Source organism: Tsukamurella pseudospumae, assembly GCF_001575195.1.
GTDB lineage: Bacteria > Actinomycetota > Actinomycetes > Mycobacteriales > Mycobacteriaceae > Tsukamurella > Tsukamurella pseudospumae.
Genome location: NZ_LSRF01000001.1, coordinates 572,235 through 627,973 on the forward strand (window position 1 = coordinate 572,235; position 55,739 = coordinate 627,973).

The following is a 55,739-nucleotide window of genomic DNA, read 5'->3' on the forward strand; positions in this document are numbered from 1 at the left end:
CCTCGACGACGACGAAGGAGCCGTCGGGGGAGAGCGACGGGTGGGGCTCGATGAAACCGCCGAAGGGCAAGGGCGCGAGCGGATTCGCGCCGTCGTCGTCGATCCGGTACAGCCATGGGATCGCGGGTCCGAGGTCGGTGTCCCAGTAGCGGACGACGGCGGCGGAGTGCAGGATCGCCGAGACCTTGCCGGTCTTGCGGGCCTCGCGGATCCGGCCGTCGGTGGCATCGTCCTCGGCGAACCGCGGGCCGACGGCGAGCACGACCCCACCGCGGGCGATGGGGTTCGAGAGTCCGCCGGGGGCCTGTGCCCGCAGCACCGGCTCGCCGGCGGCCGGGAGTTCCCAGATCGCGGGGACGGCATCGTCGCCGTCGCCGTGCTTGCGGACGAACAGAAGTCTCGTCCCGTCGAAGGTCGGCGACGATGCGGGGCGCGCCGGGTCGGTGAGCCGGCGGGCGGGTTCCGCCCCGGTGGGGTCGATCTCCCACAGGGTGCCGGCGTACTCGGCGCCGTCCTTGGTCAGTTCGCTGACCGCGGCGACGAGGCGCTTCCCGTCCGGCGACACCGTGAGGGCGTTCGTGCGGGGGAGGGCGAGGTACTCGGCAAGATCGGTGAAGGTTCCCACCCCGCCGAGTCTGCCCGATGTCGCGGCGGAGCGGGTGGCGCCTGCGTAGGCACAATGGGATCGAGGAGGTGCGTCATGGCGAAGTTGGAGCACGCGTTCGTCGGGGACTTCGATCGGGCCCTGGAGGTCCTCGACGCCGAGATCACCGGAGGGAGCGCTTCGGCGTCGTACGAGGACGGGAGCACCCTTGCGGTGGGCGATTGCCGGATCGCAGTGCGCGTCTACGAGAGATACAGCCTCGTCGGCTCGAACCGGGTGAGTCTGAGTCTCACACTGGTCGGACACGGCGAGCAGTTGTACCTGACCGGCATCACTTCCGGCGGCAGCCAAGCGGTCTTCTTCAAGGTCAACACCTTCGGCGAGGACGCCTTCCTCGACAAGCTGAGGAAGGCGATCGGAAGGCTCTGACCATGAGTGGCCTTCGTGTGCCAAAGATCTCGCGGCGGAGTCGTCCATCATGGATGATCCAGTCGTGGGAACGGATCGAGACCGCGCTCAGCGAGAGTCCCGAATCGCGACTCTCGCCGATCTGCTCTGCAGCTGCGATGGCGCCGAGATCGACTTCGGGCCGGAGAGACTCGGGCTGACCGCGCGCACGCCCGAACTATGAGACGGGCCAGACCGTGCGTGAGGCGCACCGTCGGGCGCGGATGACAGGATCTGTCAGCCGACCGGGACCACCGGCTGCTGGGCGCGGTGCGCGGCGACACGCTGCTGGAGGAATTGATTCTGGGCGAAGAGGGTGACGCCGATGAACAGCATCGTGGTCACGCCGGCGAAGCCGTGGCCGGTGTGGTCGCCCATCGTGGCGGGAACGACGAAGTCCACGGCCACGTGCAGGCCGATCGCGACGATCCACAGCCCGATCGTGGCGGCCGTGCCCTGCCGGAGGTAGGCGCCGTCGGGGCCGGGGAAGACCTTGGTGGTCAGGGCCCGTGGGTAGGCGAGCGCGACGGCGATGGCGAGGCCGATCACCGCCGCGATCACGTGCCCGGCGCCCACCGGACCGCCGTGCGAGACGTACTGCACCGTCTGGACGAGACCGACTGCGGCCAGGACGAGCGCGATGCGGGAGGTCTTCTCCTTGAGCGGACGGGCCTGCAACTGGCGGTAGAAGATCCAGCCGATGGCGATGACGGCGATGACGGCGGTGGTCGCTGAGTTCATACCGCAGACTCTTCCGCGATCAGCGCGGAGCCGGATCGACCGACGGGTGGAGATCCGGGTGGAGACGTAGCCTCGACCCATGCAGATCACGCAGTCCCTGACCCCGGCCGCCGTCGAGTTCCTCTCCGCCGGAACGCGGACGGGGCACCTCGCCTACCTCGCGACCGACGGGCGCCCGCTCACGACGCCGGTCTGGTTCGTCATCGACGACGGTGCCCTCGTCTTCGCCACGGGACGGGGCACGCCGAAGGGGCGGTTGCTGGCGAAGGACCCGCGGGTCGCGGTGTCGGTCGACCTGCAGGAACCGCCGTACGCCTTCGCGCAGGTGCAGGGCATCGCCGAGTTCGTCGACGATCCCGAGTACCTGCTCCAGATCTGCACGGCCTGCGGAGTCCGGTACATGGGCGCCGAGCGTGGCGAGGAATTCGGGCGGCGCAACGCCGTCCCCGAGGAGGTCGTGGTGCGAGTCCGCCCGACCCGGGTGCTGTTCAACGGGGACGTCACGGCGTAGGGCTCAGCCCAACTGGTCGACCGCGCCCTTGATCAGCTCGAGGCTGTGCACGCGCTCGTCGCGCCCGGGGATCATCCCGGCGATCATGAGCTCCTGCGGCTGCGTGCGCTCCAGCAGCGAGCGCAGTTCGTCGCGCACGGTGTCCTGCGAACCGACGATCCAGGCGGCAGTGGTGGGCGCGATCGCCTGCTCCTGATCGGCCGTCAGTGGCTGCGCGGCGGCCTGATCGAAGGTCAACATCCGGCCGGGGTTGCCGGTGCGCACCCGGTACATCGACGCCTTCGCGGGTCCGGCGATCCGCTGGGCCTGCTCGTCGGTGTCGGCGGCGATCACGGTCACCGTCAGCATGGCGTTGGGGGAGTCGATGTCGCCGGGGCGGAAGTTCTCGCGGTACTCGGTGAGGGCGGGCAGCGTGGCCTGCGGCGCGAAGTGCCGGGCGAAGGCGAAGCCCAGGCCGAGCAGGCCCGCGAGCTTTGCGCTGAAGGTCGATGAGCCGAGCAGCCACATCTCGGGATTCGAACCGGTGCCCGGAGTGGCGGTGATCGCGGCGTACGGGTGGTCGGCGGGGAAGTCGTCGCGGAGGAAGGCGCGGAGGTGCGCGAGCGCCTGCGGGAAGTCGTCGACCGACTCGCTGACCTTGCCGCCACGCAGCGCGTGCGCGGTGAGCTGGTCCGTTCCGGGCGCGCGCCCGATGCCGAGGTCGATGCGGTTCGGGAACAGTGCGTCGAGCGTGCCGAACTGCTCGGCGACGACGAGGGGCTGGTGGTTGGGCAGCATGACTCCGCCCGAGCCGACGCGGATCGAGTCGGTGGCGGCCGCGATCTGGCCGATGAGGACGGCCGGGGCGGAGCTCGCGATACCGGGCATCGAGTGGTGCTCGGCGACCCAGACCCGCTCGTACCCGAGTCGTTCCGCCTCCTGCGCGGTCGCGATCGTGTCGCGGAGTGCGTCGCCGAAGGAGGCACCGTCGACGACGGGAGCCAGCTCGAGGAGGGACAGGCGGGGGCGGGGGAAGGAAGCTTCGGTCACAGAAGAGACAACCGGGGGCGGTCCGGAAATCTTCCCGGACCGCCCCCTATCGGACTGTGTCGGACGCTACAGGAGCCCGCGCAGCAGCTCGACCTGCTGTACGCGGCCCGCCGCGTCCTCCGCGATCGGCACTACGTTGAGCACCGTGGCGCCCGCTTCCTCGAAGGCCGCGATCCGCTCCTTGACGAAGCCCTTCGGGCCGATCAGCGAGACATTGCGTGCCAGCTCGTCGGGCACGGCCTCGACGGCGGCGGCCTTGTCGCCCGCGAGGTAGAGCTCCTGGATCCGGTCCGCCTCGGCGCCGTAGCCGTAGTTGGTGGCCAGCGTGTGGTAGAAGTTCTTGCCCTTGGCACCCATGCCGCCGATGTACAGCGCGAGGTGCGGCTTGACGAAGCCGAGCAGGTGATCGACGTTCTCGCCGATCGCGAGCGCCGGCCCGGCGTAGACGTCGAGCTCGCCGAGCGCGGGATCGCGCTTGGCCTTGCCTTCCGCCACCGCATCGCCCCACACGTCCTTGGCCTTCTCGGGCAGGAAGAAGATGGGCTGCCAGCCCTCGGCGACCTCGGCGGCCAGCGCCACGTTCTTCTGTCCGAGTGCGGCAAGCAGGACCGGGATACGGTCGCGCACAGGGTGGTTGATCAGCTTGAGCGGCTTGCCCAGGCCGGTGCCGCCGTCCTCCTCGGTGAGCGGCATCGTGTAGTACTTGCCGCGGTGCTCGAGCCGCTCGCGGCTCCAGACCTTGCGGCAGATCTCGATGATCTCGCGGGTACGGCCGATCGGGGCGTCGTACTTCACGCCGTGGAAGCCCTCGATCACCTGCGGGCCCGATGCGCCGAGGCCGAGGATGAACCGGCCGTCGGAGACGTTGTCGAGTCCGGCGGCGGTCATCGCGGTCAGCGTGGGCGTGCGGGTGTAGATCTGCAGGATGCCGGACGCGAGCTTGATGCGCTCGGTCTTCGCGGCGAGGTAGCCGAGCGCGCTGACGGCGTCGAACGAGTACGCCTCGGGGACGAAGACGATGTCCAGCCCCGCCCGCTCCAGGTCGAGGACCTCGTCGGCCGTGGCCTTGAACCCGTCCGTGTAGTTGATGCCCAATCCGATTCGCATACGGGCAAGGTTCTCACAAAGCGATCGCTTAGCAACAGGGTGGCAGGAAAAGTGACTTCATAGTGCGCGGCGCAGGACGACGAAGGATTCGCCCGGCACGGTCGTCGCGCCGCCCTGGACCGACGGTGCCGCCCACTCCAGCACGGGGGTGCCCCCGAACGGCGCCGTGACCGGCGGGTCGGAGACGTTGACGATCAGCGTGAGGTCGCCGCGGTGCACCGCGAACCAGGTGGCCTCGCCGGGGTGGTCGACGGTGACCGCGCGCAGATCGTCGACGGCGAGCGCCGGGTCGTCGCGCAGCGCGATGAGCGCGCGATAGCTGCGCAGCAGCCGGGCGTGCTCGGGGTGTTCCCGCTCGGTCCAGTCCAGATGGGACGCCGCAAAGGTGGCCGGGTCCTGCGGGTCGGGCACCTCGCCCGGCGGCCAACCGTGCGCGGCGAACTCCGCCGTGCGACCCTCGACCGTCGCGCGGGCCAGCTCCGGCTCCGGGTGACTGGTGAAGAACCGGAAGGGCGTGCGCGCGCCCCACTCCTCGCCCATGAACAGCATCGGAGTGAAGGCGGAGAACAGGACCAGCGCGGCCTTGATCGCGAGCCGACCGGGGGACAGGTACTCGGACGGCCGGTCGCCCCGGGCGCGGTTGCCCACCTGGTCGTGCGTGCAGGTATAGGCCAGGAGCTGCGACGGTGCCACCACCGCCGGGTCGATCCGCTCGCCGTGCACCCGCCCGCGGAAGGAGCTGAAGGTGCCGGCGTGGAAGAAGCCCTCGGTGAGCACCGTCGCCAGGCACTCCGGGCTGCCGAAGTCGGCGTAGTAGCCCTGCCGCTCGCCGGAGACGTAGGTGTGGATCGCGTGGTGCACGTCGTCGTTCCACTGCGCCGCGAGCCCGTAACCGCCGCGGTCCGCGGCCGTGACCAGGCGCGGATCGTTGAGATCGGACTCCGCGATCAGCGCCAGTGGCCGACCGAGCTCCGCGGACAGCTCGGTGGCCAGCGCCGCGGCGTCGGCCAGCAGGTGTCGGTCGGGATCGTCCACGAGGGCGTGCACCGCGTCGAGCCGCAGCCCGTCGACCCCGTAGCGGCGCAGCCACCACGCCATGTCGTCGAGGATGAAGCGCCGCACCTCGGCACTGCCCGCGCCGTCCAGGTTGATCGTCCGGCCCCAGGTGTTCGCGCCGTCGGTCTCGTACGGGCCGAACCGCCCGAGGTAGTTGCCGGACGGGCCGAGGTGGTTGTGCACCACGTCGAGCAGCACGCCCAGCCCGACCTGGTGCGCGGCGGCGACGAACCGCTCCAGGCCCGCCGGCCCGCCGTAGGGCTCGTGCACGGCGAACCAACCGACACCGTCGTAGCCCCAACCGTGCGTGCCGTTGAAGGCGTTGACCGGCATGACCTGGACGAAACCGACGCCCAGTTCCACGAGGTACGGGAGCCGCTCGACGGCCGCGTCGAAAGTGCCCTCGGAGGTGAACGTGCCGATGTGCAACTCGTACACGACGGCGCCGCGCAGCTCCCGGCCCTCCCAGCGCGGCGGCGCGACCTCCGGGATCAGGGCCGACGGTGCGTGCACTCCGTCGGGTTGGCGCGGTGACCGCGGATCGGGGAGTACGGTGCCGTCATCGTCGAGCAGGTAGCCGTACCGCGCTCCCTCGCGGGCCGGTGCCGTGGTGCGCCACCAACCGCCGGGGTCGGCCCGCATCGGGTGCACCGCGCCGTCGAGCCAGAGACGCACCCGATCCGGGCGCGGCGCCCACACCTCGAACCGATGATCGGCGAGAGAAGGGGGCGGCATGGACATCGGTGAAGAACGATAGCGTCAGTGCAACGCCTCCCACTCCGGGGTGCGTGCGCGGTGCAGCGCCAGCGCTGCCACCGCCGACTCGACGGATTCGTGCCGACCACCGGAGATGCACCCGACGGACCGGAACTCGTGCTGGTCCAGCAGACGGAACCGCCACATCTCGTCGAGAGAATCGGCACAGATGTGGGTGGTGAGCGTGACCACCGCGGGCACACCGAGGCAGGCGTTCCCGTCCTCCGCGAAGAGCTCCCCGAAGGTGCGCTCCCCGAGCCGGACGTACAGCGTGTCGCCCATCGGGACCTCACTGAGCACCGACCGCGCCCCGTCCAGCACCAGCCTGTCGTAGATGTCCGCCGTGAGCTCCCAGGCAGTGGACATGCCGGCACAGCGGATGAGGAGGTGCGCCACCTCCTCCGGATCCTCCAGCAGCCCGAGGATCGAGTTGCGGCCCTCGCGCAACGCCCGCACCTCGATCGCGCCGCCGGGCAGGGATTGGGCCGTGAGCCGCGACGTGGCGACCGTCATCACCAGCCGACCCGTGGGCAGCAGATCGGCGGGGAGGCCGTGCTCCCGGAGCGATTCCGCCACCCGTGCCAGCGACGAGGCGCGGATCCGAGCGCCGCTGACGCCGGCGCGCGCGGTGGCGGACTGGGCGAGTGCCGTCCGAAGCGGCCGCGGGGTTTCGCTGTTCATGTTCACGAGTGTGCGCGGACCCACTGACAAGTTTTCTACTCGCGCACCAGCAGGGCGACAGGATGTTCGAGGAGAACCTCGGCGAGTGTCGCCCGACCTGCGAAGACGTTCCCCGTGAGACGATCCGTCCATGCGCCCCCGCCGAGGTCCACGCGTGTGCCGCGCCAGCCCCCGGCGCGGTCGAGGACCAGGGAGCGGCGCGTCGCGAGGGCGGCCACGTCGGACGATCCGCCTTGCGGGCCGCGGTGGAACCCGAGCAGGTGATCGGCACCGGGGCCGTCCGCGCGGAGCGGAGTGTAGGAGCCGCCGACGAAGCTGTCCGGGCGCTCGCGGCGCAGCCGCAGCGCTGCGCGCACCACTGCCCGCTTGGGGTGCGAGTCGTCCCGCAGCGCCGTCCAGTCGACGGGGCGGCGGTTGTCGGGATCCACGAGCGAGTCCTCCCATCGCTCCGTGCCCTGGTAGATGTCGGGCACGCCCGGCCCGGCGAGCTGCAGCAGCTTCTGCGCGAGGGAGTCGGAACGGCCGTGCGGAGCGAGTCCGGCGACCAGCTCCGCCATCTCCGTACCGACCGGACCGCCCAGCACCGCGTCGAGAAACGTGTGACCGGCGGCCTCGAAGGCACCGTCGGGCGAGGTCCAGGAGGTGCCGATCCGGGCCTCCCGCATGGCCTTCTCGGCGTACGCGTGCAGCCGGCCCCGCAGGTCGTCGGTGACCGCGCCGTCGTCGGGCAGGACGCCGAACACCGTCTGGAGCAGGAACAATCCTGTGACCGGATCGGGTGCGGAGGGCAGCTCGGGCAGCCACCGCTCCACCGCCGTCGCCCAGTCGCCGGAGCACTGGCCGAGCACCCCGATCCGGGCCCGGACGTCCTCACCGCGCTTGGTGTCGTGGGTCGAGAGGGTGGTCATCGCCGCGGGCCACTCGACGGCGCGGCGGGACAGGGCCGGGTGGGGATCCTCGGGCCCGAAGTCCGACGGTGCGCCGCCCACCTCCTGCAGGGAGATCAGCCGGGCGGCGCGGTAATAGGAGGTGTCCTCGAGGGACTTCGCCGTGAGCGCCCCGGTGAGCTGGGCGAACCGGTGCGCGCTGTCCCGGCCGAGGGAGCGCGCGGCCGCCACGGCCTCGGTCGCGGTCGCCTGCCCGGGCACGGCCTCGCCGAAGGTCGACCGATAGTGCGCATAGGTTCCCGTGTTCGCGGCGGGGACGTGCAGGACCGGGTAGTCGTCGCGGTAGTAGGGGATCTCGTTCATCCACGCCAGCGCGGCCTCCGCGAGCGCATCGATGGGGACGGACGTACCGGTCTCCTCACGGACCGACCGGGCCAGCCGGAGGAACTCGGGGCGCAGATCGCGGGCGGCGAGCTCGTCTCGGAGTCGGAGGACCGAGCTGGAGTTCCACCGCACGGCACCGTCGTCCCCGGTCCAGCGTGTGTGGAGATCCGTCAGGCCCGGCTCCCCGGCGGGGTCGAGCAGGGCGTGACCGAGCTCGCGGAGCGCGTCGTAGCCCGTCGTTCCGGCGACGGGGAGATCCGGATCGAGCGGCTCGTCCGGCTCGAGGATCTTCTCGACCACGATCCAGGCGTCGGGTCCGACGAGCTCGCGCAGCCGGCGCAGGTAGTCGATCGGATCCGCCAGGCCGTCGGGGTGGTCGACGCGCAAGCCGTCGGCGATCCCGTCCGCGAACCAGGAGCCGATCTCGGCGTGCGTCGCGGCGAACACCTCGGGGTCCTCGACGCGGACGCCGGCAAGGTCGTCGACCGTGAAGAACCGCCGGTAGGAGCGCACCGGGGACCGCCAGGGCACCAGCCGGTAGGGCTGCGCGTAATGCAGTCGCTCCGCGTCGAGGCCGCCCACGTCGCGACCGATCGGGAACGTGCGGTCGTGGTAGCGGAGCACGGGCTCGGGCCCCGTACGGTCGACGGCGAGCGCCGCCGCGTCCTCCTCGGAGGCCAGGACCGGGATCGCGAGCTTGCCCCCGGCCCCGTTGCGCGGGTCCCAGTCGATGTCGAAGACGTGCGCGAACGCGGACATCCGGCCGAGGCGCAGTACATCCCACCACCACGGGTTCTGCTCCGGGCGGCCCACGCCGAGATGATTCGGCACGATGTCGATCACCAGGCCGAGGCCGTCGACGTGCGCCGAGTCCGCGAGCCGCTCGAGGCCCTTGCGGCCGCCCAGCTCGCCGCGCACCGTCGTCGGGTCGACGACGTCGTATCCGTGCATGGAACCGCGCACCGCTTCCAGCACCGGCGACAGGTACAGGTGGGTCACGCCGAGATCCGCCAGGTAGGGCACCTGAGCTGCGGCGTCGTCGAACGTGAAGGCAGGGGAGAGCTGCAGGCGGTAGGTCGAACCCACCCGACGTTCCTTCGGGCCCAACCCGCTCGTGCCGTGCACCCGGCCAGAGTAACGCGGCTATGGTGGCCCGACATGACGCCCGATGAGATCCTCGCCCTGGACGCCCGCACCCTCTGGCACCCGTACAGCGCGGTGGGTGGTACCGGGGCCCGGGTGGTCACCTCGGCGGAGGGCGTGCGCCTGACTCTCGGCGACGGATCGCAGGTCATCGACGGGATGAGCTCTTGGTGGGCCGCGATCCACGGCTACCGCAACCCGGTGCTCGACGCCGCGGCGAAGGCGCAGCTCGACACGATGTCGCACGTCATGTTCGGCGGGCTGACTCATGAGAGCGCCGCGCGGCTGGGCGAGCTCCTGGTCCGGATCACGCCGGACGGTCTGGACCGGGTCTTCCTCGCCGACAGTGGCTCGGTGTCGATCGAGGTCGCCGTGAAGACCGCGCTGCAGTACTGGCGCGCCCGGGGGATCAGTGGCCGGAACCGGCTGCTGACCTGGCGCGGCGGCTACCACGGCGACACCTTCACGCCGATGAGCGTGTGCGACCCCGACGGTGGCATGCACTCCCTGTGGTCGGACGTCCTGGCGACGCAGGTCTTCGCGCCGGCGCCGCCCGCGGAGTACGACGAGGACTATGTCGCCGAGCTGGATCGCCTCGTCGGCGAACACGCCCACGAGCTCGCGGCCGTCATCATCGAGCCGGTCGTCCAGGGCGCGGGCGGCATGCGCTTCCACCCGCCCGCGTACGTCGCGGCCCTGCGCGACATCACGGCCCGGCACGGGGTGCTGCTGATCTGCGACGAGATCGCGACCGGATTCGGGCGCACCGGGACGCTGTTCGCGTGCGACGCCGCCGGAGTCACACCGGACATCCTCTGCGTCGGCAAGGCCCTGACCGGGGGATACCTCACGCTGGCCGCGATGCTCTGCACCGACGAGGTCGCGCTGACCATCTCGAACTCCGACCAGGGTGCGCTCATGCACGGACCGACGTTCATGGCGAACCCGCTCGCCTGCGCGATCGCCGTGGCCAGTACGGAACTGCTGCTGTCGCAGAACTGGGCGGCGCGGGTGGGTGCCATCGAGCGGGGACTGCGGGACGGGCTGGCGCCGCTGCGCGCAATGCCCGGCGTCGTCGACGTGCGCGTGTTGGGCGCCATCGGCGTGGTGCAGCTCGACCGGCCGGTCGACATGACCGTCGCCACTGAGGCGACCGTCGCCGCCGGGGTCTGGCTGCGACCCTTCCGCGACCTCGTCTACACGATGCCGCCGTTCATCAGCACGCCCGCGGATGTGGCCGCGATCTGCGGAGGGGTCTCGGCCGCGGTCCGCGCGGCGCTACAGTGATCGGGTGAACGGTGTTCAAGTAGATGCGCTGGGGTGGCTCGACGGCTACGCCGCGGACCGCGCCGAGGCCGGCCTGCGTCGCACGCTGACGGCGCGCCGCCCCGACGAACCCGGGCTCGACCTCGCGTCGAACGATTACCTGGGCCTGAGTCGGCACCCGCGCGTGCTCGCGGCCGCCGCCGACGCCCTGCGCGTCTGGGGAGCCGGCGCCACCGGATCGAGGCTGGTCACCGGCACCACCGAACTGCACGAGTCCTTCGAGCGCGGCGTCGCGGAATTCCTGGGCGCGGAGGCGGCGCTGTGCTTCTCGTCGGGATATCTCGCGAACCTCGGTGTCGTGACCGCGCTCGCGGGCCGCGGTGCCCTGGTCGTCTCTGACGGCGGCTCGCACGCCTCGCTCGTCGACGCCTGCCGCCTCTCCCGCGCGCGCATCGTCGTCACCCCGCGAGGAAACGTGAACGCCGTTCGGGAGGCCCTCGCCGCGCGCACCGAGGTCCGCGCGCTCGTCCTCACCGACTCGGTCTACAGCGCGGACGGCATGCTCGCCCCCGTCGCGGGCCTCTACGCCGCCGCCCGCGCGCACGGCGCGGTCCTCGTCGTCGACGAGGCGCACGGCCTGGGGGTCCGAGGCGACGGCGGGCGCGGTCTCGTCCACGAACTCGGCCTTGCCGGCGCGCCCGACCTCGTCGTCACGGCCACCATGTCCAAGGCCCTCGGCTCCCAGGGGGGCGTCGTCCTCGGACCTCAGAGGGTGCGCGCGCACCTCATCGACGCGGCGCGTCCGTTCATCTTCGACACGGGCCTCGCCCCCGTGGCCGTCGCGGCCGCGGCCGCCGCCCTCGCCGAACTGCGGGCCGACCCCGCGCTCGCGAACCGGGTCCTCGACCGCGCCCGCGCCGTGGCCTCCGGCATCGGCGCGCCCGAGCCGACATCGGCGGTGGTCTCGCTCGTCCTCGGCGAGCCGGAGCGGGCCGTCGCCGCCCGCGACGCCTGCGCGGCGCAGGGCGTGCACGTCGGTTGCTTCCGGCCCCCGTCGGTGCCAGAAGGGACCTCGCGGCTGCGGATCACCGTCCGCGCCGATCTCACGGACGCCGAGGTCGACGCCGCCGTCGCAGTGATCCGGCGGGCGGTCGCATGATCCTCGGCGTGACCGGCACGTCCACCGGCGTCGGTAAGACGGTGGCCACGGCCGCCCTCGCCGCGGCGCTGCGGACCGCGGGGCCGGTCACCGTCGTCAAGCCCGCCCAGACCGGACTGCCCGACGGTGCCGATCGCGACGCCGACGGTGCGCTGTCGGACGCGGCCGAGGTCGCGCGGCTGGTTCCCGGGGTGGAGACGGTCGAGCACCGGCGGTACCCGGAGCCCCTCGCGCCGCTCACCGCGGCCCGCCGCGCGGGTCTGGCGCCCCTGGGCCTCGACGAGGCGGTCGAGATCGTGCGGCGTGTGGAGGGGACGGTCCTCGTGGAGGGGGCCGGCGGCGTCCTGGTGCGCCTCGGCCTCGACGGAACTCGAACACCGTTCACACTCATCGACCTGGCCCGGGAACTCGGCGCGGCGGTCGTGGTGGTGGCCGATCCCGCCCTCGGCACGCTCAACCACACCGAGCTCACCGTCCGGGCGCTGGAGGCCGGCGGGGTCGCCTGCGCGGGGATCGTGCTCTCCCGCTGGCCCGAGGCCCCGGGCCTGGCGGAACGTTGCAACCTCGTCGACCTTCCCGAGCTCACCGGAGTGCCGATCGTGGGCAGGGTGCCCGACGGTGCCCCCGCGCTCGCGCCGGCGCGGTTCGGTGCGCAGGCCGCGTCGTGGTTCGACCGGGAGTGGCTGGCCGGACTCGCCCGACTGTGACCGACGGCCCTTGAACACCGTTCATGAATTGAACGCTGTACAGTGCTCGGTAACCGCGACGCCACGGTGTCGCACACCACAGCCGACAGCGCACAGCCGACGAGGGAGATCTACATGACCGGGGTCCTGGCCGACATCATCGAGGTCGCACGCGAGCAGGTGCTCGAGCGCGGCGAGGGACTGAGCCAGGAGCAGGTCCTGGCCGTGCTGCAGTTGCCCGACGAGAAGCTCGACGAGGTCCTCCAGCTCGCCCACGAGGTGCGCATGAAGTGGTGCGGCCCCGAGGTCGAGGTCGAGGGCATCATCAGCCTCAAGACCGGTGGCTGCCCCGAGGACTGCCATTTCTGCAGCCAGTCGGGCCTGTTCGAGTCGCCCGTGCGCTCGGCGTGGATCGATATCCCGTCGCTGGTCGAGGCCGCCAAGCAGACCGCCAAGACCGGCGCGACGGAGTTCTGCATCGTCGCCGCCGTCCGAGGCCCGGACAAGCGCCTGATGAGCCAGGTGGCCGCCGGCATCGAGGCCATCCGCAACGAGGTCGACATCCAGATCGCGTGCAGCCTCGGCATGCTCACCCAGGAGCAGGTCGACGAGCTCAAGGCGATGGGCGTGCACCGCTACAACCACAACCTGGAGACCTCGCGCTCGCACTTCCCGAAGGTCGTGACCACCCACTCGTGGGAGGAGCGCTGGGGCACCCTGCAGATGGTGCGCGAGGCCGGCATGGAGGTCTGCTGCGGCGGTATCCTGGGTATGGGCGAGACGCTGGAGCAGCGCGCCGAGTTCGCCGCGAACCTGGCCGAGCTCGAGCCCGACGAGGTGCCGCTCAACTTCCTCAACCCGCGCCCCGGCACCCCCTTCGGCGACCTGGACGTGCTCGAGCCGAACGAGGCGCTCCGGTCCATCGCCGCGTTCCGGCTGGCGCTGCCGCGCACGATCCTGCGCTTCGCCGGCGGCCGCGAGATCACCCTCGGTGACCTGGGCGCCGAGAAGGGCATCCTCGGCGGGATCAACGCCGTCATCGTCGGCAACTACCTCACCACTCTGGGTCGGCCCGCTGAGACCGATCTCGACCTGCTCGGCGAGCTGAAGATGCCGATCAAGGCCCTGAACGAGACGCTGTGACGGTCGTGGCCGACAAGGAGCCGGTGTACAACGAGTTCACCGGCAAGCCGCTCGCCGAGGGGGCGCCCGTCTTCGCGGCGGCGCTCCTCGGCCTCGAGCCGCCGCGCTACTGCGCCTACTGTGCGCGCCGGATGATCGTGCAGGTCAGCCCCGACGGCTGGACCGCCCGCTGCTCCCGGCACGGCGAGCTGGACTCGAAGAGCCGCGAGCGCTGACGCCGGCCGCACAGGAACGGTCGATACGCTTACCCTGATGGCTATTCGAACCGCGCCCAGCGCGACCTCCCACGTCGTGGTGCCGATCGTGGTCGGTGCGGTCCTCGGGGCCGCCGCCGCCCTCGTCTGGGGAACGACGGTGCCGGGCGTGCGCGGGGTGGTGCTCTCGTCCGGGCAGACCGTGCTGCGCACGGACTACCTGGACAATTTCTTCGTCGCGACGGCCGCGTTCGCGGCGGTGTCGACGGTCGGCGGGCTGCTGACCGGTGCGGCGCTGTTCCGCGGCGCGCGCCGAACGCCGCGCGGTGTCGGGATCACGCTCGGTGCGGCGGTGATCGGCGTGGTGGTCGCCGTCCTCCTCGGCCAGGCGGTGGTGAACGCCCGGTTCACTGGACCGGTCGCCGCCGGCTCGGACTTCACCGCGGCCCCGTCGATCCGCCTCGACGGTGCCAATCTTCTCGCCCCGGCCGATCACTCCGGCGGCACGATCGCGGACCTCGCGTCGTGGGTGCTGGTCATGGTGTGGCCGGGCGTCGCAGCCCTGTGGTGCACGGTGATCGCTCTGTTCGGCCGGTTGGCGGACGACCGTCTAGCCGGTGTGCCCGCGGAGCAGGTCGGCGAAGTCGGTGACGGGGCCGAGGTCGGTGCCCTTCCCGGAGCGCCGTGGGGCGCCCAGGTCCGACGGTCCGCCGAAGCCGGCCACGGCACCGTCGGACGTGACCAGGGCGCCGGCGAGCTCACCCCCGGCCCGTGAGATCCGGGCCGCGAGCTCGGACGAGCCGAAGTCCTCGGTGGCGGCGAACACGCCGGTCGGGAGGGTCCGGGCGCGCAAGTAGCCGAACAGCGGCCGGAGCGCGTGGTCCAGCACCAACGAGTGTCGCGGCGTGCCGGCGGTGGCGGCGATGAGCACGGGCACCCCGGTCAGTGAATTCGGGTCGAGCGCGTCGAAGAACATCTTGAACAGCCCGCTGTAGCTGGCGGTGAACACCGGCGAGACGGCGATGACGCCGTCGGCCGCAGCGAGCGCATCCTGCGCCGCGGTCAGTGCGGGGGTGGGAACGCCCGTGGTCATCACCGTCGCGAGGACGCGCGCGAGCTCCCGGACCTCGATGACGGCGACCTCCAGCGCCTCACCCCGGGCCGAGACCCCGGCCAGGACGGCATCCGCCAGCTGGTCCGCGAGCAGTCGGGTGGACGACGGCTCGGACACGCCGGCCGTGACGACGACGAGGGAACGCGACATCGTCAGGCCTCCTGTCCGGCGAGCAGGGCGGCGGACGGCACCACGTCGTGATGCGGCGAGTCGGGACCGGCCGCGACCAGCGACTCGTGCGTCGGCGGATTCGAGGGGACGTGGGCGGGGCGGCGCAGCTCGAACTCCTTGCGCAGCACGGGAACCACCTGGGTGCCGAGGATCTCGACCTGCTCGAGCGCCTGCTCGAGCGGCAGGCCGGCGTGGTCGACGAGGAACAGCTGGCGCTGGTAATCGCCCGCGTAGTCGGCGAAGCCGAGCGTCTTCTCGATCACCTGCTCGGGGGTGCCGACGGTGAGCGGGGTCATCTTCTCGAAGTCCTCCAACGACGGGCCGTGGCCGTAGACGGGCGCGTTGTCGAAGTAGGGGCGGAACCGGCGCTTGGCCTCGGCCTCGGTCTCGGCCATGAAGACCTGACCGCCGAGCCCGACGATCGCCTGGTCCGCGGAGCCGTGCCCGTAGTGCTCGAAGCGCTGCCGGTACAGGCGCACCATCTGCTCGGTGTGTTCCTTGTTCCAGAAGATGTTGTTGTGGAAGAAGCCGTCGCCGTAGAAGGCGGCCTGCTCGGCGATCTCGGGCGAGCGGATCGAGCCGTGCCACACGAACGGCGGCGTGCCGTCCAGCGGCGCCGGCGTCGAGGTGTAGCTCTGCAGGGGCGTGCGGAATTCGCCCTCCCAGTCGACGACGCTCTCGCGCCACAGGCGGCGCAGCAGGTGGTAGTTCTCGATGGCCAGCGGGATGCCCTGGCGGATGTCCTTGCCGAACCACGGGTAGACGGGGCCGGTGTTGCCGCGGCCGAGCGTGAGATCGACCCGCCCGTTCGCGAGGTGCTGCAGCATCGCGTAGTCCTCGGCGATCTTCACCGGGTCGTTGGTGGTGATCAGTGTGGTGGCGGTGGAGAGGCGCAGCTTCTCGGTGCGGGCGGCGATCCAGCCGAGCATCGTGGTGGGGGAACTGGGCACGAAGGGCGGGTTGTGGTGCTCGCCGGTCGCGAAGACGTCGAAGCCCACTTCCTCGGCCTTGATCGCGATCTTCGTCATCATCTCGATGCGGTCGTGCTCGCTGATGGTGGTGCCGGTGGTCGGGTCCGCGGTGACGTCGCCGACGCTGAAGATTCCGAACTGCATGTCGATCCTTCCCGTTCGGGCCTCCATCGGGCCCTTCGAGAACTGTAACGGACCGTGGTCCGATTATGTTCCCGAGGGTGATCAGCGCCGTTCGAGCACGTCGGCAGTGGTGAGGACGCGCACCTGCCGGTCCGGTTCGGTGAGCACCGTCAGGAATCCCGGCTCCGCCTTGAGGACGTAGCCGTGCACGGTCCCCGTCTTCGTCACGACGTCCTCGAGCGGCACCCACGGCGTCTCGACGAGGCCGGCGATCGCGAGCAGGCCGATCCCCGCGATCAGAGTGGCGCGCCGGAACACGAACTCCGTGAACCGGCGGAGCACGCCGTGCCGCCAGAACAGCCGCATCGCGACGACGAGGAGCCCGACGACCACGGCGCTGATCGGCACCCAGACGTACCGATAGGTCGCCGACAGGGCGACCGCGGCGGCGATCAGCAGCGCGAGCGTGAGGCTGGTGTCTACGACACCCGTGCGAGTGCCGCGGATCGGCCACACCAGTTTGAGCAGCGTGATCGGCAGCAGTAGGGCCACGAGAGCTCCCGTGAACGCCGCGTCCCCCATCAGAGTCCCGAAGAACATGGTCAGCGCGTCGTTGACGTCGGTCACCGCCATGATCGCCGTCGCGGTGTTCCAGTCCCAGTCCGCCACGGCCAGCAGTCGCAGCAGGAGGAACAGGACGGCCGCGCCGGCGCCAATGCTCAGGCCGCGTGCGACGTCGCCGGTCTCGTCGGCCGCGATCTCGGCGGACGACTCCTCCGACGGGCCCTCGGACGTGCTGGTCATGGCGCTCCCGGCTCGGGTGTCTGGGTCGTCAGGAATTCTCGCGCAGCGCGCCGTCCGGCGTCGAGCAGCCCCTCACGAGCCGCGGTGTCGAGATCGAAGTCGAGGCTCCCGACGGCGCCGGTGTCGATGTAGACGGTGCGGTTGGTGATCCCCTCGTCGGCGAGGCGGTACCGGTTCGAGTCCTGGTCCAGCGCGGTGCGCAGACACCCGACGGCGAGCTGCAGCGGACCGTCGAGTGGCGCGTCCGGTGCGTGCACGCTCGGACGCGCCGACAGCTTCATGCCCCACGTGGGCCAGCGCTCGACGCGTCCGTCGGACCTGTCGAACATCCGCACAGGGAAGGCGGAGAGGAGTGCGCCGTCGACCCAGGTCACCGCGCCCCGGTCGGTGTTCACCCGCACCGGCCGGAAGTAGAAGGGCACCGACATCGAGGCGCGCACGGCCGCGGCGACCGATTGTTCGTCGGCCCGTAGGCCGTACTGGTCGTAGTCCCAGGGCAGCCGGACCAGAACCCGCCGACTGACGTCCGAGACGTTCACGACCAGCGAGTAGCGCTGGTAATCCGCCAGGCCGCACCCCGGGTCGTCGATGATCCGCAGGTCCTCGAAGGTGCGCACGCCCGCATCGGCGAGGAGGGGCGTGAGCCAATCGAGGAGGTGGTCACCCGAATGCATCCCGTCGTGCAGGAGGACTGCCGCACCGTCGCCGACCGGGCCGAACGCGCGCTGCGCGCGGGACTCGTCCGCGAACCTCCGGTAGTCGACCTCGTGCATCGCGTCCACGAGATCCTCGATCGGGCGGCCGGCGCGCTGGTACGCGGCGACGAGCGCTCCGACCACCGCACCGCAGCTGGTGCCACCGATCCGCGGGAACCGGTAGCCGGCGGCGGACAGCTCCGTGATGGCGCCGAGCAGCGCGATGCCGCGGATCCCGCCGCCTTCCAGGACCAGATCGACATTGCGCGGGTGACCCATGTGGCCACGGTAGCCCGCGTGACGGAGCGGCGGTGGTCGTTGTTTTTGTACCGCAAGTTCGGCTGCACCGTCGCCCCGTGGCGTCCTACCATCGGATCGTCCGAAACGACGGAGGCGCTGACCATGTCGACGATGACCGACCTGCAACTGCTGACCGAACTCGAGCCCGTGGTGGAGGACAACATCAATCGTCACCTCCGCGTGGCGAAGCCGTGGAGCCCGCACGACTACGTGCCGTTCGGAGACGGCCGGAACTTCGCCGCGCTCGGAGGGGAGGACTGGGAGCCGGGGCAGTCGCCGCTCTCCGAGGTCGCACGCGTCGCGATGATCACCAACCTCCTCACCGAGGACAACCTCCCGTCGTACCACCGCACGATCGCCGACAACTTCTCCCTCGACGGTGCCTGGGGCACCTGGGTGGGCCGCTGGACCGCGGAGGAGAACCGGCACAGCATCGCGATGCGCGACTACCTCCTGGTGACCCGCTCCGTCGACCCGGTCAAGCTCGAGCGTGACCGGATGACGCACCTGGAGCTCGGGGTGGAGGCCCCGGAGCAGTACGGAGGCGTCCTCGACCAGGTCGTGTACGTGACCATCCAGGAACTCGCGACGCGGGTCAGTCACCGTCAGACCGCCCGCGTGTGCGACGAGCCGGTCGCGGACGCGCTGCTCAAGCGCATCGCCACCGACGAGAACCTGCACATGGTCTTCTACCGGAACCTCACGGCCGCGGCGCTCGACATCGCGCCCGATCAGGTGCTGAAGTCCATCGTCAAGGTGACCACCAACTTCGTCATGCCCGGCGAGGGCAAGCCGGACTTCCGCCGCAACGGCGTGCTCATGGTCAAACACGGCATCTACGATCTGCGGCAGCACCTCGACGATGTGCTCAAACCCATCTTCACGATCTGGGGGCTGTTCGACCGGACCGATGTCTCGGCCGCGGGCGAGCAGTACCGCGACGAGCTGGGCCGCTACCTGGAGAAACTCGAGGCCGACGTGGTGCGGTTCGAGGAGAGTCGCGCCCGTGCCGTGGAGCGGGAACGGGCCCGGGCCGCCCGGAAGTCCGCCTGATCTCCGCGGGTCCGACGGTGCGCCGCACCCGGCAGGGTGCCGTCAGCCCGGCGGGCGCAGCGTCGCGAACTCGTCGGTGATGCGCAGGTAGGAATCGGTGAACCGGTACAGCGCGGGCGGGCGCCCGCGCGTGGCCTGCCCCGTCTCGCCGGTCGCCGTGATCACCGAGCGTCGCGAGAGGATGCGCAGCAGGTTCGTCGCGTCCACGGGGTAGCCGAGCACGGCGACGTACACATCGCGGAGCTGCGAGACCGGGAACGCGCGCGGCGCCAGTGCGAAGCCGATGTTCGAGTACGACAGGCGCGCCGCGAGGCGCGCGCGGGCGCGGTGCACCATCGCGGCGTGGTCGAAGGCCATCGTGGGGAGGGCCTCGACGGGGTGCCAGGTGGTGTCGTCGGGCAGTCGTGGGTCGGTGCCGGACCGGACGAGGCCGAGGAAGGTGGACGCCAGGGTGCGATCGGCGTCCTCGTTCGCGGGCACGCGATGGGGGTCGGAGAACTCGGCGAACTGCTCGAGGTGGGCGACCTCGGTGAGGTCGACCTTCTCCGCGAGCAGCCGGCGCGCGCTCGTGGGGAGGTCCTCGCGCGGATCGAGCAGGCCGCCGGGGAGCGACCAGGCGCCCTGGTCCGGGGCCATCGCGCGCTGCCACAGCAGGACCTCGAGGACGCCCGATGGTCCCGCCGGCCCCGACGAGGGAGTGACCCGGAACACAGCGGAGAGGACCTCGTGCGCGACCCGGTGCGGGGGAGCGGTGCTAGCATCGGCCATATATCGATCATAGGTCGATAAATAGTCCGACAGAAAGGGAGGCGCCGCGATGACCACAGCCACGTCCGCCGCCACCGCATTCAGCTCGCCCCTCTACGACCGGATCGTCGAGGGCGGTGGCATGTACACCGGCGTCGACGGCGACCGGGAGTGGGCCGCCGAGGTCAAGCGACTCGCGAAGCTCCGCGATGCCACGATCCTCGCGCACAACTACGAGCTGCCCGCCATTCAGGACGTCGCCGACTTCGTCGGGGACTCGCTGGCGCTCTCGCGCATCGCCGCCGACGTCTCGACCTCGACGATCGTCTTCTGCGGCGTCCACTTCATGGCGGAGACGGCGAAGATCCTCAGCCCGGAGAAGACGGTCCTCATCCCGGACCAGCGCGCCGGCTGCTCGCTCGCCGACTCGATCAAGGCCGTCGAACTGCAGGAGTGGAAGGACGAGCACCCGGGTGCCGTCGTCGTCTCCTACGTCAACACCACCGCCGAGGTGAAGGCGCTCACCGACATCTGCTGCACGTCGTCGAACGCGGTCGAGGTGGTGCAGTCGATCCCCGAGGACACCGAGATCCTGTTCCTGCCGGATCAGTTCCTCGGCGCGCACGTCAAGCGCGTCACGGGCCGGCAGAACATGCACATCTGGGCGGGCGAGTGCCATGTGCACGCGGGCATCAACGGCGACGAGCTCGCCGCGCAGGCCAAGGCCCACCCGGATGCCGACCTCTACGTGCACCCGGAGTGCGGTTGCGCCACCTCCGCGCTGTACCTGGCCGGCGAGGGCGCCGTCCCCGACGACCGGGTCAAGATCCTCTCGACCGGCGGCATGCTCGACGAGGCGCGCGCCACCGGCAAGAAGGAGGTCCTCGTGGCCACCGAGGTCGGCATGCTGCACCAACTGCGCATGGCGGCGCCCGGGGTGGACTTCCGCGCCGTCAACGACCGCGCGTCGTGCAAGTACATGAAGATGATCACGCCGGCCGCGCTACTGCGGTGCCTGGTCGAGGGCAAGGACGAGGTGTTCGTGGACGCCGCGATGGCCGACGCCGGCCGCAAGGCCGTGACCCGCATGATCGGCATCGGGCAGCCCGGCGGCGGGGAATGACGACCGGGGCCGAGCGGCCCGACGCTGCCGACCTGCTCGTCGTCGGCGCGGGCGTTGCGGGGCTCACCGCCGCGATCGCGGCGGCCGATGCGGGCCTGACGGTGACGGTGCTGTTCAAGCCCTCGGTGGGCGGCGCACCGTCGACCTCGACGGCGTACGCGCAGGGAGGCATCGCGGTCGTCGACGTGAACGACCCGGAGGACTCCGTCGAGCGGCACGTCGCGGACACCGTCGCGGCGGGCGGCCCGCTCGTGGACGTCGAAGCGGCCCGGTCGATCCTGGCCGACGGTCCGACCGCGGTGGACCGGCTCATCTCCTGGGGTGCGCAGTTCGACCGCCGCCCCGACGGCACGCTCAAGCGAACCCGCGAGGGTGGGCACTGCCTGTCCCGCATCATCCATGCCGGGGGCGACGCCACCGGTGCGGAGGTCCAGCGCGCCCTGACCGCGGCCGCGAAGACCCGCACGACGCTGACCGCGCGGCCCGGCCAGGCGTACGCCCTGCTCGCGAACGGCGACCGGATCGTCGGCGTGCGCACGCCCGACGGTGACGTCTTCGGCCGGACGGTGCTCCTCGCCACGGGCGGCGCGGGGCACCTGTTCGCCAGCACGACGAATCCGCTCGGTGCGACGGGCGACGGCATCGCGCTCGCGGCCGCCGTCGGCGCGGACGTCCGCGAGCTGGAGTACGTCCAGTTCCATCCGACGATGCTGTACACGCCGGGCGCGCGCGGTCGGCGACCGCTGATCTCGGAGGCCGTCCGCGGCGAGGGCGCGCACCTGCAGGACGCGAACGGCGATGCGGTCATGGCCGGCGTGCATCCGATGGGCGACCTCGCGCCGCGCGACGTCGTGGCCCGCGCCGTCACCGACGCGATGGAACGCACCGGCGCGCCGTGCGTGTACCTCGACGCCACGATGATCCCCGATGTCGCGCAACGTTTCCCGACGGTGACGGAAGCCGTCCGGGGCGCAGGCCTGGACCCGCAGACGGACCTCATCCCCGTCGTCCCCGGCGCGCACTACCTGTGCGGCGGCGTGGTCACCGATCTCCACGGCGCGACGACCGCGCCGGGCCTGTACGCGGCCGGCGAGGTCGCGCACACCGGCCTGCACGGCGCGAACCGCCTGGCCTCCAACAGCCTGCTCGAGGCACTGGTCATGGGCCTGCGGGTCGCGTCCGCGGCGCAGGTCGCCCCCGCGCTGCCCGACGGTGCCGTGCGCCCGATCTCGCCGTCGACCGCGCGCGCGGAGCGCCCCGAGCTCCAGGACGCCATGACGCGCTTCTGCGGGGTCCGGCGCACCGTCGACGGCCTGGACGAGCTCGGCGCGCTGCTCGCCGACCCGGGGTTCGTCGTCGACGAGCCCGCGGCCACCCCGCGCGATCACGAGGACGGCGTGCTCGCCACCGTCGCACGACTGATGGCGGCGCAGGCGCTGGCCCGCCAGGAGACCACGACCGAGGCGCTGGAGGCGACCCGATGACGGAACTGACGCTCGAGCCCGACCGCGCCGAGGTGGTGCGGCTCATCCGCACGGCGCTCGACGAGGACCTCCGGTACGGCCCGGACGTGACCAGCGAGGCCACGGTGCCCGACGGTGCCACCACCCTCGCGAAGGTGATCAGCCGGGAGCACGGGGTGCTGGCCGGCGTGCCCGTCGCGGAATGGGTGCTCGACGAGGTGGTCGGCCCCGGCAACTACCGGGTGCCCGCGAAGATCGCCGACGGCACCGTCATCGCGCCCGGCGACGTCGCGATGGCGATCGAGGCACCGACCCGCGCCCTGCTCACCGCCGAGCGCACGATGCTCAACGTGCTGACGCATCTGTCGGGCATCGCGACGGCGACCGCGGCCTGGGTCGAGGAGGTCGACGGCACGGAGACGAAGATCCGCGACAGCCGCAAGACGCTGCCGGGCCTGCGCGCGCTGCAGAAGTACGCGGTCCGCGCCGGCGGGGGAGTCAACCACCGGATGGGGCTCGGCGACGCCGCACTCATCAAGGACAACCACGTGGTCGCGGCCGGTTCGGTGACGGCGGCGGTGGAGGCGGTACGCCGTCGTGCACCGGGGGTGCCGCTCGAGGTCGAGGTCGACTCGCTCGAGCAGCTCGACGAGGCCTTCGCGCTCGGCGTCGATCTCGTTCTGCTGGACAACATGCCGCTGTGGATGACGCAGTCCGCGGTGCAGCGCCGGAACAAGACGGCCCCGCGGACCAAGCTCGAGTCGTCCGGTGGGCTGCACCTCGACGTGGCGCGGGACTACGCGCGCACCGGCGTCGACTACCTCGCCGTCGGTGCCCTCACGCACTCGGTGAGGGCCCTCGACCTGGGGCTGGACATGTAGCGAGGGTCACGAGGCGGGCGGTACTTCGGAGAGCGCACAATGGGACCCATGATCGTCAACGCATATGGGGCCGTGTCCGCCACCGAACCGCTGGAGCCGATGACCGTCGAGCGGCGCGATCCCGGCCCGCACGACGTCCAGATCGCCGTGCGCTACGCGGGCATCTGTCACAGCGACATCCACACCGTGCGCAGCGAGTGGGGGCCGGCGCGGTACCCCGTGGTGCCGGGACACGAGATCGCCGGTGAGGTCACCGCGGTCGGTTCCGAGGTCACGAAGTTCGCCGTCGGCGACCGCGTGGGCGTCGGCTGTTTCGTCGACTCCTGCCGCGAGTGCGCGGCGTGCCTGCGCGGCGAGGAGCAGTACTGCGAGCGCGGCATGGTCGGCACGTACAACGCCAAGGGCCGGGACGGGCAGCCCACGCAGGGCGGCTACTCGACGGGCATCGTCGTCGACGAGAACTACGTGCTGCGCGTCCCGGAGAGCATCGACTACGCCGCGGCGGCTCCGCTGCTCTGCGCGGGGATCACCTTGTTCAGCCCGCTGCGGCACTGGAAAGTGGGGCCGGGCACCAAGGTCGCGATCATCGGTCTGGGCGGCCTCGGGCACATGGGCGTCAAGCTCGCCGCCGCGATGGGCGCCGAGGTCACGGTGCTCAGCCAGTCGCTGAAGAAGATGGAGGACGGGCTTCGCCTCGGCGCCGCGCACTACTACGCGACGTCCGATCCGGACACCTTCAAGGTGCTGCGCAACACGTTCGACGTCATCATCAACACGGTGTCGGCGAACCTCGACATGCACCAGTACTTCGGCATGCTGGCTGTGGACGGCACCCTGGTCGAGGTCGGCCTGCCCGAGAACCCGGTCCCGGTCAACGTCTTCGACCTGACCCGCAACCGCCGCAGCTTCGCCGGTTCGATGATCGGCGGCATCGCGCAGACCCAGGAGATGCTCGATTTCTGCGCCGAGCACGGCATCGGCTCCGAGATCGAGCTGATCTCCGCGGATCAGATCAATGAGGCCTACGAGCGTGTGATCGCCTCGGACGTGCGGTACCGCTTCGTGATCGACACCGCGACGCTCGGTTAGCGCCGGCCGCGCGGGGCGCACGTGTCGTTCGGAAAGGCGATGCGCGCCACGCATACCCATTGTTCTCCCAGCTCAGGGACGTTTTTCGGAGGCGGGGATATGCATGAGGTGCATACCCCCGCTCAGTTCACATAGCGGCCGCGAAGCGCTCTACGCCACTGGTCGGAGGAGGGGTATGCGTTTCCCGCATACCCCTCCTCTTCGAAAGGCCATCTGACCTGCAATTTCGTGGGTATGCACCGTGTGCATGCCCTTTCGGCATGCACCTGCCCTCTCCGCTGCCAGCATGCGCGGTCCTGGGACGCGAAACCCCGTTGGGGAAGCACTGCATACGCGGTCTCGCTACAGCTGATTGATGCGGATCAGGTTGCCCGCCGGATCGCGGAAGGCGCAGTCCCGCACGCCGTAGTCCTGATCCATCGGCTCTTGCACCACGTCGGCCCCCGCACCGGCGACGCGCTCGAACAGGCCGTCCAGGTCGTCCGTCGAGAGCGTGATCGCCGTGTAGGCGCCTTTGGCGATGATGTCGAGCACGGTGGTCTTCTCGTCCTCGGTCAGGCCCGGGTCCATGGCCGGCGGGTGCAGGAGGATCGAGGTCTGCGGCTGCCCGACCGGTCCGACGGTGAGCCAGCGCATGTCCTGGTAGCCGACGTCCTTGCGGACCTCGAATCCGAGCGTATCGCGGTAGAAGCCGAGCGCGGCCTCCGCATCGGTGTGAGGCAGGTAGGCGAGCGAGATCGTGATGTCCATGCCCCACAGGCTATTGCGGCGCGGCGGGCGGCGCTTCTCGATTCCTGACCGGTCTCATCACCTGCCGCGCGAGGCAGGCGGGGATGCCCTCCGCGGCCGCGCTGTGGTCGCGCTTGTACACGCTCGGCGGCACGCCGACCAACTCGGTGAACCGGGTGCTGAAGGTGCCCAGCGATGAGCTGCCGACCTCGAAACACGCGTCGGTGACGGACATGTCGCCCCGGCGGAGCAGCATCATCGCCCGCTCGATCCGGCGGGTCATCAGGTACGAGTACGGCGATTCGCCGTAGACGCGGCGGAACTCGCGGCTGAGGTGCCCGGCGGACAGGTGCGCGCCCCGCGCGAGCTCCTCAACGTTCAGCGGCTGCGCGAACTCCCGGTCGATCCGGTCCCGTACGCGGCGCAGTACCGCGAGATCGCGGGCGCGCTGCGCGGGGTCAGGACTGCGGGCGCCACTTCTTGGCGTACTCATCGACGTACTCCTGACCCGTCAGCGCCTGGATCTCCTGCATCAGCCGGTCCGTCACGGACCGCTCGAGCGCGTGCCGCTCGTCCGGATCCGACGGGATGTCGTACTCGATCGGCTCGATCGGCTTGGCGATCTTCACCTGCACGCGCTCCGCGTGCCAGCTGAAGGGGCCGGGCGGGGAGACCTTGTCGGTGCCGACGACGCCGACGGGGATGATCGGCACGTTCGCTTCGAACGCGATCCGCACGAGGCCGGTGCGGCCGCGGTAGAGCCGGCCGTCGGGGGACCGCGTGCCCTCGGGGTACATCCCGACGAGGCGCCCCTCGGCGAGCAGCTTCTTCGCGGTGTTCAGCGCCGCCGTCGCCGCGTCGCCGCCGGTGCGGTCGATCGGCACCTGCCCGGTCTGCGTGTAGAAGAACTTCTGCAGCTTCCCGGAGATGCCGGGCGCGGTGAAGTAGTCGCTCTTGGCGAGGTAGGAGATGCGGCGCGGCACCACCAGGGGCACGAACAACCAGTCCGCGATCGACAGGTGATTTCCGGCCAGCAGAGCCGGACCGTCGACGGGGATGTTCTCGAGCCCTTCGACGACGGGCCGGTTGATCACGCGGATCGTCGGTCCCACCGAGACGTGCTTGACCAGCCAGTACAGCAGTCCCTGGTCGCCGTGGTTGCTCTCAGCCATGGCCGACAACTTACCGGACCGTCAGGTGGTGCGCGGACCGTCGGTCCCGGCTGTGACGGGCGCCGCAGCGCCCGACGCCCTGGGCGGAAACGGGCTGGCGCGGGACCCATAGAATGAGGTCATGCCTGATCTGCAGCTGACCCGTCTCGACCTGCGTGGTCGCCGCCCGTCGCTCACCGAGTTGCGCGCGGCGCTTCCGCGCGGCGGCGTCGACGTCGACGCCGTGGTGCCGCAGGTCCGCCCGATCGTGGACGCGGTGGCCGAGCGCGGCGCCGACGCCGCCCTCGAGTTCGGTGAGACGTTCGACGGTGTCCGCCCGCCCTCGGTCCGCGTTCCCGCGGCGGCGCTGGAGCGTTCGCTCGCGCAGCTGGATCCGGCGATCCGTGCGGCGTTGGAGACCGCGATCGAGCGGGTCAGGAAGGTGCACTCCGATCAGCGTCGCGTCGATACCGTGACCGAGGTGGTGCCCGGAGGCACCGTCACCGAGCGGTGGATCCCGGTCGACCGCGTCGGACTGTACGTACCCGGTGGCAACGCCGTGTACCCGTCGTCCGTCGTCATGAACGTCGTGCCGGCCCAGATCGCCGGCGTCGGCTCGCTCGTCGTGCTCTCGCCCGCGCAGAAGGACTTCGACGGTCTGCCGCACCCCACGATCCTCGCCGCCTGCGCGCTGCTCGGCGTCGACGAGGTGTGGGCCACCGGCGGCGCCCAGGGCATCGCGCTGGCCGCGCACGGCGGCACTGATCTCGACGGCGCCGAACTCGCCCCCGTCGACCTCATCACCGGTCCCGGCAACATCTACGTGACGGCCGCGAAGCGGCTCTGCCGCGGTCTCGTCGGCATCGACGCGGAGGCCGGGCCCACGGAGATCGCGATCCTCGCGGACAACACCGCCGATCCGGTGCACGTCGCGGCCGACCTGATCAGCCAGGCCGAGCACGACGTCATGGCCGCGTCCGTGCTGGTCACCACGTCGTCCGAGCTCGCCGACCGCGTCGACGAGGCGCTGTCCGCCCAACTCGAGGTCACGCGCCACCGCGAGCGCGTGGACACCGCACTGCGCGGCCCGCAGTCCGGCACCGTCCTCGTGGACGGCATCGACGAGGGCCTCGACGTGGTCAACGCCTACGCCGCGGAGCACCTCGAGATCCAGACCGCGGAGGCGCGCGCGGTCGCCGGCCGCGTCCGTGCCGCCGGCGCGATCTTCGTCGGCCCGCACTCGCCGGTGAGCCTCGGCGACTACGCCGCGGGCAGCAACCACGTCCTGCCCACCGCCGGTTGCGCCCGGCACAGCTCGGGGCTGTCGGTGCAGACCTTCCTGCGGGGAGTGCACGTCGTCGAGTACGACGAGGCCGCGCTCAAGGACATCGCGGGCACCGTCGTCACCCTCGCGAACTCCGAGGACCTGCCGGCGCACGGCGAGGCCGTGCGGCTGCGCTTCGAGTCGCTGAAGGGTGGGAACGCGTGACCCCGCTTCCCGGTGAATCGGTGACGCTGGACCAGCTGCCGATCCGCGACACGCTGCGCGGCAAGGAGCCCTACGGGGCGCCGCAGCTGCCGGTGGCCGCCGCGATGAACACCAACGAGAACCCGCATGCGCCGAGTCCCGCGCTCGTCGCGGACATCGCGAAGGCCGTCGGCGAGGCCGCCGCCGCGATGAACCGGTATCCCGACCGCGACCTGGCCGCGCTGCGGAACCGGTTGGCGGAGTACGTGACCGAGCGGACGGGCACCGTCGTCGGTCCGCAGAACGTGTGGGCGGCGAACGGCTCCAACGAGATCCTGCAGCAGGTGCTGCAGGTGTTCGGCGGTCCCGGTCGTACGGCGATGGGATTCGTGCCCAGCTATTCGATGCACCCGATCATCTCGGACGGCACCGACACGCACTGGATCCCGGGAAAGCGGACCGCGGACTTCGCGCTCGACGTGGACTACGCCGTCGGTGCCATCGACGAGCTGCGGCCCGACGTGCTGTTCCTGACCAACCCCAACAACCCGACCGGGCACCTCATCGCCGAGGATGACCTGATCCGGATGATCGAGGCTGCGCCGGGCATCGTCATCGTCGACGAGGCCTACGGGGAATTCAGCTCGGGGCCGTCCGCGGTGCGCCTGCTGGACCGCTTCGGCGGCAAGCTGATCGTCAGCCGCACGATGAGCAAGGCCTTCGCCTTCGCGGGCGGCCGGGTGGGTTACCTCGTTGCGGCGCCTGCGATCGTGGACGCCATCCAGCTGGTGCGCCTTCCGTATCACCTGTCCGTGTTCACGCAGGCCGCCGCGATCGCCGCGATCGATCATCGCGCGGAGACCCTCGCGTCCGTCGCGCACCTGTCCGCCGAACGCGACCGGATCGCGGCGCGGCTGCGGGCCCTGGGCTACCAGGTCATCGAATCGCACGCGAACTTCATCCTCTACGGCGGCTTCGCCGACGAGGCCGCCGCCTGGCGTACCTACCTCGATGGGGGAGTCCTGGTGCGCGACATGCACATCCCCGGGTTCCTCCGCGTGACGGTGGGCCTGGACCACGAGAACGACGCCTTCCTCGCGATCAGCGAGAAGCTGGCACCGAAGAACGACGGAGACCGCTCATGACCGATCGCATCGCCCGTATCGAGCGCACGACGCGCGAATCGTCCATCGTCGTCGAGCTGAACCTCGACGGCACCGGGAAGACCGAGATCTCCACGGGCGTGCCCTTCTTCGACCACATGCTCACGGCGTTCGGCCAGCACGGCAGCTTCGACCTGACCGTGCAGGCCAAGGGCGACATCGAGATCGACGCCCACCACACGGTGGAGGACACCTCCATCGTGCTCGGTCAGGCGTTCGCGGAGGCGCTCGGCGACAAGCGCGGCATCCGCCGGTTCGGCGACTGCTTCATCCCGATGGACGAGACGCTCGCGCACGCGTCGGTGGACGTCTCCGGCCGGCCCTACGCGGTGCACACGGGCGAGCCCGAGTACCTGGTCAGCTCGGTGATCGGCGGCTACCCGGGGGTCCCGTACTCGACGGTGATCAACCGCCACGTCTTCGAGTCGCTCGCCATGAACGCGCGCATCGCGCTGCACGTGCGGGTGCTCTACGGTCGCGACCCGCACCACATCACCGAGGCCGAGTTCAAGGCCGTGGCCCGCGCCCTTCGCGCGGCCGTCGAGCCCGACCCGCGGGTCACGGGCGTACCGTCGACCAAGGGAACGCTCTAACCCCACGTTCCGGGGGCCGACGGTGCGCCGCCGGCCCCGGGACGCGTCGGCCTACTAGGCCTCGCCGCGCCGGATCAGGTTGCCGTGCGGGGTCTCGAAGTCGACCTTCTGTCCGCGCAGCCACGTGTCCTTCACGACGCCGGCGAGAGCCTTGCCGTCGTACGGCGAGATGGCGTTCTTGTGATGCAGGTGGTGGACGTCCACGACCTGCGCGGCCTCGGGCTCGAAGATCGCGAAGTCCGCGTCGAAGCCCAGGGCGATCCGGCCCTTGCGCGTCATGCCGGCCAGCTTGGCGGGGTTCGCGGACATCCACTCGAGCACCTGCTCGAGGCCGATACCGCGGCGCTTGGCCTCGGTCCAGATCAGGGACAGACCGAGCTGCAGCGAGGCGACGCCGCCCCACGCGACACCGAAGTCGCCGTTCTCGACGTCCTTGAGGTCGATCGTCGAGGGGGAGTGGTCGGAGACGATGCAGTCGATCGTGCCGTTCTGCAGTCCCTCCCACAGCAGCTCGCGGTTCGACGCCTCGCGGATCGGCGGGCAGCACTTGAACGCCGTCGCGCCGTTGGGGATCTCCTCCGCCAGCAGCGTGAGGTAGTGCGGGCAGGTCTCGACGGTGAGCTTGACCCCGTCGCGCCGCGCGCTCGCGATCATCGGCAGTGCGTCCGACGAGGACAGGTGCAGCACGTGCGCGCGGGCGCCGGTCCAACGGGCGCGCTCGATCACGTCGGCGATCGCCTTGTTCTCGGCCCCGCGCGGGCGGGAGGCGAGGAAGCCCGCGTACTCGGCTCCGGTGGGCTCGGGGGCGTGGTCGATCGAGCACGCGTCCTCCGCGTGCACGATCATCAGGGAGTCGAAGGTGGCCAGTTCGGCCATGTCCTCCTGCATCTCGTCCACCGTGAGCGCCGGGAACTCGTCGACGCCCGAGTGCAGCAGGAAGCACTTGAAGCCGAACACGCCGTCGTCGTGCAGGCCGCGCAGCTGGTCCTTGTTACCCGGCACGGCACCGCCCCAGAAGCCCACGTCGATGTGGGCCTTGGGCCCGGCCACCTCGCGCTTGAGGCGCAGGGCCTCGCGGTCGACGGTGGGCGGAATCGAGTTGAGCGGCATGTCGACGAGGGTGGTGACGCCGCCGGCGGCGGCTGCCTTGGTCGCGGACTCGAAGCCCTCCCAGTCGGTACGACCGGGCTCGTTCACGTGCACATGGGTGTCGACGAGTCCGGGGATCATCACCTGGTCGTCGCGCAGTTCGATGACCTCCCGGCCCGTGAGGCCGTTTCCGAGCGGCTCGATGGCGACGACGCGGCCGTCGCGGATCCCGACCTCGCGGGCGACCGTCCCGGCGGTGGTCACGATGCGGCGGCCGCGGACCACCAGGTCGTACTCGGCACTGTCCGTGCTCATGCAGGTTCTCCTTCGCTGGAAATTCCGTGTCGCGGAATTTCGTCTCGATCCTGGGGCCACACTAGGTGTGACCTGCGCCACTAGTCAAGATCCAAGTTTCCGCCGTGTGAGGATCTTATTCCGACATGCGACATCCCTCTTGACAGAGCCGCTGGTATAGGTCTTACTTATCGCTACCAGTGGAAGAACAGTTCCGCACAACGGAATGAATTCGAGCGGTCAGCCAGCAGGAACGAAGGCCCAGCATGACAGAAGAACTCACCCCCCGCGCAGGCGCGCCGGAGGCGAATCCGATCCGACTCGGGGACGCCGCGGTCACCGACCTCCCGGACGTGGACGCGCTGAACCGGCTCAGCGACGGCCTCTACAACCGGGATCTCGCTCCCACGAAACGTACCGGTCGTACCTGGGGTGGCTACAACATCTTCACCCTGTGGGCGAACGACGTGCACAGCCTCGGGAACTACGCCTTCGCGATCGGCCTGTTCGCGCTCGGCCTCGGAGGATGGCAGATCCTCCTCGCGCTCGGCCTCGGCGGCGTGTTCCTCTTCCTCCTGCTGAATCTGTCCGGGTTCATGGGCGAGAAGACGGGTGTGCCCTTCCCGGTCATGAGCCGCATCTCCTTCGGCATCCGCGGCGCGCAGATACCCGCGCTCATCCGCGGCGTCGTCGCGATCGCCTGGTTCGGCATCCAGACCTATCTCGCGTCGGTCGTCCTGCGCATCATGATCGTCGCCGTGATTCCGAGCGCCGACACGCTCGATCACAACCGCTTCCTCGGTCTCTCGACACTGGGGTGGATCGCATTCGTCGTGCTCTGGGTGATCCAGCTGGTGATCGTGAGCTACGGCATGGAGATGATCCGCAAATACGAGGCCTTCGCCGGCCCCGTCATCCTCATCACGATGGCGGCCCTGGCCATCTGGATGTTCGGCAAGGCGGGCTGGTCGATCGCCTGGACCACGCCCGAGTCGAAGACCGGCCTCGACATGTGGCTGCAGATCGTCGGCGGCGCCAGCCTGTGGGTCGCCATCTACGGCACCTTCGTCCTCAACTTCTGCGACTTCACCCGCAATGCGAAGTCCAAGAAGTCCATCGTGCGGGGCAACTTCTTCGGCATCCCCCTCAACATGCTGCTCTTCGGTGGCATCGTGATCACCCTCGCCGGGGCGCAGTTCAAGATCAACGGCCAGGTCATCGAGTCGCCGGCGGACATCGTCAAGACCGTCCCGAACACGCTGCTGCTGGTCCTCGCGTGCCTGGCGCTGCTCGTACTGACCGTCGCGGTCAATCTCATGGCGAACTTCGTCGCGCCGATCTACGCGCTCAACAACCTCTTCCCGAAGCAGCTGAACTTCCGGCGCGCCGGCCTCATCTCCGGTGTCATCGGCATCGTCATCCTGCCGTGGAACCTCTACGACTCGCCCGCGGTGATCACCTACTTCCTGGGCGGCCTCGGCGCTCTTCTGGGCCCGCTCTTCGGCATCGTCATGGCCGACTACTGGCTGATCCGCAAGTCCAAGGTCAACGTGCCGGACCTGTACTGCGACCTGCCCGACGCGCCGTACTACTACCGCGGCGGCGTCAACCCGCGCGCCGTGATCGCCCTGATCCCCACCGCCGGTGCGGCGCTCCTCATGGCATTCGTTCCCGCGTTCCACGTCGTCTCGAACTACTCGTGGTTCATCGGAGCCGCGCTCGGCGCGATCGTCTACCTGCTCGTGGCCGACCGCAAGGGCCCGTTCGTCGACGTCTCCGGCGAGCCGATCGCCGTTCCCAGCAAGCACTAGGAGCACCCGCCATGCGCATTCTCGTCGCCAACGTCAACACCACCGAGTCCATGACCGCGGCCATCGCGGAATCCGCCCGGTCCGCCGCGTCCCCGGGGACCGAGATCATCGGCATCACACCGCGATTCGGCGCGGACTCCTGCGAAGGGAACTTCGAGTCCTACCTCGCGGCGATCGCCGTCATGGATGCGATCACCCGGTACGAGGGCCCGTACGACGCCGTCATTCAGGCGGGCTACGGCGAGCACGGCCGCGAGGGCCTGCAGGAGCTGCTCGAGGTCCCGGTCGTCGACATCACCGAGGCCGCGGCGTCGACCGCGATGTACCTGGGGCACAAGTACTCCGTGGTCACCACCCTCGACCGCACCGTCCCGCTCATCGAGGACCGGCTCAAGCTGGCCGGTCTCGACGCACGGTGCGCCTCGGTCCGGGCCTCGGGTCTCGGCGTGCTCGAACTCGAGTCCGAGCCCGAGCGCGCCGTCGAGGCGATCGTCTCCCAGGCCCGCGAGGCGGTCGAGCGCGACCACGCCGAGGTCATCTGCCTCGGCTGCGGAGGCATGGCCGAGCTCGAGGAGAAGGTGTCGGCCGCAACGGGAGTCCCCATCGTCGACGGTGTCCGCTCGGCCGTCACGATCGCGGAGGGGTTGGTCCGCATGGGACTGCGCACCTCGAAGGTCCGGACGTACGCCACCCCGCGACCGAAGGTCGTGACCGGCTGGCCGATTCAGAGTTGACACAGACCCCATGCCCGACACGAAGGGAACGACCATGAGCACGACTGCTGCGCCGACCAAGAAGCCCTGGTACAGATCGTTGTTCGTGCAGGTGCTCATCGGCATCGCCGCGGGCATCAGCACCGGCATCTTCTTCCCGGACTTCTCCCACCACCTGGCTCCGCTGGGCCAGGGCTTCATCAAGCTCATCAAGATGCTCGTCTCGCCGCTGATCTTCCTCGTCGTGGTGACGGGTATCGCGAAGGTCGGCAGCATGGCGGCCCTCGGCAAGATCGGCGCGAAGGCGCTGCTCTGGTTCACGGTGTGCACGACCTTCGCGCTCGCGTTGGGCCTGCTCGTCGGCAACGTGGTGCGGCCCGGTGCCGGACTGCACATCGACCCGGCGACGCTCGATGCGAGCGCCATCGATGCGCAGACGCACGGTGAGAAGTTGCCCGGCGGCGTCGACTTCGTCATGAACATCATTCCGACGTCGGTCGTCGACGCGTTCGCGAAGAACAACCTGATGCAGGTGCTCCTGTTCGCAGTACTCTTCGGTGTCGCCCTGGCCGCGATCAGCGAGAAGGTGCAGCCGATCCTGCTCGAGGTGATCGATCAGGCGATGCACGTGATCTTCCGCATCGTCAGCTACATCATGTACCTGGCCCCGATCGGCGCCTTCGGCGCGATGGCGTTCACAGTGGGCAACTACGGCGCGAGTTCGCTGGCGTCGTTCGGCATGCTGGTCGTGGCCTGCTACGGCGCGGCGATCGTGTTCATCCTCATCCTCTCCGTCGCGGTGCGGCTCATCACCGGCGTGAGTACGTGGAAGTTCCTCAAGTACTGCCGCGAGGAGTTCATGCTCGCGCTCGGCACCGGCTCGTCCGAGGCCGTGATGCCGTCTGTGATCAAGAAGCTCGACGCCGCCGGCTGCGACCGCTCGGTCGTCGGCCTGGTGATCCCGACCGGCTACTCGTTCAACCTCGACGGCGCCGCGATCTACCTGTCGCTGTCGATGATGTTCCTCGCCCAGGCCGTCGGCGCGGATCTCAGTGTGGGGCAGCAGATCGCGATCATGGGAATCCTGATCCTCAGCTCCAAGGGGATGGCCGGCGTTCCGGGTTCGGCGTTCGTCGCGTTGTCGGCGACCGCCGCAGCCGTCGGAGCATTCCCGGTCGCGGCGGTGGCGCTGCTGCTCGGTGCGGACCGTCTGATGGATTCCATGCGCGTCGCGACGAACCTCCTGGGGAACTGTCTCGCGACCTTCGTGATCGCGCGCTGGGAGGGCCTCCTCGACACCGAGAAGATGAAGGCGGTCCTCGAGGGCACGCTGGTCGTCGACGATCCCGATGACGTCCGTGCACACCCCGGTCACGGCACCGCGGCGTTCCCGCCGCGCGCCGACGCGGTGACCGTCGCCGATGGCGTCACCGATCCCGAAGGAGCGAAGAATGTCTGAGTCCACCGCCGCCCACGCAGAGGGTGCAACGGTCGCCATCCTCGGCAGCTGGGGCTACTACGGACTGTTGGACGACGCGCGCTCCTACCCGGTCGACACGCCGTACGGTCGCCCGTCGGACGACGTCGTCATCGGCACCGCACACGGTCGACGCGTGGCGTATCTGACGCGGTCCGGGCGCGAGCGGAACATCCCGCCGCACCGGATCAACCACCGCGCCAACATCTGGGCGCTGCACCACCTCGGGGTACGGCACATCTTCGGCGCCACCCCCGCGGGGGCGTTCGATCCGTCGATCGGCGTGGGCACCGTCGTGGTTCCCGATCAGCTCGTCGACCGGACCGGCGTCACCGACGACACCTTCCACGACGACGAGGACGTCCGCGTGTCCTTCGCGGAGCCCTTCGCCGCGGACACGCGCGAGGCGGCGATCTCGGCGCTGCGCGAGCAACGCTGGGTGGTGGCCGACGGCGGCGTGGTCGTCGCGATCCGCGGCCCGCGGTTCTCGACGACCGCGGAGTCCCGGTGGTACGCCGCGCAGGGCTGGGACGTGGTCTCGACGACGCCCTATCCGGAGTCGGTCCTCGCCCGCGAGCTCGGCATGGGCTACGCCTGCGTCGCGTTGGTGACGGACCACGACGTCATCGCCGAGACGCCGTGGCCGGTCAGCCAGGAGCAGGTGGAGCGGACCCTCGACGCGAACACGATGCGCCTGCGAGAGGCCCTCGTCCGGGCGGCGGCCGCGCTGTCCTGACCGGTTTCCGCGTACGACGGTGCCGCCTCCCGGAATCCGGGAGGCGGCACCGTCGTACTGCGTTGCGCCCCAGGATGTTGCGCGGCCGCCCCGCCGAGATCCGGAACACCCGACCACGCTCCCGCGGGGGTTGTTCAGCCGGTAGTGGGTTGCAACCCCCGAGTCCGTGAACACCTCCCGCAGGAGGCGGGACGCAACGGCGTCCGCGGTCCCACGGGCCGGAGACGACGGTGCCGCCTCCCGGGACTCCGGGAGGCGGCACCGTCGTACTGGCGTGCGTTACAGGGCGATCTGGCGGTTGACGTCCTTGTAGAGGAGGTAGCGGAAGTTCGACGGTCCGCCGGCGTAGCAGGCCTGGGGGCAGAAGGCGCGCAGCGACATGTAGTCGCCCTCCTGCACCTCCACCCAGTCACCGTTGAGGCGGTAGACCGCCTTGCCCTCGAGGACGAAGAGGCCGTGCTCCATGACGTGCGTCTCAGCGAACGGGATCGACGCGCCGGGCTCGAAGGTCACGATGTTGCAGTGCATGTCGTACGCGAGGTCCTGCGGGTCGAGGATCCGCGTCGTGCGCCACTTGTTGTCGGTGCCGGGCATCGCGGAGGGCTCGATGTCGCGCTCGTTGCCGACGGCGACCTTCGGGGTGTGGCCGGCGAGCGGCTCGTAGCGCTTGCGGATCCACTGGAAGACGGCGGCACCGTCGGCCTTGTTGGCGACGGACCAGGGCGTCCCGGCGGGGATGTACGCGTAGCCGCCGGAGGTGAGCGCGTGGGCGGTGCCGTCGATGGTCACCTCGAGCTCGCCCTGCGTGAGCAGGAGGAAGCTCTCGACCTCGGGCTGGGGCTCCGGAGCGTCGGAGCCGCCGCCGGGGGAGACCTCGACGATGGACTGCGCGAACGTGGTGGAGCCGCCGGCGACGGGGCGGTTGAGGACCCACGCGCGGGTGTTCGTCCAGCCCGGGAACACCGACGTGACGATGTCGCGCATGACGCCGCGGGGGATCACCGTGTACGCCTCGGTCACGATGGCGCGGTCGGTGAGCAGATCGGTCTGCGGCGGGTGCCCGCCCTGCGGCGAGTAGTAGAAGGGCTCGGTGGCGCTCATCGGTTCTCCTGGTTCTGGATGGGACGGTTCAGGGCGAGGTCGCGCACGGTGTCGACCGTGACCTCTGCGGCGGAGGCGACCTCGGCGGCGGTGACCGCCCCGCAGGTCACGCCGCGGTGGATGAAGGACGCCAGCGCGCGGGCCGTCGCGGGCTCGTCGAGGATGGCGGAATCGATCTTGTGCACGTAGTTGCGCAGTCGGGTCGCGGCGGCGTCGAAGCCCTCGCGGTAGAACGCGTAGGTCGCGAGGTAGCGGGTGACGAGCTGCGCGGGATGCAGGTCCCAGCCCTGGTAGATCCCGCGCTCGAGGTGGCGCCGGACCAGGCGCGCGTGCAGGCGCCAAGCGTCCGCGACGTGGGCGGGGTCGCCGATCGGGAGGATGTTCGTCGACCCGTCGGACAAGTGGACCCCGGTGCCCGCGACGGCGAGCTGCATGACGTTCTTCGCGTGGTCCGCTGCGGGGTGCTCCATCGACTGGTACTGCGCGGCGATGCCGAGCGATGCCGAGTAGTCGTAGGTGCCGTAGTGCAGCGAGCTGACGCGGCCCTGTCCGGCGTGGATGAGCCGGGCCACCGGGGCCGTGCCGTCCGCGCCGAGGATGACCTGCGGCGTCTCGACCTGCACCTCGAAGCGCAGGCGGCCGTCCGGCAGGCCGAGGGACTGCTCCAGCCGGCCCGCGACGTCCACCATCGCCTCGACCTGCGCGACGGTGGTGACCTTGGGCAGTGTCAGCGTCAGTCCCTCGGGGAGCGGGCCGGCCTCGACGAGCGCACCGAGGAACAGGTCCAGCGTGCGGAGGCCGCGCGCCCGGGTCGGCGCCTCGAAGCATTTGAACCGGATCCCGATGAACGGCGGGGCGACGCCGTCGGCGACCGACTTCGACACGGCCGCAGCGGCAGTGAGGACGTCCGCGTCCTCGGCCTCGTCGCCGCGATCGCCGTAGCCGTCCTCGAAGTCCAGGCGCAGGTCCTCGATCGGCTCCGTGCTGAGCTTGTGCCGGACCAGGTCGGCGAGCGCGGGATCGCCGGCCAGGCCCACGATCTCCGCCACCGCCGCGACGCCACCGGCCTCCTCGGCCGCGGCGATCGCGGCGACGCCCCACGTGCAGGCGGTGTCGGGGGTGAACCGGTCCGCCGGGATGTACGCGGTCTGGACCGGCTGCCGGCGGCCGTCATCGCCCGGGTAGCCGTGCGCCAACAGCGCATCGGTCTCCGCCAGCCGCCCCTCGATCGCGGCCAGAGCGTCGTCGGTGAGCGATCGAGTGGGCATGGGACCTCCAGTCGGTAAATGGAAAAGTAATTCCGTATGGTGGAGAATACGCCGATCCGTGTGGTCACACAAGGGTTTCGGAGGTTCCGCCGCGCACGTCGCGCGGGCCCGTTGCGCTCGCGCGGTGGACGGTGCGCTATCCGGCCGGGATCGCGGCCGGGATCACCGGTGCCTCGCCGCCGATCCACACGCGCGCGACGTCCGCGGCGGTGCCGAGCGAGAAGATCTTCGCGAGTGCGTTGTCCGCCGTCGCGGCCTGTCGCAGGCAGACGTCGAGCGGTTGTCCCGCTGCGGGACGGACGAGGATCGCATCGAACTGCCTCCCCACCGACAGGTCGCCGACGTCGTCGAGGCCGAGGGCCTGCGCGCCCGCACGCGTCGCGAGGTGTAGGAGGTGCGCAGCCGTGAGGGGGACACCGTCGCCCATGAGCAACTGCTGCATGAAGTACGCCTGCAGCCCCTCCTTGAACAGCGAGAACCCGCTCCCGGCACCGACATCGGTGCCCAGAGCCACCCGGACGCCGTGGTCGAGGTGGCGGCGCAGCGGGAAGGATCCGCTCGCGAGCGCCGAATTGGAAGTGGGGCAGTGCGCGACCGACGCCCCGGCGCCCGCCAGGAGAGTGAGTTCCGCGTCCGTCGGATGGGCGTTGTGGGCGAGGACGGAACGTTCGGTGATGAGCCCGTGCCGGTGGTACGTGTCGAGGTAGTGCGCCGATCCGGGGAAGAGCCCGGCGACGGCGGCGATCTCCGCGGGGTTCTCGTTCATGTGGGAGGTGAACCACAGCCCGGGCACGTCCTCCATGAGGGCGGCGCCGCTCGCCAGCATGTCCGGCGTCGTCGAGTACGAGAACCGCGGCGTCACCGCGTATCGGAGCCGGCCTCGGCCGTGCCATCTGTCGGCGAGGTCGCGGCCCTCCTTGTAGGACCGTTCCGGGGTGCTCAGCAGGGGCTCGGGCAGATTGTGGTCGCTCGTGACGAGCCCCGCGGTCATCCGGACGCCCACCTGTTCGGCCTCTGCGAAGAGCGCGTCGACGGCGTCGTGGAAGTGGGAGCCGAAGACGAGCGCCGTGGTGGTGCCGGCCGAGGCCAGCCCGGTGAGGAACTCCCTGGCCACCGTGCGGGCGTACCCGGGGTCCTCGAGGCGGCACTCCTCGGGGAGTGCGCACTGGTCCAGCCAGTCCAGGAGGGGCATGCCGAGCCCGCCGATCGCGCGGATCTGTGGGTAGTGGACGTGGGTGTCGACCATGCCGGGCAGGAGCACGCCGTCCCGGAGGTCGGCGACCTCCGCCGCGGGGTGGCGTTCGGCGACACCCCGGAAGCCTCCGCGATCGACGATCACGCCGGCCTCGACGGCGATGCCCGCGTCGTCGTCCGCACGGAGGGCTCCACCTGTGAACGGATCGTCGGGGGTGTCGAGGACGCGGCTGCGGTAGATGATCATGAGTGTTCTCCTGGAACGGATATCGGGAACCTGGCGAGGAGGTCGGCCGCCACGCTGACCGCGATGGTCGCGGGGTGCTTGCCGACGAGTGTGCTCAGCCCGATGGGGGATTGGATGGTGTCGATGGCCTCGGCGTCGTGGCCGGCTTCGGCCAGCAGGGTCCGGAATCGACTCCACTTCGCGGAGGAGCCGATGAGTCCGATGCTGCCCAGTCCGGGTGTGCGGAGGGCCTGGTCGCAGAGGTTGAAATCCTCGGCGTGGTCGTGGGTCATGATGAGGACGTGGGTGCCGACCGGCAGTTCTTCCAGCACCGATTCCGGGAGCATCGAGTGCCGGAGGTGCACGGTGGCCTCGCCCGGCTCGATCTGTGCCGCCGCCGTGAGCTGTTCGGGGCGGGAGTCGGTGAGGTGGAGCTCGATGTCCTGCCGGGACAGGATCCGCGCGAGTTCCATTCCCACGTGGCCGATTCCGAAGATCGCCACCGCCGGTACCACCGGCAACGGTTCGAGCATGATGACCACCTCGCCTCCGCAGCACTGTCGCCCGTGTTCGGTCCGGGCCTTGTCGTTGAGCCGGAGCGTCAGGGTCTCCGGCACCGTGACCCCGCCACGGATCATGGTCCGAGCGCGATCGATCGCGGTCAGTTCGAGATTGCCGCCGCCGATCGTGCCGAATTCGCCGTCCGCAGAGGCGATCATCTTCGCGCCGGCCTCCCGCGGGGCGTGGCCGCGGACGCCGATCTGGGTGATCAGCACGGCGGGTCGCCGGTCGCGGCGGAGGCGGGCGGCGTCGCCCAGCCAGGTCATGTCGACCTCAGCCGAGCGCCGCGGGGGCCGGGGCACGCGCGCCGATCGCGTCCGGGACCGCATCCCGACGGTGACCGTTCCGCTCCGGTCCGGCGGTGCGCGCGTTCTCGACCGCCCAGTACACGGCCTCCGGTGTGGCGGGCGAGGCGAGTTCGACGCTCGTTCCCGGAGGACCGAACGCGGCCGCCGCCTGACGGAGCGCCTCCCGGACGGAGAAGGCCAGCATGAGCGGCGGCTCGCCGACGGCCTTCGAGCCGTAGACCGCACCGTCCTCGTGGGCCTTGTCCAGCAGCGCGACCCGGAAATCAGGCGGCATCTCGGAGAAGCTCGGCAGCTTGTAGGTACTGGCGGACTGCGTGAGCAGCCGTCCGCGGGTGGGCCGGTCGCTCTCGTCCCACCGGAGGTCCTCCAGCGTCAGCCAGCCCGCGCCCTGCACGAACCCGCCCTCGATCTGGCCGAGGTCGATGAGCGGGGACAGGGAATCGCCGACGTCGTGGACGATGTCCACGCGGCGGAGCCGGTACGCGCCGGTGAAGCCGTCGACCTCGACCTCGCTCGCTGCCACACCGTAGGCGAAGTACTTGAAGGGCTCACCCTGCATGGCCTTCGCGTCCCAGTGCAGGCCCTCGGTGCGGTAGTAGCCGGAGGCCGAGAGCTGTACCCGCTGGAAGTACGCGGCGTGCACGACCTCCTCCCAGGTGAGCTTCGCCGAGGACGCGCCCAGCCCGCTGATCACGCCGTCGTGGAAGCGCACGTCGGACGGATTCGTGCCGAGGAGTCCGGCGGACACCGTCGCGAGCCGGTCGCGGATCTGCTCGCAGGCGTTCTTGACCGCACCGCCGTTGAGGTCGGCGCCGGAGCTGGCCGCGGTCGCCGAGGTGTTGGGCACCTTGTCGGTGCGCGTCGGGGCGAGCCGGACCCGCGACAGCGGTACGCCGAGCGTGGTAGCGGCGACCTGGAGCATCTTCGTGTGCAGCCCCTGGCCCATCTCGGTCCCGCCGTGATTGATCAGGACGGAGCCGTCCTTGTAGACGAGGACGAGCGCGCCGGCCTGATTGAACGCGGTGAGGTTGAACGAGATGCCGAACTTGACCGGCGTGAGGGCGAGCGCGCGTTTGGTGTGCGTGTGCGCCGCGTTGAACGCGTCGATCTCGGCCTCGCGCGCCTCGACATCGCCGGATGCGATGACCTGTTCCCACGCGGTCCGGACTCGGTCGGCGTGCCGGACCGGCTGGCCGTAGGGGGTGCTCTGGCCGTCGCCGTAGAAGTTGCGGCGCCGCAGTTCCCGTGCGGACAGGCCCAGCCGGGGCGCGCAGGCACCGAGGATGTCCTCGATGACCAGCATGCCCTGTGGTCCGCCGAACCCGCGGAACGCCGTCTGTGAGGTCTTGTGGCACTGGGCGATCCGTCCGTGCACCGCGATGTTCGGGATCCAGTACGCGTTGTCGATGTGGCACAGCGCCCGGGCGAGGACGGGCTCGGAGAGGTCGAGGCTCCAGCCGCCGTCGGCGGTGAGCGTCGACTCCAGGGCGGTGATGTGGCCGTCGTCGTCGAAGCCCACCCGCCACGTGGCGTGGAAGCCGTGCCGCTTGCCGGACATCGTCATGTCCTGGGTGCGGTCGAGCCGCAACCGGACCGGGCGCCCGGTCAGGGTCGCCCCGAGGGCGGCGATCGCGGCGAAGCCGTGCGGCTGCATCTCCTTGCCGCCGAACGCCCCTCCCATCCGGAGACATTGCACCGTGACGGCGTTGCTCGGCAGCCCGAGGACGTGCGCGACGATGTCCTGCGTCTCGGACGGGTGCTGCGTACTGGACTGCACGAAGATCTGGCCGGCCTCGTCGACCTGTGCGAGCGAGGCATGGGTCTCGAGGTAGAAGTGCTCCTGCCCGGCGAACTCGAACTCGCCGGAGAAGGTGCGCGCGGCGTGTGCGAACCCGGCCTCCGGATCGCCGCGGCGCACCGTCGGCCGAGCGCCGTGGAAGCTCTCCGCGGCGATCGCATCGCCGAGGGTGATCAGCGACGGGAGCGGCTCGAGTTCGAGCTCGACGGCAGCGGCGCCGAGGCGCGCGGCCTCCAGCGTCTCGCCGAGCACCCAGCAGACGGCGTGTCCGTAGAACATCACCTCGTCCTCTGGGAACAACGGCTCGTCGTGTTTGATGCCGGCATCGTTGACCCCGGGGACGTCGGCCGCGGTCAGCACGCGGACGACGCCGGGAACACGCAGGGCCGGCTCGGTGTTCAGTGCGACGATCCGGGCGTGGGCGCAATCGGACTGGACCGGGTGGGCGTGCAGCACGTCGCGGGTGCGCCCGACGAGGTCGTCGGTGTACAGGGCGGCGCCCGTCACGTGCAGGACGGCGCTCTCGTGCGGCACGTCCTGGCCGACGACGGCGTTCGCGGGGCGCTCGGACAGGTGGCTCATGACAGCTCTCCCCGGGCGACGGTGCCGGTCGACACGGTGGACTCGGCGTGGAGCTTCTCGAGGGAGCGGCCGAGCATCGCGGCGCGGTACCGCCCGGATGCGCGGTGGTCGTCCATCGGGGTGCCCTCCGCGCGGAGGATCTCGGCGGCGGCGAGCACCGTGTCGTGCGACCACGGGCGTCCGATCAGTGCCTGTTCGGTAGCAGTGGCGCGTAGTGGGGTGGCAGCGACACCGCCGAGGCCGATCGCGGCTCGGGTGATCGTGCCGTCGTCGATCGTCAGCGCGAACGCGACGGCGACGCTGGAGATGTCGTCGAAGCGGCGTTTGGCGATCTTGTGGAACGCCGTGACCGGACTGAGCGGCACCGGAATCCGCACCGCCTTGATCAGTTCGTCGGGGCGGCGCACCGTCTGCCGGTAGCCGGTGAAGTACTCCGACAGCGGGACCGAGCGCTCCCCGGACCGCGACGCGAGGATCAGCTGCGCCTCGAGGGCGAGCAACGCCGGTGGAGTGTCGCCGATGGGCGAACCGGTGCCGAGGTTGCCGCCGAGCGTGGCGGCGTTGCGGATGAGCCGCGACGCGAACTGCGGGAAGACCTTCGCCAGGAGTGGGATCCGGCCGTCCAGCCGTCGTTCGATCTCCGAGAGCGTGAGTGCGGCGCCGATCTCGACGGCGTCGGCGTAGACGTTCAGCTCGCGCAGTTCGGGAAGGCGGTCGATCGCCACGACGAGTGGTTCTCGGCGACCTTTGAGGTTCACGTCGACGCCGAAATCGGTGGAACCCGCCACCAGCACCGGGGATTCGTCCGCGGCCAGCAGGTCGAGCACATCGTCGAAGGAGGCGGGACGGAGGAATCGCCCGTGCGCGCTGTGGATCTCGGTCGGTTGCGGCTCCGGTGCGGGTTCGGCCCGCCGAGCGGCCAGTGGGTCGTCGTCGGCGGGTTCTGCGGGAAGTCCGTACGCCGCATCGCGGATCGGGCGGTATCCCGTGCAGCGGCAGAGGTTTCCGGACAGGGCGTGCAGGTCGAAGCCGTTGGGGCCGTGTTCCTCGTCGTGCGCGGGGCAGTCGTTGGATCCCTGCGGTGCGGAGGAGCTTTCGCAGGCGCGATCCGGCCGGTAGTACTCCGCCGCCATGCTGCAGATGAATCCCGGTGTGCAGTAGCCGCATTGCGATCCGCCGCGCAGTGCCATGGCCTGCTGGACGGGGTGCAACAGGTCGGGGGATCCGAGCCCCTCAGAGGTGATGATCTCCTGGTCGGCCAGTGCCGCAGCGGGGGTCAGGCAGGCGTTGATGGCCGTCCACCTGGTCCTATCCCCGGGTTCGTCGGGGTCGCCGGGACGGGCGACGAGGATGGAACACGCTCCGCACTCGCCCTCCGCGCAGCCCTCCTTGGCGCCGGTCAGGCCCTGGTCACGGAGCCAATCGAGTGTGCTCGTGTGGGCGGGTCCCGTGAAGGCGTGGGGTTCGCCGTTGACTGTCACACGACATCCGGTCAGCGTTTCGATCACCGCTGCATCCCTACTGAACCCGGGGACGGGTTCCGTCAGGCATGGTTCGTGTAGCTGAGCTGGACCGCTGGTTTTCCATGCGAACAGGGTCCAGAGCTTGATCATAGGTGACGCGAGTCACAGTGGGAAGAGTGTTTCGGAATTTTGTTTCCGCATCCCGGACTCGGTCGACCTACGGCGTGGCGACGTCGGTGCATATGTGCACGTCAGCCGCCTATCAGGGCCGTGATGGGTCCGCGGACGAAGTACAGGATGAACCCGACCGAGACGGCCCACAGGAGCCAATGCGCCTTCTGGCCGCGGCCGCTGAGCACGCTGAGCAGGGCCCAGGTGATGAAGCCGACGCCGATGCCGTTCGCGATCGAGTAGGTCAGCGGCATGGTCACGATCGTCAGGAACGCCGGCAGGGCTACCGAGAAGTGTGTGAAGTCGATCTCGCGGATCTGGGCGACCATCATCGAGCCGACGACGACGAGTGCCGCCGCGCCGACTTCCATCGGGATCACCCCGATGACCGGCGCGAAGAACATCGAGGCCAGGAACAACGCGCCGGTCACGCAGGCCGCGAGGCCGGTGCGTGCGCCCTCCGCGATGCCCGCGGCGGAATCGACGAAGACGGTGTTCGACGAGCCGGACGACGCGCCGCCGGCGACCGCGCCGAGGCCCTCGACGACGAAGGCGGATCGGATGCGGGGGAAGGTCCCGTCGGGCTGCCCGAGCCCCGCCTGCCGTGCGAGGCCGGTCATCGAGCCCATGGCGTCGAAGAAGTTGGTGAACACCAGGGTGAAGACCAGCATGGTCGCCGAGAGGGCGCCGATCCGCTCGAAGGCTCCGACCAGGTCGAACTGGCCGATCAGACCGAAATCGGGGAGGGCGACGACATGGCTCGGGAGCTCCGGTGCGCTCAGATTCCAGCCCTTGGGGTCGGGGTGATGAGGGTCGCCGACGGTGCCGAGCTTCGCGAAGTGCTGCACCACGATCGCGACCAACGTCGCGACGATCATGCCGATGAGGATCGCTCCGGGGATCCGCCGAGCGACCAGGACCGCGATGAGCAGCAGCGCGAAGATGAAGACCGCGGTCGGCAGAGCGTCGATCGATCCGTCGTGGCCGAGCTGCACCGGCGGGCCGGCGGGCGTCCGGGTCACGAAACCCGAGTTCACGAAGCCGATGAAGGCGATGAACAGGCCGATTCCGACGGTGATCGCCGTCTTCAGCTCCGCCGGAACCGCGCGGAAGATCGCGGTCCGGATACCGGTGGCGCCGAGGACCACGATGATCACGCCGTTGATGATCACGAGCCCCATCGCCTCCGGCCAGGTCACGTCTTTGACCACCGCCACCGCGAGGAAGGAGTTCATGCCGAGGCCCGCTGCCAGGGCGAAGGGCAGGCGAGCGACCAGGCCGAACAGGATGGTGATGACGCCCGCAGTCAGGCCGGTCACGGCGGTGACCTGGACGAATCCCAGTGTGCCCTGGGCGGCGTCGGCCGAGCTGCTGAGGATCAAGGGGTTGAGCACGACGATGTAGGCCATCGCGACGAAGGTGACCAGGCCGCCGCGGATCTCCCGCGGAACGGTCGACCCGCGACGGGTGATCTCGAAGAATCTGTCCAGAACGCCGGTGCCGGGCGAGCCGGTGGTCGGCGGTTCGACGCGTTCGTCGGCCGCGTCCTTCTGTGAGCTGGTCATGATGGTCCTCTCGGTCCGAAACGGGGGAGTGGCACCCGTCGGCGCAGATGCTCCGGCGGAGCGGCGAAGATGCTGGAAGTCGATCGAAGACGATCGTCGGGCGGCGCAGAATGCGGTTCCGCCTTCCGGAATTGTGATTCCGGTCACGTCGAGTGAAACACGCCGTCGCGGGGCTGTCAAGAACATGTTCAGGGAAGAGTTGGTGTGACATGTGCGGTGCGACAACGGGTGCCGCCATCGCTGCGGAGTCGAGCCCGCGTCGCGGCAGTGAATGCGGACGGAGCGGTTCCGGGATGCGGACCAACGGTTCCGCAGGGGAGATGTGGTCGAGGTGATGGTCAGGTGCGCGATCGGAAACCGATACCGCGATACGGAACATTGAACGGAATGAATGTGGGTAGTCTCGATACGGAACAGTAGGTTTTGCACGGTGCATCGCACGGTAGGGGGAGCGCATGGCGGGGAAGTCCACGACCGGAGTGCAGTCCGTCGAGCGCGCCTTCGAGTTGCTCGAGCTCATGGGGCGAGCGGGCGGCGAGTGCTCATTGAGTGAACTCTCGGCCGGCACGCCTCTCCCGCCGCCGACCATCCACCGGCTGCTGCGCACCCTCGTCGGGATCGGGTACGTCCGGCAGCTGCCCAACCGACGGTACGCACTGGGGCCGCGCCTGATCCGGCTCGGCGAGGTCGCGAACCGTCAGCTCGGCGCGGTCGCCGTGCCGGTCCTGCAGTCGCTCGTCGACGAGCTGGAGGAGACCGCGAGTCTCGCGGTCCTCGACGGTGACATGGTCATCTACACGGGGCAGGTGCCCTCACCCCACAGCATGCGCACCAACAACGAGGCGGGTCGCCGCGTGAACCTGCACAACAGCGGGGTCGGCAAGGCGGTGCTCGCCGAGCTCGACGACGCGCGGATCGTCAAGCTCGTCGGTCAGGCGGGCATCCCCGCCCCGACGCCGCACAGCGTCAGCACCCTGTCGGGTGTGTTCGCGGAGGTCGAGACCGTCCGAGCGCGCGGCTACTCGATCGACGACGAGGAGCAGGAGGTCGGCGTCCGCTGCTTCGCCATGGCCGTGCCCGGCGCGCCCACCCCGATGGCCGTCGGCATCTCGGGCCCGGTGTCGCGCCTGGGTGAGGGCTTCGAGGAGCGCGCCATCCCCGCGCTGCAGCGCGCCACCGCCATCATCTCCGATGCGCTGATCGGCGCCCGCGAGTTCTGATCCGGACGCCCCGCGGATGGTCCCTGCACCAGACCTTCCGATCACAGTGAGTCGTGACGGAATGGCGCCCGCCTGTCACCCGTTGAGCACAGCATGACGACAGCAGTGGTGGCCACGGCGTTCGGAGGACCCGAGGTCCTCGAGGTGATCGATGAGCAGCTCCCCGCGCCCGGGGTGGGGCAGGTGGTCGTCGAGGTGCGTGCCGTCGGGGTGAACCCGATCGACTACAAGCGGTACAGCGGGGCGTTCGGCGACGATCCGTCGACACTGCCCCAGCGGCTCGGACTGGAGGCGTCGGGTGTGGTGACAGCCGTGGGTCCCGACGCAGTGGGGCCTCAGGGGCCGATCACCGTGGGCGATGAGGTGGTGGTCTACGCCCCGGGCGTCTACGCCTCGGCCGTCGTCGTTCCCGCTGCCGCGGTGCTTCCCAAGCCCGCAGGCCTGGTCTGGGAGCACGCGGCGGGCATACTGGCCACCGGCCTCACGGCGTGGGACGCGCTGGAGCGAATCCGGCTGCAGGAGGGCGAGACCGTCGTGATCCACGGCGCGGCCGGTGGCGTCGGCCTTCTCGCGGTGCAGCTCGCGAAGGCGCGCGGCGCCACCGTGATCGGCACTGCACGCGAGGTCAACCACGACTACCTCCGGAGCCTCGGCGCGACCCCGGTCGTGTACGGACACGGACTGGTCGAGCGCGTCCGCGAGGCTGCCCCGGGAGGGGTCGATGCGGCGATCGACACCGTCGGGACCGATGAGGCCGCGGACGTCTCGCTCGAGCTCGTTCCGGAGAAGCAGCGCGTCGTGACGATTGCGGGGTTCGAGCGCGCCGCTCGGGACGGCTTCGTGGCGATCGGTGGGCCCGATCCTGAGAGCGCACGAATCCGCGAGTCGGCGCGGATTCCGCTGTTGGAGCTCGCGGACGCCGGCACCGTGGTGACCGTGATCGCGAAGACCTTCCCGCTGGCCGAGGCCGCGCGGGCGCACACCGAGCTCGCGGCGTCGCACGCCAGCGGGAAGTTCATCCTCATACCGTGACCGGGTGACCGGGTGACCGGGTGACCGGATACTCCGGTGCGGGCCGCGGCGCGCGCCGATTAGGCTGGAAGACATGAAGAAGGTGGCGATCCTCGACTACGGCTCCGGCAACATCCGGTCCGCGCATCGCGCGATGGAGCGGGCCGGGGCGGAGGTCACCGTCACCGCCGATCCGAAGATCGCCCTCACCGCGGACGGGCTCCTGGTTCCCGGAGTGGGTGCGTACGAGGCGTGCATGGCGGGCCTGAAGTCGGTGCAGGGCGACCGGATCATCGGCGAGCGTCTCGCGGGCGGCCGACCGGTCATGGGGATCTGCGTGGGCATGCAGATCCTGTTCGACAAGGGCATCGAGTTCGGCGTCGAGACCGACGGCTGCGGGGAGTGGCCCGGCACCGTCGAACGGCTGCAAGCGGAGGTCGTGCCGCACATGGGGTGGAACACCGTCGAGGCCCCGCAGGGCTCGCGCCTGTTCGCGGGCACCGACGCCGACACCCGGTACTACTTCGTGCACTCGTACGCCGTGCAGCGGTGGGAACTCGACATCGCCGACCACATCCGCGCGCCCAAGGTCACCTGGGCGGACCACGGCGGCCGGTTCGTGGCGGCCGTCGAGAACGGGCCCCTGTGGGCCACCCAGTTCCACCCGGAGAAGAGTGGCGACGCCGGCGCGATCCTCCTGAAGAACTGGGTGGACACCCTGTGACCGGTAAGCGCGGCCTGTCCCTGGGACGGCTCGCGCTGTTCTCGCTCGGCGCGGCGGTCGCCGTTCTCGCGGTCGCCGTTGTGCTGCTCAACGTGCTGCGTCCGAGCCCGGCGATCGGGCTGTTGATCGTGGGGCTCGGCCTCGTCGGTGCCGTCGCCGCGATGGGCTTCGTGTCCAACCGCATCGTCGGGCGGGCCGCGGCCGGGCGGGACGACGAAAATCCCGACGACACGACGCATTAGACTGGCCGCGTGAGTCTGGTACTTCTTCCCGCAGTCGATGTCGCCGACGGTCAGGCCGTCCGCCTGGTTCAGGGGGAGGCCGGCAGCGAGACGGCCTACGGATCGCCGCGCGATGCCGCCCTCGCCTGGCAGAACGACGGGGCCGAGTGGGTGCACCTCGTCGACCTCGATGCGGCCTTCGGGAAGGGCTCCAATCGTGAGCTCCTGGCCGGCGTGATCGGCGAGCTGGACGTCAAGGTGGAGCTGTCCGGCGGCATCCGCGACGACGACTCCCTCGCGGCGGCCCTCGCCACCGGCTGCGCCCGCGTCAACCTCGGCACCGCGGCGATCGAGAACCCGCAGTGGTGCGCCAGCGCGATCGCCCGGTACGGCGACAGGATCGCCGTCGGCCTCGACGTCAAGCAGATCGACGGCCAGTGGCGCCTGCGCGGACGCGGCTGGGTCACCGACGGCGGCGACCTCTGGGAGGTGCTCGCGCGCCTCGACGAGGACGGCTGCAGCCGCTACGTCGTCACCGATGTCTCGAAGGACGGCACGCTCACCGGTCCCAATCTGGATCTGCTGGCGGCCGTCGCGAACGCCACCGATGCGCCCGTCGTCGCGTCCGGCGGCATTTCCGCACTCGAGGACCTCACCGCCATCGCGACGCTCGTGGACGCGGGCGTCGACTCCGCGATCATCGGCAAGGCCCTGTACGCGGGCCGCTTCACCCTGCCCGAGGCCCTGGCGGCGGTGTCGCGCTAGTGGCCGGATTCCCCGCAGGCTTCTTCAGCGACCCGGATCGGCTCCTGGCGCTGGCGGGCGAGGCGCTCGACGCGGCCGCGCCCCGATTCGTCGAGGGTGTAGGAGCTCCCGCCTCGGTCGCCAAGGGCCCGGCCGATTTCGCCACCGACCTCGACCTCGAACTCGAACGCCGGATCGCGGGCGCCGTCGCCGAGTCCACCGGGGTGCCCGTGCACGGCGAGGAGTACGGCGGCCCGGCGGTCGACGAGGGCACCGTCTGGGTGCTCGACCCGATCGACGGAACGTTCAACTACTCCGCCGGCTACCCGGCCACCGGGACGCTGCTCGGCCTGCTGCACGACGGGAGACCGGTCGCCGGGCTCGCCTGGTTCCCCCTGGTCGGGGACTCCTTCTCCGGTCATGTGCAGGGCCCGGTCCGCAACCGAGGCAAGGACGTGCCGCCACTGGGCGATGGTGGGCTCGACGACGCGATGATCGCGGTCGGCAGCTTCAGTCGAGGCAGCAACGGGCACTTCCCGGGCGACTACCGCTACGCCATCCTCGGCGAGGTGTCACGCCGGGTTGCGCGGGTCCGGCAGTTCGGGTCGACGGGCGTCGACCTCGCCTACACCGCGGCGGGCGTGCTCGGGGGTGCCGTCGTGTTCGGGCACCATCCCTGGGACAACGCCGCCGGTGCCGCCCTGGTGCTCGCGGGCGGCGGTCGCGTGACCGACCTCGCGGGCGAGGAGTGGCACGTCGGTGCAGATTCGGTGCTCGCCGGGTCGCCCGTCGTCCACGACGAGCTGCTGGCCGTCGTCCGCTCGGTCGGCGCACCGTCGGACTACCGCGGCGACCCGGGGCACTCCGGAACCCTCAGCTACTGAACCACTTTCGAAGGAGGCGGAACCGATGACGGTGGCCGTGCGCGTGATCCCGTGCCTGGACGTCGACGACGGGCGCGTCGTCAAGGGCGTCAACTTCCAGAACCTGCGCGACGCGGGCGATCCCGTTGAGCTCGCGGCCGCGTACGACGCGCAGGGCGCCGACGAGCTGACCTTCCTCGACGTCACCGCGTCGAGCTCGGGCCGCGGGACGATGCTGGAGGTCGTGCGTCGTACCGCGGAGCAGGTGTTCATCCCGCTCACCGTCGGCGGCGGCGTGCGCTCCGTCGAGGACGTCGACACCCTGCTCCGCGCCGGCGCCGACAAAGTGTCCGTCAACACCGCCGCGATCAATCGGCCCGAACTGCTCAAAGAGCTGTCGAACCGGTTCGGCAGCCAGTGCATCGTGCTCTCCGTCGACGCGCGCACCGTGCCGGAGGGGGAGGAGCCGACACCGTCGGGCTGGGAGGTGACCACGCACGGCGGGCGCAAGGGCACCGGTCTCGACGCCATCGAATGGGCCCGCCGCGGTGAGGAACTCGGCGTCGGGGAGATCCTCCTCAACTCCATGGACGCCGACGGCACCAAGGCGGGATTCGACCTGCGGATGATCGGCGCGGCCCGCGCAGCGGTGCACATCCCCGTCATCGCCTCCGGCGGCGCCGGCGCGGTCGACCACTTCGCCCCCGCCGTCGAGGCCGGCGCCGACGCGGTGCTCGCTGCCAGCGTCTTCCACTTCGGGGACATGACGATCGGGCAGGTCAAGGCCGAGATGGCCACGCACGGTCTGGTGGTCCGACGGTGACCGCGCTCGACGGGGAGATCGCCGCACGGCTCAAGCGCAACGCCGACGGGCTCGTCGCCGCCATCGCCCAGGAGGAGGGCACGGGCGACGTGCTCATGATGGCGTGGATGAACGACGAGGCGCTCGCGCTCACCCTCGCCACCCGCAAGGGCACCTACTACTCGCGATCCCGGAAGCAGCTGTGGGTCAAGGGCGAGACCTCGGGCCATGTGCAGGAGGTCCGCGACGTCCGGCTCGACTGCGACGGGGACACCGTCCTCCTCACCGTCCGGCAGACGGGGCCGGCCTGCCACACCGGCACGCACACCTGTTTCGACGGCGATCTTTTGCTCGGTCGGGAGTGAGAGCTACGCGCTGAGCGTGCGGAGGAAGGCGAGCGTCTCCTCGACGTGCGCCACCGCCCGCAGCTCGCCGATCACGATGTGCAGCACGGTCCCGTCGGTGTCGATGAGGAAGGTCCGCCGCTTGACGGGGGCCACAGCGTACCGCCCCCGCAGGACGTCGTACTCGGCCGCGACGGCACCGTCGGCGTCGGTGAGCAACGGGAAGCCGGGCTCCATGACGTCGGCGAAGGCCTGCGTCCGGGCCGCCGGGTCCATGCTGATGCCGATCCGCGCCGTGCCGCGCCGGTCGAACTCCTCGCCCGCCGCGCGGAACCGATCGACCTCGGCGACGCAGACGGGCGAACCCGCCGTGAGGTAGAAGAAGACCGCGGCGCGGCCGTCGCCGCGGAGCTCGGACAGGGTGCGGACGGTGCCGGTGCGGTCGGGGAGTGCGAACTCGGGGGCCTGCTGGCCTATGCGCATGGCCACGAACCTACCGGCGCTGGGATACTGGCAGGCGATGAGTACCGCACAGCAGCCGAACCTGCAGCCCGACGGCGCGACCACCAGCGCGGACGAGTTCCGCGCGCTCGCGGACCGGCACCGCGTGGTGCCCGTGATCCGTACGGTCCTCGCCGACGCGGAGACCCCGTTGTCGGCGTATCGCAAGCTCGCCGGGGGCCGTCCCGGCACCTTCCTGCTGGAGTCCGCCGCGGCGGGGCAGTCCTGGAGCCGATGGTCGTTCGTCGGGGCGCCGGCGCCGTCCGCGCTGACCGTCGTCGACGGTGCCGCCACCTGGATCGGGAAGGCGCCGGCCGGCGCACCGTCGGGCGGCGATCCGATCGAGGCCCTGGGCGAGGTGCTGCGGCTCCTGAGTTCCGAGCGGATCGAGGGATTGCCACCGCTGAACGGCGGCATGGTCGGCTACCTCGCCTACGACGCCGTGCGGCGCCTGGAGCGGCTGCCCGACACCACGGTCGACGACCTGCACCTGCCCGAGATGGTGTGGCTGCTGGCCACCGATCTCGCGGCGATCGACCATCACGAGGGCACGATCACGCTCATCGCCAACGCGGTGAACTGGGACGGCTCCGCGGACCGGGTCGACGAGGCGTACGCGGACGCCGTCCACCGGCTCGACGCCATGGAGGCGGCGCTCGCGGCGCCCCTGGCCTCGTCGGTCGCGTCGTTCACCCGGCCCGAGCCGGACGTGACGGCCCAGCGGACCGTCGAGGAGTACAGCGCGATCGTCGAGAAGCTCGTCGGCGACATCGAGGCCGGCGAGGCGTTCCAGGTGGTGCCCTCGCAGCGCTTCTCCGTGCCCTCGGAGGCCGACCCGATCGACGTCTACCGCGTGCTGCGCGCCTCGAATCCGAGCCCGTACATGTACCTGGTGCAGGTCCCGGCGCCGGACGGCTCGCTCGCGTTCTCCATCGTCGGGTCGAGTCCGGAGGCGCTGGTCACGGTGTCCGACGGTGTCGCCACCACGCACCCGATCGCGGGGACCCGCTGGCGCGGTGCGACCGCGGAGGAGGACCTGCTGCTGGAGAAGGACCTGCAGGCCGACGAGAAGGAGAACAGCGAGCACCTGATGCTCGTGGATCTCGGCCGCAACGACCTCGGCCGTGTCTGCACGCCGGGCACCGTCCGGGTCACCGACTACCGCCGGATCGAGCGGTACAGCCATGTCATGCACCTGGTCTCGACGGTGTCCGGTGACCTCGCGGACGGCAGGCAGGCCCTCGACGCGGTCGCGGCGTGCTTCCCGGCGGGCACCCTCACCGGTGCGCCGAAGGTCCGGGCCATGGAGCTCATCGACGAGGCCGAGATCACCCGCCGCGGTCTGTACGGTGGCATCGTCGGGTACCTCGACTTCGCCGGCGACGCGGACACGGCGATCGCCATTCGCACCGCGGTCCTCAAGGACGGGACGGCGTACGTGCAGGCGGGTGGCGGCGTCGTCGCCGACTCGGTGGGTGAGTACGAGTACAACGAGTCGCGCAACAAGGCGCTCGCCGCGCTCAAGGCGGTGGCGGCGGCGAACACCATGCGCGCGGTCTCGGAGGAGGCACGATGAACGCGAAACGGAACCTGGCACTGGTCGCGCTCCTGCTGGCCGGCGCAGCGGGCGCCGCGTGGGGCGCGGGCCGGATGTCGTGGATGGGCGTCACCCTGACGGACGGGCTGACGGACGCACGAACGATGGAGGTCGCAGGGCACACCTGGGCGCCCGCGCTGTCCGCGCTGTGGCTGGTCTTCCTCGCGGCCATCGCGGCCGGGCTGGCGCTCAAGACGTGGGCTCGGGCGCTGGTGGCGCTGATCGTCGCGGCGGCCGCGATCGGCACGGCGTATCCCGCGCTGACGGTGCTGACCCAGGAGCCCGACATCGGCTACCTGGAGAAGATCCTGCGCGGCGACGCGGTGATGGGCAACAAGGACTACATCTCCGCGGTCGCCAAGACCGCGGGGGGCCCGTCCGTGGCGCTGGTCGCGGGTCTCCTCGCCGTCGTCGCCGCGGCGCTGTTGGTGCGCGGCCTCCGCGCCGGCGGGATGGGGTCGAAGTACGTCTCGCCCGCGGCGCGTCGCGCCCAGCTGGAGCAGCGGGTGTTCGACGATGCCGCGGTGGAGGAGGCGTCGGAGCGGGACCTCTGGGACGCCCTCGACGGTGGCGAGGACCCGACGACCACCGGCGCCGCCGAGGCGGGTCGAGTGGAGAGCTCGTCACGCGAGGGGGCCGCGCCCGACCGCCCGCGGACGGAGGGCTAATCTTGGACCACGCTGCACGCTCCACGAAAGGCCCGCTGCCGTGACATCACCCACTGTTCTCGACTCGATCATCGAGGGTGTGCGCGCGGACGTGGCGGCCCGTGAAGCCCTCCTCGACCTCGCCGCCGTGAAGGCCGCCGCGAAGGCCGCGGAACCCGCGCTCGACGCCACCGCCGCGCTGCGCGCGCCCGGTATCGCGGTCATCGCGGAGGTCAAGCGGGCCAGCCCGTCGAAGGGCGAGCTCGCGGGCATCGCGAATCCCGCCGCGTTGGCGTCGGAGTACGAGGCCGGGGGAGCGCGTGCGATCAGCGTGCTCACCGAGGAGCGCCGGTTCAAGGGCTCGCTGGCCGATCTGGACGCGGTGCGCGACCGGGTCCGGATCCCTGTGCTGCGCAAGGATTTCATCGTGTGCCCGTATCAGATCCACGAGGCTCGTGCCCACGGTGCGGATCTGGTGCTGCTCATCGTCGCGGCGCTGGAACAGCCCGTGCTCGTGTCGCTGCTCGACCGCGTGGAGTCGCTCGGCATGACGGCCCTCGTCGAGGTGCACACGGAGGACGAGGCCGACCGCGCGCTCGAGGCGGGTGCCACCGTGATCGGCGTCAACGCCCGCAACCTCAAGTCCCTCGACGTCGACCCCGAGACCTTCGGCCGCATCGCGCCCGGCCTGCCCTCGTCGGTGATCAAGATCGCCGAGTCGGGCGTGCGCGACAGCCACGACCTCCTCACCTACGCGGGCCAGGGCGCCGACGGCGTGCTGGTCGGCGAGGGACTGGTGACGGCGGGCGACCCGCGGACCGCGGTCGCCGACCTCGCCACCGCGGGCTCGCACCCCAGCTGCCCGCGCCCCGCGCGATGATGCGCTGACGCGGGGCAGCCGCACGGACTCAGGTCTTCGCGGAGTTGCGACGCTCGAGCTCGCGCAGGGCGATCTGGATGGCGCCGCGGACGGGGTCGACGGTGAGCACCCGCAGGTCGGAGACGCCCCGCATCCCCAGGTGGTGCCGAACACGGCGCTGCAGTGCGGGCTGGTGCACGGCGAGGCCGCCCGCCAGGACGACGGGGCCCGCCGAGCCGATGCGATCCGCGACGGACAGCGCGATGTCGGTCAGGGCGATCGCCGCCTGGTCCACGATGTCCGTGCTCACCGGGTCGCCCGACTGCGCCAGCTCGAAGACGACCCGGGCGCGTCCGGCCCAGTAGCGTCGCTCGGGCTGCGCGTAGAAGTGGTCGAGCAGCTCGTCGGTGTCCTGCA

55 protein-coding genes (2 of these 55 cut by a window edge) are annotated in these 55,739 nt (G+C 70.5%); 30 read left to right on the plus strand and 25 right to left on the minus strand.

The window, feature by feature from the left end; genetic code table 11:
• On the minus strand, positions 1-625 hold the 5' end (the start) of the coding sequence (locus AXK60_RS02670) for an alpha/beta hydrolase family protein (protein ID WP_068569413.1). The gene continues 1,343 nt to the left of window position 1, outside the view; 625 of the gene's 1,968 nt are visible here — the first part of the coding sequence; it begins with the start codon at positions 623-625; the stop codon falls past the left edge of the window.
• A gap of 75 nt (positions 626-700) precedes the next feature.
• Between AXK60_RS02670 and AXK60_RS02675 the strand changes: the two genes are divergently transcribed.
• Positions 701-1,033 carry a DUF6054 family protein gene (locus tag AXK60_RS02675; RefSeq protein ID WP_068569414.1) on the plus strand — a complete coding sequence of 111 codons (333 nt, stop codon included), beginning with the start codon at positions 701-703 and terminating at the stop codon, positions 1,031-1,033.
• Between the two features lie 255 nt (positions 1,034-1,288).
• On the opposite strand, the gene AXK60_RS02680 is transcribed toward AXK60_RS02675, so the two are convergent.
• Positions 1,289-1,792: a hypothetical protein gene (locus AXK60_RS02680; protein WP_068569415.1), complete on the minus strand. Its 504-nt coding sequence runs from the start codon at positions 1,790-1,792 to the stop codon at positions 1,289-1,291.
• 79 nt (positions 1,793-1,871) lie between these two features.
• Here AXK60_RS02680 and AXK60_RS02685 point away from each other — a divergent pair, with 79 nt between their 5' ends.
• Positions 1,872-2,303: a PPOX class F420-dependent oxidoreductase gene (locus AXK60_RS02685; RefSeq protein WP_068569416.1), complete on the plus strand. Its 432-nt coding sequence runs from the start codon at positions 1,872-1,874 to the stop codon at positions 2,301-2,303.
• A 3-nt stretch (positions 2,304-2,306) separates the two neighbouring features.
• Here the strand turns inward: AXK60_RS02685 and AXK60_RS02690 are convergent, their stop codons facing one another.
• The 5 genes from AXK60_RS02690 to treY form a co-directional block, all read right to left on the minus strand.
• Positions 2,307-3,332: an LLM class flavin-dependent oxidoreductase gene (locus tag AXK60_RS02690; RefSeq protein ID WP_068569417.1), complete on the minus strand. Its 1,026-nt coding sequence runs from the start codon at positions 3,330-3,332 to the stop codon at positions 2,307-2,309.
• Positions 3,333-3,398: 66 nt separating this feature from the next.
• Positions 3,399-4,439, minus strand: a complete 1,041-nt coding sequence (locus AXK60_RS02695; RefSeq protein ID WP_068569418.1) for an LLM class F420-dependent oxidoreductase — start codon at positions 4,437-4,439, stop codon at positions 3,399-3,401.
• A gap of 57 nt (positions 4,440-4,496) precedes the next feature.
• Complete coding sequence (treZ, locus tag AXK60_RS02700; RefSeq protein WP_231855374.1) at positions 4,497-6,236, minus strand: malto-oligosyltrehalose trehalohydrolase; 1,740 nt, start codon at positions 6,234-6,236, stop codon at positions 4,497-4,499.
• An 18-nt stretch (positions 6,237-6,254) separates the two neighbouring features.
• Positions 6,255-6,932 carry a hypothetical protein gene (locus AXK60_RS02705; RefSeq protein WP_139057714.1) on the minus strand — a complete coding sequence of 226 codons (678 nt, stop codon included), beginning with the start codon at positions 6,930-6,932 and terminating at the stop codon, positions 6,255-6,257.
• Positions 6,933-6,967: 35 nt separating this feature from the next.
• Positions 6,968-9,328 (minus strand): malto-oligosyltrehalose synthase, encoded by a 2,361-nt coding sequence (treY, locus tag AXK60_RS02710; RefSeq protein WP_244881000.1) that lies wholly within the window; start codon positions 9,326-9,328, stop codon positions 6,968-6,970.
• Positions 9,329-9,361: 33 nt separating this feature from the next.
• Between treY and AXK60_RS02715 the strand changes: the two genes are divergently transcribed.
• The 5 genes from AXK60_RS02715 to bsaP all read left to right on the plus strand — a co-directional run bounded on the left by AXK60_RS02715 (position 9,362) and on the right by bsaP (position 13,815).
• On the plus strand, positions 9,362-10,633 hold the full coding sequence (locus tag AXK60_RS02715) for an adenosylmethionine--8-amino-7-oxononanoate transaminase (RefSeq protein ID WP_068569421.1): 1,272 nt from the start codon (positions 9,362-9,364) through the stop codon (positions 10,631-10,633).
• 4 nt (positions 10,634-10,637) lie between these two features.
• Complete coding sequence (locus AXK60_RS02720; RefSeq protein ID WP_068569422.1) at positions 10,638-11,771, plus strand: 8-amino-7-oxononanoate synthase; 1,134 nt, start codon at positions 10,638-10,640, stop codon at positions 11,769-11,771.
• The gene (gene bioD / locus AXK60_RS02725; RefSeq protein WP_068569423.1) at positions 11,768-12,478 is read left to right on the plus strand and encodes a dethiobiotin synthase; all 711 of its coding nucleotides are present in this window, start codon (positions 11,768-11,770) and stop codon (positions 12,476-12,478) included. The genes AXK60_RS02720 and bioD overlap by 4 nt, the downstream gene beginning before the upstream one ends.
• A gap of 114 nt (positions 12,479-12,592) precedes the next feature.
• The gene (gene bioB, locus AXK60_RS02730; RefSeq protein WP_068569921.1) at positions 12,593-13,600 is read left to right on the plus strand and encodes a biotin synthase BioB; all 1,008 of its coding nucleotides are present in this window, start codon (positions 12,593-12,595) and stop codon (positions 13,598-13,600) included.
• A 23-nt stretch (positions 13,601-13,623) separates the two neighbouring features.
• Complete coding sequence (gene bsaP, locus AXK60_RS02735) at positions 13,624-13,815, plus strand: biotin synthase auxiliary protein BsaP (protein ID WP_068569920.1); 192 nt, start codon at positions 13,624-13,626, stop codon at positions 13,813-13,815.
• Positions 13,816-14,404: 589 nt separating this feature from the next.
• Here bsaP and AXK60_RS02740 read toward each other — a convergent pair.
• The 4 genes from AXK60_RS02740 to AXK60_RS02755 all read right to left on the minus strand — a co-directional run bounded on the left by AXK60_RS02740 (position 14,405) and on the right by AXK60_RS02755 (position 17,951).
• On the minus strand, positions 14,405-15,058 hold the full coding sequence (locus tag AXK60_RS02740) for a CE1759 family FMN reductase (RefSeq protein ID WP_068569424.1): 654 nt from the start codon (positions 15,056-15,058) through the stop codon (positions 14,405-14,407).
• A gap of 2 nt (positions 15,059-15,060) precedes the next feature.
• Positions 15,061-16,194 (minus strand): LLM class flavin-dependent oxidoreductase, encoded by a 1,134-nt coding sequence (locus tag AXK60_RS02745; RefSeq protein ID WP_068569425.1) that lies wholly within the window; start codon positions 16,192-16,194, stop codon positions 15,061-15,063.
• Between the two features lie 81 nt (positions 16,195-16,275).
• Positions 16,276-16,977: a hypothetical protein gene (locus AXK60_RS02750; RefSeq protein ID WP_068569426.1), complete on the minus strand. Its 702-nt coding sequence runs from the start codon at positions 16,975-16,977 to the stop codon at positions 16,276-16,278.
• Positions 16,974-17,951, minus strand: coding sequence for a patatin-like phospholipase family protein (locus AXK60_RS02755; RefSeq protein WP_068569427.1), 978 nt, complete (start codon positions 17,949-17,951; stop codon positions 16,974-16,976). The genes AXK60_RS02750 and AXK60_RS02755 overlap by 4 nt, the downstream gene beginning before the upstream one ends.
• Positions 17,952-18,083: 132 nt before the next feature.
• Between AXK60_RS02755 and AXK60_RS02760 the strand changes: the two genes are divergently transcribed.
• Positions 18,084-19,025, plus strand: a complete 942-nt coding sequence (locus AXK60_RS02760) for an acyl-ACP desaturase (protein ID WP_068569922.1) — start codon at positions 18,084-18,086, stop codon at positions 19,023-19,025.
• A gap of 42 nt (positions 19,026-19,067) precedes the next feature.
• On the opposite strand, the gene AXK60_RS02765 is transcribed toward AXK60_RS02760, so the two are convergent.
• Positions 19,068-19,793: an NUDIX hydrolase gene (locus tag AXK60_RS02765; RefSeq protein WP_068569428.1), complete on the minus strand. Its 726-nt coding sequence runs from the start codon at positions 19,791-19,793 to the stop codon at positions 19,068-19,070.
• Between the two features lie 49 nt (positions 19,794-19,842).
• Here AXK60_RS02765 and nadA point away from each other — a divergent pair, with 49 nt between their 5' ends.
• Genes nadA through AXK60_RS02785 form a run of 4 tightly spaced genes read left to right on the plus strand, consistent with a single transcriptional unit; the run spans position 19,843 to position 24,328 of the window.
• Positions 19,843-20,895 (plus strand): quinolinate synthase NadA, encoded by a 1,053-nt coding sequence (gene nadA, locus AXK60_RS02770; RefSeq protein ID WP_068569429.1) that lies wholly within the window; start codon positions 19,843-19,845, stop codon positions 20,893-20,895.
• Positions 20,892-22,379: an L-aspartate oxidase gene (gene nadB / locus AXK60_RS02775; protein ID WP_068569430.1), complete on the plus strand. Its 1,488-nt coding sequence runs from the start codon at positions 20,892-20,894 to the stop codon at positions 22,377-22,379. Before nadA ends, nadB begins: the two co-directional genes overlap by 4 nt.
• Positions 22,376-23,239: a carboxylating nicotinate-nucleotide diphosphorylase gene (nadC, locus tag AXK60_RS02780; RefSeq protein WP_068569431.1), complete on the plus strand. Its 864-nt coding sequence runs from the start codon at positions 22,376-22,378 to the stop codon at positions 23,237-23,239. The genes nadB and nadC overlap by 4 nt, the downstream gene beginning before the upstream one ends.
• Positions 23,240-23,278: 39 nt before the next feature.
• Positions 23,279-24,328, plus strand: coding sequence for an NAD(P)-dependent alcohol dehydrogenase (locus AXK60_RS02785; RefSeq protein ID WP_082777750.1), 1,050 nt, complete (start codon positions 23,279-23,281; stop codon positions 24,326-24,328).
• Positions 24,329-24,670: 342 nt separating this feature from the next.
• Here the strand turns inward: AXK60_RS02785 and AXK60_RS02790 are convergent, their stop codons facing one another.
• Genes AXK60_RS02790 through AXK60_RS02800 form a run of 3 tightly spaced genes read right to left on the minus strand, consistent with a single transcriptional unit; the run spans position 24,671 to position 26,229 of the window.
• A complete protein-coding gene (locus AXK60_RS02790) occupies positions 24,671-25,078 on the minus strand; it encodes a VOC family protein (protein WP_068569433.1) in 408 nt (135 codons plus the stop codon).
• Between the two features lie 10 nt (positions 25,079-25,088).
• Positions 25,089-25,550 (minus strand): helix-turn-helix transcriptional regulator, encoded by a 462-nt coding sequence (locus AXK60_RS02795; protein WP_068569434.1) that lies wholly within the window; start codon positions 25,548-25,550, stop codon positions 25,089-25,091.
• Positions 25,516-26,229 carry a lysophospholipid acyltransferase family protein gene (locus AXK60_RS02800; protein ID WP_068743410.1) on the minus strand — a complete coding sequence of 238 codons (714 nt, stop codon included), beginning with the start codon at positions 26,227-26,229 and terminating at the stop codon, positions 25,516-25,518. Before AXK60_RS02800 ends, AXK60_RS02795 begins: the two co-directional genes overlap by 35 nt.
• A 121-nt stretch (positions 26,230-26,350) precedes the next feature.
• Between AXK60_RS02800 and hisD the strand changes: the two genes are divergently transcribed.
• The 3 genes from hisD to hisB are packed head-to-tail and all read left to right on the plus strand — an operon-like array spanning position 26,351 to position 29,432.
• On the plus strand, positions 26,351-27,697 hold the full coding sequence (gene hisD, locus AXK60_RS02805; protein ID WP_068569435.1) for a histidinol dehydrogenase: 1,347 nt from the start codon (positions 26,351-26,353) through the stop codon (positions 27,695-27,697).
• Entirely contained in the window at positions 27,694-28,821 is a 1,128-nt protein-coding gene (locus tag AXK60_RS02810; RefSeq protein WP_068569436.1) for a histidinol-phosphate transaminase, read from the plus strand. Before hisD ends, AXK60_RS02810 begins: the two co-directional genes overlap by 4 nt.
• On the plus strand, positions 28,818-29,432 hold the full coding sequence (gene hisB / locus AXK60_RS02815; RefSeq protein WP_068569437.1) for an imidazoleglycerol-phosphate dehydratase HisB: 615 nt from the start codon (positions 28,818-28,820) through the stop codon (positions 29,430-29,432). The genes AXK60_RS02810 and hisB overlap by 4 nt, the downstream gene beginning before the upstream one ends.
• A 54-nt stretch (positions 29,433-29,486) precedes the next feature.
• On the opposite strand, the gene allB is transcribed toward hisB, so the two are convergent.
• Positions 29,487-30,836, minus strand: coding sequence for an allantoinase AllB (gene allB / locus AXK60_RS02820; RefSeq protein ID WP_068569438.1), 1,350 nt, complete (start codon positions 30,834-30,836; stop codon positions 29,487-29,489).
• Between the two features lie 245 nt (positions 30,837-31,081).
• Here allB and AXK60_RS02825 point away from each other — a divergent pair, with 245 nt between their 5' ends.
• The 4 genes from AXK60_RS02825 to AXK60_RS02840 are packed head-to-tail and all read left to right on the plus strand — an operon-like array spanning position 31,082 to position 35,552.
• Positions 31,082-32,626: an NCS1 family nucleobase:cation symporter-1 gene (locus AXK60_RS02825; protein ID WP_082777751.1), complete on the plus strand. Its 1,545-nt coding sequence runs from the start codon at positions 31,082-31,084 to the stop codon at positions 32,624-32,626.
• An 11-nt stretch (positions 32,627-32,637) separates the two neighbouring features.
• Positions 32,638-33,360: an aspartate/glutamate racemase family protein gene (locus AXK60_RS02830; RefSeq protein WP_068569439.1), complete on the plus strand. Its 723-nt coding sequence runs from the start codon at positions 32,638-32,640 to the stop codon at positions 33,358-33,360.
• 34 nt (positions 33,361-33,394) lie between these two features.
• Positions 33,395-34,798, plus strand: a complete 1,404-nt coding sequence (dctA, locus tag AXK60_RS02835) for a C4-dicarboxylate transporter DctA (RefSeq protein WP_068569925.1) — start codon at positions 33,395-33,397, stop codon at positions 34,796-34,798.
• On the plus strand, positions 34,791-35,552 hold the full coding sequence (locus tag AXK60_RS02840) for an MTAP family purine nucleoside phosphorylase (protein WP_068569440.1): 762 nt from the start codon (positions 34,791-34,793) through the stop codon (positions 35,550-35,552). Before dctA ends, AXK60_RS02840 begins: the two co-directional genes overlap by 8 nt.
• 279 nt (positions 35,553-35,831) lie before the next feature.
• On the opposite strand, the gene AXK60_RS02845 is transcribed toward AXK60_RS02840, so the two are convergent.
• The 7 genes from AXK60_RS02845 to AXK60_RS02875 form a co-directional block, all read right to left on the minus strand.
• Positions 35,832-36,653, minus strand: coding sequence for a bifunctional allantoicase/(S)-ureidoglycine aminohydrolase (locus AXK60_RS02845; RefSeq protein ID WP_068569441.1), 822 nt, complete (start codon positions 36,651-36,653; stop codon positions 35,832-35,834).
• Positions 36,650-37,921, minus strand: a complete 1,272-nt coding sequence (locus tag AXK60_RS02850) for a DUF6986 family protein (RefSeq protein WP_068569442.1) — start codon at positions 37,919-37,921, stop codon at positions 36,650-36,652. Before AXK60_RS02850 ends, AXK60_RS02845 begins: the two co-directional genes overlap by 4 nt.
• Before the next feature lie 136 nt (positions 37,922-38,057).
• The gene (gene guaD / locus AXK60_RS02855) at positions 38,058-39,362 is read right to left on the minus strand and encodes a guanine deaminase (RefSeq protein ID WP_068569443.1); all 1,305 of its coding nucleotides are present in this window, start codon (positions 39,360-39,362) and stop codon (positions 38,058-38,060) included.
• Complete coding sequence (gene xdhC / locus AXK60_RS02860) at positions 39,359-40,168, minus strand: xanthine dehydrogenase accessory protein XdhC (protein WP_068569926.1); 810 nt, start codon at positions 40,166-40,168, stop codon at positions 39,359-39,361. Before xdhC ends, guaD begins: the two co-directional genes overlap by 4 nt.
• 7 nt (positions 40,169-40,175) lie before the next feature.
• Complete coding sequence (gene xdhB, locus AXK60_RS02865; RefSeq protein WP_068569444.1) at positions 40,176-42,590, minus strand: xanthine dehydrogenase molybdopterin binding subunit; 2,415 nt, start codon at positions 42,588-42,590, stop codon at positions 40,176-40,178.
• Entirely contained in the window at positions 42,587-44,071 is a 1,485-nt protein-coding gene (locus AXK60_RS02870) for a xanthine dehydrogenase small subunit (protein WP_231855370.1), read from the minus strand. The genes xdhB and AXK60_RS02870 overlap by 4 nt, the downstream gene beginning before the upstream one ends.
• A gap of 233 nt (positions 44,072-44,304) precedes the next feature.
• A complete protein-coding gene (locus tag AXK60_RS02875) occupies positions 44,305-45,789 on the minus strand; it encodes an NCS2 family permease (protein ID WP_068569445.1) in 1,485 nt (494 codons plus the stop codon).
• Positions 45,790-46,244: 455 nt separating this feature from the next.
• Between AXK60_RS02875 and AXK60_RS02880 the strand changes: the two genes are divergently transcribed.
• From AXK60_RS02880 to hisI, 8 genes are all read left to right on the plus strand, one after another.
• Entirely contained in the window at positions 46,245-47,009 is a 765-nt protein-coding gene (locus AXK60_RS02880) for an IclR family transcriptional regulator (RefSeq protein WP_068569446.1), read from the plus strand.
• 93 nt (positions 47,010-47,102) lie between these two features.
• Positions 47,103-48,041, plus strand: a complete 939-nt coding sequence (locus AXK60_RS02885; RefSeq protein ID WP_175399914.1) for an NADP-dependent oxidoreductase — start codon at positions 47,103-47,105, stop codon at positions 48,039-48,041.
• A 73-nt stretch (positions 48,042-48,114) separates the two neighbouring features.
• Entirely contained in the window at positions 48,115-48,744 is a 630-nt protein-coding gene (gene hisH / locus AXK60_RS02890) for an imidazole glycerol phosphate synthase subunit HisH (protein ID WP_068569447.1), read from the plus strand.
• Positions 48,741-48,986, plus strand: a complete 246-nt coding sequence (locus AXK60_RS02895) for a hypothetical protein (RefSeq protein WP_068982468.1) — start codon at positions 48,741-48,743, stop codon at positions 48,984-48,986. Before hisH ends, AXK60_RS02895 begins: the two co-directional genes overlap by 4 nt.
• A 9-nt stretch (positions 48,987-48,995) precedes the next feature.
• Positions 48,996-49,730, plus strand: a complete 735-nt coding sequence (priA, locus tag AXK60_RS02900) for a bifunctional 1-(5-phosphoribosyl)-5-((5-phosphoribosylamino)methylideneamino)imidazole-4-carboxamide isomerase/phosphoribosylanthranilate isomerase PriA (RefSeq protein ID WP_068569448.1) — start codon at positions 48,996-48,998, stop codon at positions 49,728-49,730.
• Positions 49,730-50,593, plus strand: a complete 864-nt coding sequence (locus AXK60_RS02905; RefSeq protein ID WP_068569449.1) for an inositol monophosphatase family protein — start codon at positions 49,730-49,732, stop codon at positions 50,591-50,593. Before priA ends, AXK60_RS02905 begins: the two co-directional genes overlap by 1 nt.
• Positions 50,594-50,618: 25 nt before the next feature.
• Positions 50,619-51,395: an imidazole glycerol phosphate synthase subunit HisF gene (hisF, locus tag AXK60_RS02910; RefSeq protein ID WP_068569450.1), complete on the plus strand. Its 777-nt coding sequence runs from the start codon at positions 50,619-50,621 to the stop codon at positions 51,393-51,395.
• Positions 51,392-51,739, plus strand: coding sequence for a phosphoribosyl-AMP cyclohydrolase (hisI, locus tag AXK60_RS02915; protein ID WP_068569451.1), 348 nt, complete (start codon positions 51,392-51,394; stop codon positions 51,737-51,739). Before hisF ends, hisI begins: the two co-directional genes overlap by 4 nt.
• 3 nt (positions 51,740-51,742) lie before the next feature.
• Here the strand turns inward: hisI and AXK60_RS02920 are convergent, their stop codons facing one another.
• Positions 51,743-52,201 (minus strand): peroxiredoxin, encoded by a 459-nt coding sequence (locus AXK60_RS02920; protein ID WP_068569452.1) that lies wholly within the window; start codon positions 52,199-52,201, stop codon positions 51,743-51,745.
• A 37-nt stretch (positions 52,202-52,238) separates the two neighbouring features.
• Here AXK60_RS02920 and AXK60_RS02925 point away from each other — a divergent pair, with 37 nt between their 5' ends.
• Genes AXK60_RS02925 through trpC form a run of 3 tightly spaced genes read left to right on the plus strand, consistent with a single transcriptional unit; the run spans position 52,239 to position 55,343 of the window.
• A complete protein-coding gene (locus tag AXK60_RS02925; protein WP_068569930.1) occupies positions 52,239-53,795 on the plus strand; it encodes an anthranilate synthase component I in 1,557 nt (518 codons plus the stop codon).
• Entirely contained in the window at positions 53,792-54,484 is a 693-nt protein-coding gene (locus AXK60_RS02930) for a TIGR02234 family membrane protein (protein WP_068569453.1), read from the plus strand. Before AXK60_RS02925 ends, AXK60_RS02930 begins: the two co-directional genes overlap by 4 nt.
• 40 nt (positions 54,485-54,524) lie before the next feature.
• The gene (gene trpC, locus AXK60_RS02935) at positions 54,525-55,343 is read left to right on the plus strand and encodes an indole-3-glycerol phosphate synthase TrpC (protein WP_068569454.1); all 819 of its coding nucleotides are present in this window, start codon (positions 54,525-54,527) and stop codon (positions 55,341-55,343) included.
• A 28-nt stretch (positions 55,344-55,371) separates the two neighbouring features.
• Here trpC and AXK60_RS02940 read toward each other — a convergent pair whose 3' ends face one another.
• On the minus strand, positions 55,372-55,739 hold the final stretch of the coding sequence (locus AXK60_RS02940; RefSeq protein WP_068569455.1) for an N-acetylglucosamine kinase. The gene runs 535 nt beyond the window's last position; 368 of the gene's 903 nt are visible here — the last part of the coding sequence; its start codon lies off the right edge, out of view; it ends in the stop codon at positions 55,372-55,374.

Excerpts from the sequence above, each read along its gene's own strand:
- AXK60_RS02675 (WP_068569414.1), top strand. The coding sequence starts at position 701 with ATGGCGAAGTTGGAGCACGCGTTCGTCGGGGACTTCGATCGGGCCCTG.
- AXK60_RS02680 (WP_068569415.1), bottom strand. The coding sequence starts at position 1,792 with ATGAACTCAGCGACCACCGCCGTCATCGCCGTCATCGCCATCGGCTGG.
- AXK60_RS02685 (WP_068569416.1), top strand. The coding sequence starts at position 1,872 with ATGCAGATCACGCAGTCCCTGACCCCGGCCGCCGTCGAGTTCCTCTCC.
- AXK60_RS02695 (WP_068569418.1), bottom strand. The coding sequence starts at position 4,439 with ATGCGAATCGGATTGGGCATCAACTACACGGACGGGTTCAAGGCCACG.
- treZ (WP_231855374.1), bottom strand. The coding sequence starts at position 6,236 with ATGTCCATGCCGCCCCCTTCTCTCGCCGATCATCGGTTCGAGGTGTGG.
- AXK60_RS02705 (WP_139057714.1), bottom strand. The coding sequence starts at position 6,932 with ATGAACAGCGAAACCCCGCGGCCGCTTCGGACGGCACTCGCCCAGTCC.
- AXK60_RS02715 (WP_068569421.1), top strand. The coding sequence starts at position 9,362 with ATGACGCCCGATGAGATCCTCGCCCTGGACGCCCGCACCCTCTGGCAC.
- bioD (WP_068569423.1), top strand. The coding sequence starts at position 11,768 with ATGATCCTCGGCGTGACCGGCACGTCCACCGGCGTCGGTAAGACGGTG.
- bioB (WP_068569921.1), top strand. The coding sequence starts at position 12,593 with ATGACCGGGGTCCTGGCCGACATCATCGAGGTCGCACGCGAGCAGGTG.
- AXK60_RS02740 (WP_068569424.1), bottom strand. The coding sequence starts at position 15,058 with ATGTCGCGTTCCCTCGTCGTCGTCACGGCCGGCGTGTCCGAGCCGTCG.
- AXK60_RS02745 (WP_068569425.1), bottom strand. The coding sequence starts at position 16,194 with ATGCAGTTCGGAATCTTCAGCGTCGGCGACGTCACCGCGGACCCGACC.
- AXK60_RS02750 (WP_068569426.1), bottom strand. The coding sequence starts at position 16,977 with ATGACCAGCACGTCCGAGGGCCCGTCGGAGGAGTCGTCCGCCGAGATC.
- AXK60_RS02755 (WP_068569427.1), bottom strand. The coding sequence starts at position 17,951 with ATGGGTCACCCGCGCAATGTCGATCTGGTCCTGGAAGGCGGCGGGATC.
- AXK60_RS02760 (WP_068569922.1), top strand. The coding sequence starts at position 18,084 with ATGACCGACCTGCAACTGCTGACCGAACTCGAGCCCGTGGTGGAGGAC.
- AXK60_RS02765 (WP_068569428.1), bottom strand. The coding sequence starts at position 19,793 with ATGGCCGATGCTAGCACCGCTCCCCCGCACCGGGTCGCGCACGAGGTC.
- nadA (WP_068569429.1), top strand. The coding sequence starts at position 19,843 with ATGACCACAGCCACGTCCGCCGCCACCGCATTCAGCTCGCCCCTCTAC.
- nadB (WP_068569430.1), top strand. The coding sequence starts at position 20,892 with ATGACGACCGGGGCCGAGCGGCCCGACGCTGCCGACCTGCTCGTCGTC.
- nadC (WP_068569431.1), top strand. The coding sequence starts at position 22,376 with ATGACGGAACTGACGCTCGAGCCCGACCGCGCCGAGGTGGTGCGGCTC.
- AXK60_RS02785 (WP_082777750.1), top strand. The coding sequence starts at position 23,279 with ATGGGACCCATGATCGTCAACGCATATGGGGCCGTGTCCGCCACCGAA.
- AXK60_RS02790 (WP_068569433.1), bottom strand. The coding sequence starts at position 25,078 with ATGGACATCACGATCTCGCTCGCCTACCTGCCTCACACCGATGCGGAG.
- AXK60_RS02795 (WP_068569434.1), bottom strand. The coding sequence starts at position 25,550 with ATGAGTACGCCAAGAAGTGGCGCCCGCAGTCCTGACCCCGCGCAGCGC.
- AXK60_RS02800 (WP_068743410.1), bottom strand. The coding sequence starts at position 26,229 with ATGGCTGAGAGCAACCACGGCGACCAGGGACTGCTGTACTGGCTGGTC.
- hisD (WP_068569435.1), top strand. The coding sequence starts at position 26,351 with ATGCCTGATCTGCAGCTGACCCGTCTCGACCTGCGTGGTCGCCGCCCG.
- hisB (WP_068569437.1), top strand. The coding sequence starts at position 28,818 with ATGACCGATCGCATCGCCCGTATCGAGCGCACGACGCGCGAATCGTCC.
- allB (WP_068569438.1), bottom strand. The coding sequence starts at position 30,836 with ATGAGCACGGACAGTGCCGAGTACGACCTGGTGGTCCGCGGCCGCCGC.
- AXK60_RS02825 (WP_082777751.1), top strand. The coding sequence starts at position 31,082 with ATGACAGAAGAACTCACCCCCCGCGCAGGCGCGCCGGAGGCGAATCCG.
- AXK60_RS02830 (WP_068569439.1), top strand. The coding sequence starts at position 32,638 with ATGCGCATTCTCGTCGCCAACGTCAACACCACCGAGTCCATGACCGCG.
- dctA (WP_068569925.1), top strand. The coding sequence starts at position 33,395 with ATGAGCACGACTGCTGCGCCGACCAAGAAGCCCTGGTACAGATCGTTG.
- AXK60_RS02840 (WP_068569440.1), top strand. The coding sequence starts at position 34,791 with ATGTCTGAGTCCACCGCCGCCCACGCAGAGGGTGCAACGGTCGCCATC.
- AXK60_RS02845 (WP_068569441.1), bottom strand. The coding sequence starts at position 36,653 with ATGAGCGCCACCGAGCCCTTCTACTACTCGCCGCAGGGCGGGCACCCG.
- AXK60_RS02850 (WP_068569442.1), bottom strand. The coding sequence starts at position 37,921 with ATGCCCACTCGATCGCTCACCGACGACGCTCTGGCCGCGATCGAGGGG.
- guaD (WP_068569443.1), bottom strand. The coding sequence starts at position 39,362 with ATGATCATCTACCGCAGCCGCGTCCTCGACACCCCCGACGATCCGTTC.
- xdhC (WP_068569926.1), bottom strand. The coding sequence starts at position 40,168 with ATGACCTGGCTGGGCGACGCCGCCCGCCTCCGCCGCGACCGGCGACCC.
- xdhB (WP_068569444.1), bottom strand. The coding sequence starts at position 42,590 with ATGAGCCACCTGTCCGAGCGCCCCGCGAACGCCGTCGTCGGCCAGGAC.
- AXK60_RS02875 (WP_068569445.1), bottom strand. The coding sequence starts at position 45,789 with ATGACCAGCTCACAGAAGGACGCGGCCGACGAACGCGTCGAACCGCCG.
- AXK60_RS02880 (WP_068569446.1), top strand. The coding sequence starts at position 46,245 with ATGGCGGGGAAGTCCACGACCGGAGTGCAGTCCGTCGAGCGCGCCTTC.
- AXK60_RS02885 (WP_175399914.1), top strand. The coding sequence starts at position 47,103 with ATGACGACAGCAGTGGTGGCCACGGCGTTCGGAGGACCCGAGGTCCTC.
- hisH (WP_068569447.1), top strand. The coding sequence starts at position 48,115 with ATGAAGAAGGTGGCGATCCTCGACTACGGCTCCGGCAACATCCGGTCC.
- hisF (WP_068569450.1), top strand. The coding sequence starts at position 50,619 with ATGACGGTGGCCGTGCGCGTGATCCCGTGCCTGGACGTCGACGACGGG.
- AXK60_RS02920 (WP_068569452.1), bottom strand. The coding sequence starts at position 52,201 with ATGCGCATAGGCCAGCAGGCCCCCGAGTTCGCACTCCCCGACCGCACC.
- AXK60_RS02925 (WP_068569930.1), top strand. The coding sequence starts at position 52,239 with ATGAGTACCGCACAGCAGCCGAACCTGCAGCCCGACGGCGCGACCACC.
- AXK60_RS02930 (WP_068569453.1), top strand. The coding sequence starts at position 53,792 with ATGAACGCGAAACGGAACCTGGCACTGGTCGCGCTCCTGCTGGCCGGC.